The following is a 54,426-nucleotide window of genomic DNA, read 5'->3' as shown; positions in this document are numbered from 1 at the left end:
GGTCCAGCCGAACATCGCCATCATCTGGCTCTCGGTGCAGTCGGCGTAGGCCGCGACTTCGGCTCTCGCCTTGCGGACGCCATGGCAGCTTTTCTTCGGCTCATTCACCCCGGCCAGGACCGCGAATTTTTTGAACTTGGCCGCCCATGCCTTCTTGTTCATCGGGAGAACCCGACCGCGGACGAGTTTGCCGGTGAATACCTCGGCGCCGACGATGTTTGCCGCGCGCGCTGCCCTCAGGCTCTCGGCGAACTCCGGATGGACGGGCACCGTTACGGTGGTATTGCCCCGGCTCTTGTCGGTGGCGATCTGCACTGCCATCTTCCGAACGATCTGCCGCAGGTGAGGTGGCCCAAAACGATGGGCATCTCCAAGCCGCAGGAATGTGTAGTGCAGGATGTCGAACATCAACCGGGCTTCGGTGCCCAGCGACCACCTCGCGCGGTAGCGGGCCATGTCGTCCTCGGTCCAGGGCAGAAAACCGCCAGTTTCGCGGCTCGCTTTTGCCTTGCCGGATTTCAGGCCGATGGTCGGATCGTCGTCTTCGTCGAGATGTCCCTCGTCGATCATCCAGCGGATCATGCCCCGAACCGCCGATAACAAGTTGCCCGCCTGCGACGGGGTACGCGCCTTCATCTCCGCCCTGATGACTTTGCGCGTCAGCACCGCAAACGGCTTCTCGCCATTCTCGGGCAGCAGCGACTCGATCAGTCCGGTACGCTGGAGTCGGGTCGATTCCGCAAGGCCCTCGTGACCGACACTGAGATCGCCGAGCCAGTGGTCACTTCGCTTGTAGCCGTTCCAGTACCAGCGCAGCGTACCGGGGCGTGCCGGCGTCTTCGGTGGAGCAGGGCGGTCCTCGTTGCGGCTTCTGCGCGTTGATGTAATCGCTCTCGTCGCCGTATAGCGCGATCTGGGCGGCAACCGCGGCATCCACCTCGTCGCCGAACTCAGTCGTGCCGTATGCAGCCTTGATCCGGATCTTCGGCAGCCGGTTGCGCAGTTGCACGTAGTACCTGACTTGACCACGTTGGCTTACGTCGACGTGCAGGTAGCGACGTTCCGGCTGGTCCGGCTTCGCCATGCCTTTGACGCGACGCATGCGCAGAACTCCCCCCAGTGCCGCAACGCCTGCCTCGTAGGCAGCGTCGAACGCTGGCGTTCCGTATTCCTCGGCGATCCCGATCCTTCGGCCCTTACTGCTGACTTTCACGTACCAGCGCAGTGAGCCGGACTCGGAATAGTTGAAATAGAGATACATCCGACGATCCCCGGCTGCGCGGGGGTCGCGTCGTTCCTTCCCAAGCATTGGCGTCTCCGTGGACCAATGCCTGGAGTCTAGCGATGCGGTGACTCCGCATCAATTGCATAAGGTGCGTTTCACCCGCTTTCGGTGCGCTTCAGGTGAAGCCGTAATGCTTCAGAAGGTGTCCATACCGGGTCAGTATCATCCACCGGTTGGGGACCTGAGGCACTCGTTGTTAGCGAGATCCGAATAGTGCCTTCTGCATCAACTATGACCGCGCTCGCGCCAGCTTCTTTAGCGGCGCGGATCGCGCGAGCAATATCTGCCTGTGTGACTTTGGCTGGTCGCCGCGGCATGACCATCTCCCGACTGCAATGTTAGCCGGCTTCTCGCCGTCCAGGATGGGTGACTGCGAAATCAAAAGTGGAGGAGGGAGCGTGCCGCGCGGCCTCATTTAACTGCGTCTATGACGTTCACTCTAGTGAAGCCAAAGAAAGTCTGGAGAACGATGGGCTAGCGGAAGAAGAAAAAGCTCTTTCGTGGGGCAATAAAGTCGAAAGCAAGGAAAGAGATCATTTTCTCTTGACCCATTCCTTGTGAGGGCACCGCGCAACCGTTTCACTGATGCAATAAGGGACTTGTAACGAGTCGCCGCGCGAAGATCGCGCCGAGCTGTAATGCCTTAATGTCGGTAGCCGCAACACGATCCGTTTTGAGAAGATCGTGCCGATCTGTGGTGAGGAACAGGCCCATCTTCAGCATTACCCGTCAATCGGACAGCCTCGGGCTTGTCATAGTTCGGGCGACGGCGCTCCTTGGAACGACTAGAACGAGACAGCTCGTCGCTCGCTTATCAGCGTCAGCAAAATCGGACACAGACCCTCCGACCTGCGTAAACGATCTGGTCGGCGTCAGCCGAGATGCGTAACTCTTCGCTGAACGGCGCTGTCAGGCGAAATGTCGAGAAGATCATGTTCAAGCCGGCTCAGTCCGGCGCGCATGCCATCGGCCCAGCCATATAGGAATTCGACTTAGCGAAGGACGCCCGCCGCATCGAGCGTGCGCGCGTCGTTCGCCGCGTGAATTAGACCGCCATATCTGTCGGCGATCGGCTGGAACGCCGCTGGCAACCGATCATTGATAACGAGATGATGGCAGTCGTCGAGGTGGCCGCCTCGAACTGTCGCATTGCGCCCAAACTTGGTGATGTCGGCCACCAGTACGACCGTTCGCGCGTTGGCCGCTATGGATTGCCGAGCTTTGACTTCATCGACATGGAAATCGAGCAGCGTCCCGTCCTGATCAACTCCGCCGACGCCGAATATCCCGAAATCGGCGCGAAAGCCCGAAAAGAAACGTGCGGCGGCTTCGCCGACGATATCGCGGTCGAGGGAGCGGAGCGTACCGCCCGCGATCGTGATTTCGACGTCTGGATTGTGTGCGAACGCCGCGGCGACGTTCAGGCTATTGGTGATCACTCTGAGATCGCCGCGGCGGGAGAGTGCCTGCGCGACATATTCGGGCGTCGTGCCGAGCCCGATCATCAGCGACGCGCCATCGGGAATAAGTTTCGCGGTCGCTTGCGCGATGCGCTGTTTGGCGTCGGCGTTCAATCCCTGCCTGCTGCCATAGGCGAGGTTCTGATTCTGGACGGGGAGGCTGACGCCGCCGTGGATCCGCCGGAGCAGCCCCTGGTCGCAGAGCGCATTTACGACGCGGCGAATGGTTTGCTGCGTCACGTCGAACCGCGTCGCAAGATGCTCGATCGAGGCGAAACCTTCGCCTCGCACAATCTCGAGAATGTGGGCCTGGCGTTCGGTGGTGGTGCTGAGCATGGGCTCTCCGTGCCCACCGAAAGTATCATTCGAACATGCTTGGCGCAAATTTCTATTTCATATGCTGTCATACTATGTTCATATGAACAAAATAATCGCTACGCCGATGAATGTTGCGTGGTCATGGGGAGAGACACGGATGGATCGGTCTGCGTGTCGTGACCGACCTTGCGCTGCTCCGCGCGAGCAGGACGCAACGCGTTTGCGCGGCGACATTTTGCACAGATCACCGCAATCGAGAGCGAATCGGCCATGTCGGCGATCACGCTGAGCCACGTCTCCAAGTTCTGGGGTGCGATGCGCGCTGTCGATGACGTCAGTCTGACGGCGGACGAGGGCTCGCTGCTGGTGCTGCTCGGGCCTTCCGGATGCGGCAAGTCCACTACGCTTCGCTTGATTGCGGGGCTCGAAGAAGCCGATGCGGGCACGATCACCATTGGCGGCGTCGACGTCACGCATCTCACCCCTGCGCAGCGGAAGATCTCCATGGTCTTCCAGTCCTATGCGCTGTTTCCGCATTTGAGCGTGGCCGAGAATATCGTGTTCGGCCTGCGCGTGCGGCGCGTATCGCGCGCCGAGCGGGACGAACGGCTCAAGCGTGTGGCCGACATCGTCGGGCTAAGCCATCTGCTTGAGCGCAAGCCTTCGCAATTGTCCGGCGGCCAGCGCCAGCGCGTGGCGCTAGGACGGGCGATCATCGCGGAAGCGCGGGTCTGTCTCATGGACGAACCGCTCTCGAATCTGGACGCCAAGCTGCGCCACGAGATGCGAACCGAGATCCGCGCGCTGCAGCAGCGCCTTGGCATGACCATGGTTTACGTGACCCATGACCAGACGGAAGCCATGACGATGGCCGACCGGGTCGTGCTGATACGCGACGGTCGCATCGAGCAGAATGGTTCGCCGGAGGAGCTCTACAACCGCCCCGCAACGGCGTTCACGGCGCGTTTCATCGGCACGCCGCCGATGAATCTCGTGCGGCAGGGCGATCGGCTCATCGGCATCCGGCCGGAGCACATCCGCATCGTCGCAGGCGGCGATCATGTCGTGCGCGTCAAGGCCGTCGAGCATCTCGGCGCGGACAGCATCGTACTGTGCGAGATTGATGGGCAGCCCATCTCGGTGCGGCTTGATGGTTTCAGCAAGGTTCAACCGGGCGAAAACGTCGGGATCGCGTGGGACGCGGGGCACGAACACCGGTTCGATTCCACCACGGAAGTCCGGCTGGAACACATTGTCAAAGAGGGGCGGCTGGCAGCCTCCGACCGTTGAGAGCGGTGGCTTTAGAACGGCCAAGACAGATAACGAAGGAGACCAAGATGTTTGCTCGACGCACGATGTTAATGGCAGCCGCGTTCGCTGCATTCTCCATGGGCGCCGTCAGCCCGGCGGCCGCGGTGGATCTGACGATGTACTATCCGGTTGCGGTCGGTGGGCCCGTCACCAAGATCGTCGACGACATGGTCTCGCGCTTCGAGAAGGACAATCCGGATATCAAGGTGACGGCGGTCTATGCCGGCAACTATACGGATACGATGACCAAGGCGATGACGGCGATGAAGGGCGGCCAGCCGCCGCAACTGTCGGTGTTGCTGTCCACCGACGTGTTCACGCTGATGGACGAGAACGCGATCGTGCCGCTCGACGGTCTCGTCAGTGACAAGGCCTGGTTCAAGGAATTCTATCCGGCCTTCATGGCCAACGGCCAGATCGACGGCAAGACCTGGAGCATCCCGTTTCAGCGCTCGACCATCGTGCTGTACTGGAACAAGGACGCCTTCAAGGAGGCCGGCCTTGATCCGGAGAAGGCACCGGCATCCTGGGACGAAATGGTCGAGATGTCGAAGAAGCTGATCAAGAAGGACAGCTCAGGAAACACCACGCGCTGGGGCGTCGAGATTCCCTCGACCGGCTACGGCTACTGGATGCTGCAGGCGCTGGCCATCGAGAATGGCCAGAAGATGATGAACGAGCCCGGCAACGAGGTCTACCTGACTGCGCCGAAGACTGTCGCCGCGCTTGATTACTGGGTCGACCTGTCGCGCAAGCACAATGTCATGCCGACGGGCAGCGTCGACTGGGCCACGCTGCGCACGGACTTTCTCGAAGGCAAGACGGCGATGATGTGGCATACCACCGGCAATCTGACTGCCGTCAAGGATGCCGCAAAATTCCCGTTTGGTGTGGCCATGCTTCCGGCCAAAGAGCAGCGCGGATCGCCGACCGGCGGCGGCAGCTTCTACATTTTCAAGAGCGCCTCGCCCGAGCAGCAGAAGGCGGCCGTCAAGTTCATCGAGTGGATGACTGCGCCCGACCGCGCGGCGGAATGGAGCATGAAGACCGGCTATGTCGCCGTGTCGCCTGCCGCCTACAAGACCAGTGCGATGCAGGACTATGCCAAGGGCTTCCCCCAGGCGACCGTCGCGCGCGATCAGCTCGAGCATGCGGTGCCCGAGCTCTCCGTCCACGAGAACGGCCGCATCTACAAATTCGTCAATGATGCCGTGCAGGCGGCGGTCACCGGCACGCAGAAGCCGCAGGAGGCGCTGGCCGCCGCCCAGCAGCAGGCCGATCGCGTCTTGCGAACCTACAAGTAAGGACAATGGTGGGATGGTGGTTCGCCGCCATCCCACCGCCTGGCGAATGACCGACACCGCCGTATCATCGCCGATTGCACCACGCCGCGCTGGATCGCAGGCGTGGTGGAATGCCGTAAACGCGTGGCTTTTGTTGTTGCCAGCGGCGGTGTTGCTGGTGGCGTTCACCCATTACCCGATCCTGGCGACGATCCGAAATTCGCTGTTCATCACGCGCCGCAACGGCACCGAGGTCTTTGTCGGCCTCGACAGCTATCAGGCCATGGCAGCCGACCCGATCTTCTGGAAGGCGCTGGTCAACAATTTCTGGTTCGCGCTCGGCACCATTCCCGCGTCAATCGCTCTGGCCTTGCTAATGGCGATCTGGGTCAATCGGAACATGCGCGGCCGCGGTTTCCTGCGTTTGGCCTATTTCACCCCGACGGTGCTGCCGATGATCGCCGTCGCCAACATCTGGCTGTTCTTCTACACCCCGGATTACGGCCTGCTCGATCAGTTGCGCGGCCTTTTCGGTCTCGGTGGTTGGAACTGGCTTGGCGATCCCTCGACGGTCATGAGCTGCCTGATCGTGATGGTGATCTGGAAGGAGGCCGGATTCTTCATGATCTTCTACCTCGCAGCCCTTCAGCAACTTTCACCAGACCTCGAGGAAGCTGCTTCCATCGAAGGTGCGGGCCGCTGGTACACCTTCCGCCGGATCACGTTTCCCTTGCTGATGCCGACCACGTTGTTCGTGGCGATTAACGCGGTGATCAACTCGTTCAAACTGGTGGATCAGCTCGTCATCATGACCAAGGGTGGTCCGAATAACGCCAGCACGCTGCTGCTGTACTACATCTATGAAGTCGCATTCACGTTCCAGGATTCGTCCTACGCTGCGACGCTGACGGTGGTGCTCCTGGTGCTGCTGAGTGCCGTTGCACTGGTCAAGTTCGGTTATCTCGATCGCAGGATCCACTACCAATGAGAGGCCGGACACATCCCGTCGAGGCCGTCGCTGCCTGGGTCCTGGCTCTAATCTGGCTCGCGCCATTGGCCTATGCCTTCTGGAGCGCGCTGCATCCGGCCGCCTATGCGACGTCGTTCAGCCTCTCCGCGCCATGGACGCTGGAGAATTTTGCGCGCGCCTGGAAGCAGGCACCATTCGCCCGCTATTACCTCAACACGATTGTCCTTGTTACCCTGGTCCTGATCGGGCAGCTCATTCTCTCGACGCTCGCGGCCTATGCCTTTGCGCGCTTCAAGTTCAGGGGCAGCGGCATCGCATTCGCGCTCGTTCTGCTCCAGCTGATGATCATGCCCGACGTGCTGATCGTCGAGAATTATCGCGCGATTGCCAAGCTTGGTCTGCTGGACACAATTCCCGCGATTGCGCTGCCTTATCTCGCCAGCGCCTTTGGCATTTTCCTGCTGCGGCAGACCTTCAAAAGCGTCCCTCAGGAGCTGGTCGAGGCCGCCCGGGTCGAGGGCGCGGGGCCGCTGGGAATCCTGTGGCGGGTCTACGTGCCACTGGCACGTCCGACCTACTTAGCGTTCGGTCTCGTCTCGGTCAGCTACCACTGGAACAATTTTCTGTGGCCGCTGATCGTGACGAACTCGGTCGAGGCGCGGCCGCTTACCGTCGGCCTCGCGGTATTCGGCGCGCCGGAGACCGGCGTGGACTGGTCGGTCATCACCGCGGCAACGGTGATGACCATGGCGCCGCTGCTGATCGCGTTTCTGCTTTTCCAGCGGCAGTTCGTTCAATCCTTCATGCGTGCAGGCATTCGTTGATGCGCCTTCTTACCTGGAACATTCAATGCGGCAAGGGCTGCGACGGCGTGACCGATCTGGCGAGGATCGTCGCGATTGCCAGGGAAACGATGGATGCCGACGTCTTCTGTTTCCAGGAGGTAAGCTCGAATTTCGCCAAGTATGACGGGGGAGGTGATCAGAGCGCGGAGCTCGCCGCGCTGCTGCCGGGCCACCTGCCGATATTCCGGCCCGCGATCGAAACCGTCGATCAGGCCGGGCAGTTGCATCGCTTCGGCAACATGACCCTGTCGCGCCTGCCAGTCGTGCAGATCAACAACCACATCCTGCCGTGGCCGGGCGCGGGGAGCGTGCGCAGTATGCGGCGCCACGCGCTGGAGGTGACGGTTCAGGCCTCCTTCCGCGCTCTACGTATCGTCAACACGCATCTCGAATATCATTCGGTCGCGCAGCGCGAGGCGCAGATCACGCGTCTGCTCGACTTGCAGGAGGACGCGTCGACCGGTCCGAAGGCGCCCACCAGACAGCCCGACGAGCCCTATGAAAGCCAGACGGTTGCGGCATCGAGCCTGATGTGCGGCGATTTCAATTTTGACGTCACCGATCCGCAGCACGCGATGATTGACCGGTCCATCCGGCCCGGCCTCAACTATCGCGATGCCTGGACAGCTGGTCGGCCCGGCGTGCCGCGATCTCCAACCTGCGGGCTGTATGATCACGCGCAATGGACAGATGGCCCCGATTGCCGCGACTTCATCTTCGTGACGGAAGATCTGGTTGATCGAATCAGGCACGTGGACGTCAATGGCCAGACCGATGCGTCCGATCATCAACCGGTTCTGATCGAGTTGGCTGACTGAAATGACAAAGTCTTCAAAACTGGTTGCGGCGAAGAAAGGGCGGATCCTGCTCGTCAGGCGACGGCGTGACAAGCTCTGGATGTTTCCGGGCGGCCGTAAGCAAGACGGGGAAAGTGAAAGGAAGTGCCTTCACCGTGAAATCCGCGAAGAGTTGCCCAAGCTCAAACTTGGCGAGCTCAAGCTGTGGAAGGAGGTGAAAGGCAAGAACCGGGAGACCGGTCGAAGGATGAGCGACGCCATCTTCGTCGCAAAGAAAGCCTCAGGTCCATTGAAGATCGGTGACAAGAAAGAGATCGACAAGGTTGCCTGGCGAAAGCCGCGCGGGATCCGACTTACGGCGACCTCGCGCTACATTCGGGACAAGCTGTTCCCAAAATAAATCATTTGTGGTGCGACAGAATAGCTTGTCGGCGGCCATAGCCTGGCCGCCTTCGGCTGAAGGCGCGCGCCTAACCCGCGGATGGCGCGTGTGCGGTGAAACAAATCTGCCCCCTTTCATCGCGCCGGGACATATGTCATTGTATAAATACAAATGCTCAATGGGCGTCGAGGCCGGCCAGCTGACCGAGCTTTGACAGGGAGGACCAACCATGAAACGCGCTATTTTCATCGCCGTTTTGTTTACGGTTTTGGCGTTGGCCCCCTCGGCGAAAGCTGCGCGGATAGAGGTGCAGTGGTGGCACGCGATGAGTGGTGTACTGGGTGATCGGCTCAACGAGCTCGTTGAGAGGTTTAACAAGTCGCAGGACAAGTACACGGTCGTCGCGGTCGCCAAGGGCAATTACGATGAGGTAACCAATGGCGTCATCGCCGCCTACCGCGCCAAGCGGCCGCCGGAAATGGTTCAGATCGCCGAGCGTGGCTACCTTACCATGTTGTTGTCGGAGGCGGTCGTACCAGTGCAGGACCTCCTGGAGAAGCAGGGCTACAAGATCGATTCCGCCGACTTCATCAAACCGGTGGCGAGCTTCTGGAGCTACAAGGGGCGGATGTCGGCCCTGCCGTTCAACTCATCCACGCCGATATTCTGGTACAATAAGGATCATTTCCAGAAGGCGGGTTTCGACAAGCCGGCTGGCACCTGGCAGGAGCTGGAAAAGCAGCTCTACGCCATCAAGGCTAAGGGCATCAGCGAGTGCGGCACCGTACTGCCCGGCGATTTTTACTGGAGCCTCTTGGAGAACTACAGCGCCATCAACAATCAGCCGTACGGCACGCTTGCCAACGGCTTTGACGGGCTTGGCACGGAGTTCGTCTACAACAAAACCAAAGTGGTCTCCCAAGTCGCGCGCCTGAAGAAATGGCTCGACGACGGCATCATGCAAATTGCGGGGCAGGGCTTCAGCCCCGAGCAATTGTTCACATCCGGCCGGTGTTCGACATTCGTCAACTCGACCGCGTCGCACGGCAATATCGAGCGTAACGCTACCATCAACTGGAGCGCTACGTTCCTGCCGCATGAGAGCGACATCAATCCGCCGCTCAACAGCACCATCGGCGGCGGCGCGATCTGGGTGATGAAGGGCCATACGCTGGAGCGTTACGAGGCAGTGGCGGCCTTCCTCAATTTCATTGCCCAGCCGGAGACACAGGTGTGGTGGCATGGCGCGACCGGCTACGTTCCCGCGACCAATCGCGCCTACGAGTTGGCGCGCGAGCGAGGCTATTACAAGGACCATCCGACTCGAGAGATTGCCGTGCTACAATTATCGCGCGGTACACCCAACGAGAACTCACGCGGCTTCCGTTTCGGCAATTTCGTGCAGACCATGCTAGCGCAGCAAAAGGAGGTGGAGGCGGTCTTTGCGGGCCAGAAGCAACCACAGCAGGCGATGGACGACGCGGTCAAGCGCGGCAATGAGATCCTCCGTCAGTTCGAGAAGCTCAATGCGGGGAAAAATCTCGAGTGACTTCTGGCGGCGTACGTTCATCAACGACATGGCATGACGTGGCTGGGCAGGCACGATCGCGTTCCGCGGGGGCCGCCGAGCCGACGTTGCGCGGCTCCGACCCGGCATCCGCGCGCCGCAAGAAAGCGCGGCGCGCGCACGAGCCCGGGTTAAAGCGGGCGAATTTTGGCGAGGGGCCGGGCCTTCCAACCTTGCTGCTGCTGCCGCAATTCTTGATCCTGCTGTTCTTCTTCTTCATCCCGTCACTGCGGGCGCTGACGCAATCGGTTCTGCTCGCTGATCCCTTTGGTACAACAGTCCAGTTCGTTTGGTTTGATAATTTCAAGGCGTTGTTCGCCAGCGACGACTACCGCCAGTCGATGTGGGTGACATTTCAGTTCACCGTCGGGCAGAACTTGCTAACGCTGCTGGTGGCACTGGTGCTCGCCTTTGCCACCGACCGCATCATTCGCGGCCGCCCGATCTATCGCACTATTATTCTTTTGCCCTATGCGATTGCACCTGCAATCGCCGGCATTCTCTGGGCCTTTCTGTTCAATCCGGCGGTCGGCCCACTCGCTCAGATCCTGCATGCGCTTGGGATCGCCTGGGACCCGAACCTCAATCCAAACCATGCGCTGATTCTGGTGACGCTCGCCGCCTCCTGGAAGCATATCTGCTACGATTACATTTTCCTGGTTGTGGGGTTGCTCGCTGTACCGGTATCGCTGATGGAGGCCGCGGCGGTCGACGGCGCCGGACCGATCCGGCGCTTTGTCTCGATCGGTTTGCCGATGCTCGGACCGACCGTGTTCTTTCTCGCCGTGATGAACTTCATTTACGGCTTCTTCGAAACCTTCGCCATCATCGATGCCGTCACCAAAGGTGGACCGGCGGGCGCCACCAATATCCTCGTCTACAAGGTCTTTGTCGACGGCTTCGTCAATCTTGACCTCGGTTCCTCTGCGGCGCAGTCGGTGCTGTTGATGAGCTTTGCGCTGCTTTGCACGCTGCTGCAGTTTCGCTATTTCGACCGCAAGGTCAATTACGGGGTCTGAGATGGTCGAGCGTGCACCTGTCCTCAACTTCGTCTGCCACGCGATACTCATCGCTGGCGCGTTGATGGTGTGCGTGCCACTCTATTTCGCCTTTGTTGCGGGTTCGCTCTCGATCAGTGAAGTACAAAAGGTGCCGCTGCCCTGGCTGCCGGGCGATCAGTTCCTCGCAAATCTGCAGGTGGCTTGGGCGAAAGCGAATTTCAGCCGCACTTTCGTCAATTCGGTGGTGGTGGCGCTCGGCATCACCGCCGGCAAAATCGCGGTGTCCTTGCTTTCGGCTTTCGCCATCACCTATTTCCGCTTCCGCTTCCGGATGTTGGCGTTCTGGCTGATCTTCGTCTCGCTGATGTTGCCAATCGAGGTGCGGATCGTGCCGACCTTTGAGGCGGTGGCCAACGCGGCGCTGCCGCTGCAATGGCTCGCTGATACCTTGCATCTTTCCGATCTCTGGCGCTGGATCAGCGGCCACGACATCACGATCGCGCTCGAATGGAATATGGTCAACACCTATCCAGGCCTGATCTTGCCGCTGATTGCCTCGGCGACCGCAACGTTTCTGTTTCGCCAGTTCTTCCTGACCGTGCCCGACGAGCTCTGCGAGGCCGCGACGCTCGACGGTGCCTCGCCGTTGCGCTTCTTCTGGAGCATCCTGCTGCCGCTCTCGGTTCCGAACATGGTGGCGCTCGCGATCATTCTGTTCCTGTTCGGCTGGAATCAATATCTTTGGCCGCTCCTGTTCACGACCGACAAGGACATGGCGACCGCGGTCATTGCCCTGAAGAACCTGATCCCGCACTCCGACAGCGAGCCGGCCTGGAACGTCGCCATGAGCGGCGCGCTCCTGACCATGCTGCCGCCGACACTGGTAATCCTGCTATTGCAGCGCTGGTTCCTCAAAGGCCTCGTCGATAGCAGCAAGTGAGGAGATAAAATGGTCTTCATCGCCGGACATCGGGGCGGACGCGATCTGTGGCCCGAGAACAGCCTGCTCGGCTTCCGCAAGCTGTGCGACGTTGACGTCGACGCGGTCGAGTTCGACGTCCACCAGAGCTCGGACGGTGGCATCGTTGTGATCCACGATCCCGTGCTCGACCGCACCACGCATGATTCCGGTCCGGTCGGCGAGCGCAGCCTGAACCGGCTGACCTCGACGCGGCTACGCGACGCCGGTGACGAGTGCATCCCGACGCTGTCTTCCGTGCTCGATATCTATGCTTCGACCTCGCTCGAACTGCATATCGAGATCAAGACCGACGCGTTGGGTAACGCCTACCGCGGACTCGAGGCTAAGATTATCGAGGAGATCCGGCGGCGCGATCTTGAGCGACGGACGGTCATCACCTGCTTCGTCCCCGAGGTGGTCGAGACAGTGCGACGGCTGTCGCCGGACGCGCGCGTGCTGGTGTCGCTCGACCGCCGCTCGGCGGAGATCATGGGCGGGATTAGGCCGGCGCTGGAGCGGCTTGCGAAAATCCGCGATTGCATCGTGGCGATTGAGAAGGCGCTGCTGACGCCGGCATTGCCGCTGGCGCTGGACATCCTAGGTACGGCCAGGCTCGGTGCGTGGGTCACCAATACGCCGGAGGATATCGGCTACTGGCTGGCGCAGCCCGTGCGGCAGATCACGACCGACCGGCCGGATCTCGCCGTCGATATCAGGCGCAAGCGCGTGGCAGTTCCCGCCGCGTCATGACGGGAATTCCGCGCCGGCATTTTCTCGTTGGATCGCTGGCGGGCGTCGCGTTTGCGGCTCCCTTCGGGATCGTGCGTGGCGCACCTGTCACCTTCAGTTCCGATCCCTATACGCTCGGAGTCGCCTCCGGCTGCCCGCGCGAGGACCGTGTCATGCTGTGGACGCGACTGGCGCCGCACCCCCTCGAAGAGGGTGGCATGCCCGATACCTCGGTCGAGGTCGAATGGCAGGTGGCCGAGGACGAGAAGTTCTCACGCATCGTTGCGCGTGGCGCCGAGCGCGCGATGTCAGAACTCGCGCATTCCGTCCATGCCGAGGTGAGGGGACTGCAGCCCGATCGGGTCTACTGGTATCGGTTCCGCGCCGGCACGGCGGTCAGCCCAGTAGGGCGCACTCGTACGGCGCCTGCCGGGCACAAGGCGCGCCTCCGTTTCGCCTTCGCCTCCTGCCAGCAATACGAGCAGGGTTTTTTCAGCGCGTATCGTGACATGGCCACGCGCGATCTCGATCTGGTCGTGCACCTAGGTGATTATATCTACGAACGATCCTGGGGGGCACGGCATGTGCGCGAGCACGACGTCGGAATTCCGAGGACGCTAGCCGAGTACCGTAATCGTTATGCGCTTTACAAGGGCGATGCCGATCTGCAGGCGGCTCACGCGGCCTTTCCGTTTCTGTCGATCTGGGATGATCACGAGGTCACCGACGATTACGCGAATGACCGGTCCTACACGGTGCGCGAGGCCGTCCGGTTCCTGAGGACCCGTGCTGCTGCGTACCAGGCCTATTACGAGCACATGCCACTGCCGGCCTCGGCGCGGCCGCGCGGACCGGATGCGACGATCTACGCGCATTACCGGTTCGGCGACGTAATGGACGTGTTGTTGCTCGACGACCGGCAGTACCGGTCGGCCCCTGCCTGTGTAAACGGCGGACGGCCGACCTGGACCCCACCTTGTTCGGAGCGGGTCGAAGAAGCGCGCACCATGCTGGGGCAGGCTCAGGAAAGATGGTTCGATAGTCGCCTTTCTGATTGCCGTGCGTGCTGGACCGTCGTCGCGCAGCAGACCTTGATGGCTGAGGACCGGCGCCGCGCTGACGACGGTGACCGCTACTGGATGGATGGCTGGGACGGTTATCCCAGCGCCCGCCGGCGGCTGGTCGATGCGCTCGTCGCGCACAAGACGCGCAACCCGATCGTGATCGGCGGTGATCGACATGCCTTTTTCGCCGGCAGCATGAAGCGCGATTTCACCCGCCCCGAGGAGCCGACGGTCGCGACCGAATTCGTCGGTACGTCCATCACCTCGGAAGGGCCGGGCGAGACAACGACACACAAGGCGCTCGCGGATAATCCAAGTCTTGCTTTTGCGCGCGGCGACAAGCGCGGCTATGCCACGGTCGAAATCGACGAGAAGACCTGCACGGTGGGTTTCGAGGCAGTCGACGACGTCAAGGATATCAAGAGCGGCGTGCGGCGACTCGCGACCTTTGTGGTCGAGGACGGAACGCGAGGAGCAAAGGCAATCTGAAATGGCTGTCGAATCCGAATTGATGGCATTGATGCACGGTGCCGAGCCAGTTGTAATCCGGGCGGCCGCGACGCTGGTCGAGATGCAGCACGGTCCACGCGCGACGACGCGCAAGGAACTGCGCGATATCGTCACCGACGCCGATCTAGCGGCAGAAAAGATCGTGATTGACGGGCTCCGGGCGCTGACGCCCCGCTCGGCAATCCTGTCGGAGGAGGCAGGCTTTAGCGGCAACGCAAAGGCGTCGCGCTGGATCATCGATCCCCTCGACGGTACCATAAACTACGCAGCCGGCTTGCCGTGGTTTTCGGTCAGCGCGGCCTATCACGACGGTGGGGAGGCGCTGGTCGGGTTAGTCGAGTCGCCGCTGTCTGGTATTAGCGGCCGTTATGTGCGTGGTGCGCTTGCGACCATCAATGGCGAGCCAGCGGGAGTGTCGGAAACACGGTCGCTGTCCGATGCGGTCGTATCAGTCATCCTCACCTCGCATTTTCAGCCCGACGAAGTGCGGGCCGCCGCGGCCATCATCGAGCGGCTCGGTTCGGTCGTCCGGGGCGTCCGCATTGTTGTTTCCGGTGCGCTCGAAATGGCCTGGATCGCGGCCGGCCGGCTCGACGCATTCGTCTCGCTCAAGTCAGATCTCGTCTCGCATGCCGCGGCCATGCCGCTGCTGCGCGCGGCAAATGGGCGCGTGACGACGATCGCAGGTGTCGATTCTCAATTTGACGATTTGCAGAAGATTGCCACAAATGGTCACATTCACGATGAGCTTCTGACTTTGCTCCAGGAGATTGCGCTTTGAGTGACCAGACTGTTTTGCGGATTGCTTGGCTCTATTACATGGAGAATTTGACCCAGGCCGAGATCGGCGAGCGGCTCGGGCTGACGCGGGCGCGGGTCAATCGCATGCTGTCGGAGGCACGGCACTCCGGCATCGTCAGCATTAGGCTGAATTCAGAGTTTGCGAGCTGCACCGAACTGGAACATCAGTTGCGCGAACGGTGCGGGCTCGACGACGCGGTGGTGATTCCGAGCCCGGAAAACCCTGAACTCGTCGCGAGCTTGATTGGTATGGCGGCCGGGAGTTACCTATCGAAAGTTCTGGAGGATAAGCGTCCGCGCACGATCGGCATTGGCTGGGGCGCGACCCTGCGTGAAACGATCCGCCACGTCACGCCTGCGGAATACCCAGAGCTCTGGGTCGTCTCGATGATGGGGGGCCTCTCGCGAGGGCTCGAGCTCAATACGTTCGAAATCGCAGGCGAGCTGGCACGCCGACTGCACGCCAAATGCAGTTATCTGGCCGCTCCGATCTACGCAAGCAGCAAGCGCTCGCGCGACACGCTCATGGCACAGGACGTTTATGCGGAGGTTCTGGAGCGCGTCAGCAACCTCGAACTTGCGTTGCTCAGCTTGGGCGACCTCACGCCGCGCTCCCTTCTGGTGCGGCACGGCCTTCCGCCGGACGTAGGTATCGAGGATCTGCGTGCGGCCGGGGCGGTCGGCGACGTGCTGGGACAATATCTTGATCAATCGGGCCGGCAGATCAATCACGGCATCAATTCCCGCGCCATCGCTCTGCCGATCGAAAAGCTTGCGGAGACACCGACCGTGATGCTGATCGCGGGGGGCACCAACAAGGCGCCCGTCATCGCGGCTGCGTTGCAGGGAAAGATCGGCAAGGTGTTGGTCACCGACGAGAAGGCGGCTGCCGGAGCGCTCAAGCTGATCGGTAAGCAGAAATGAGTCTGTTTCTGGGACTCGACATCGGTACGTCAGCCGTAAAGGCGATAATCATCGATGCCGAGGACCGTGAGCAGGCGAGCGCAGTCGCTCCACTGTCGATCGATCATCCGCACCCGCTCTGGTCCGAGCAGCATCCCGACGCCTGGTGGGCGGCCTCGGCGGCCGTGCTCGACCGTCTCGCCGCTGATCATCCGAAGCTCATGTCCGGTGTGGCGGCGCTCGGACTGTCCGGCCAGATGCTCGGTGTTGCCCTGATCGATGCCGCTGGACGACCGATCCGGCCGGCACCGCTCTGGAACGATAGTCGGGCCGGCGCCGAATGCGCGGAGCTCGACGTAAAAGTGGCGGATTTTGCCGGCATTGCCGGTGCGCGGCCGATGCCGGGCTTTTCGGCCCCGAAAATCCTCTGGCTGTCGCGCCACGAGCCCGAAGCCTTGAAGCGTACGCGTTGCATTCTGCTGACGAAGGACTACGTGCGCCTGTGCCTGACGGGCGAGGCGATTTCCGATCGAGCGGATTCGTCGGCCACGCTGTTGATGGACACACAGGCCGGAACATGGTCCCCCCAGCTTGCGGAAGCCTGTGGCATCAGCACCGGTCTGCTGCCAGAACTCGTTGAGAGCGGGGAGGTCGGCGGCACCCTGCGGCCAGAGTTGGCACGGCGGTTTGGCCTGCGCAGTAATCTTCCGATTGCGGGCGGTGCAGGTGACAACATGGCCGGCGCAATCGGTGCCGGCGTGGTTCGGACCGGCGACGCATACATCAGCCTTGGGACGTCGGGGGTCTATTTCGTTGCCAACGACCGTTTCGTACCGGCACGCGGCCAGGGCATGCACACCCACAGGCATGCCGTGCCTGGCTTGTTCGGCCAACATGGTTGCGTCCTGAGCGCAGCGAGCGCGCTGAATTGGGTTGCCGGTATCCTCGGCGTCGTCTCGATCGAGCGGTTCCTCGCCGAGATTGAAGCCGCGGATCTGCCGCCGGCTGATATACCGGTGTTCTCGCCCTATCTTGGCGGCGAGCGGACACCGCATGACGATCCGCTCGCCACAGCAACCCTATCGAATCTGCGTGGCGCGGCGGGGCCGTTGCACATCGGTCGCGGCGTCATCGAGGGCGTCGCTTTCGCCATTGCCGACTGCCACGACGCGTTGATTGCGGCCGGCGCATCGATCGGAACGATCGCACTTGTCGGCGGTGGTGCGCGCAGCCGGTTTTGGGGGCAATTGATCGCGACCGTCATCGATCGCCCGCTGCTGCTGCCGCCATTAGCTCTGCTGGGTCCGGCGCTCGGTGCCGCGCGGCTGGCACGCCAGGCGAGCGGCGGTGGATTGAGCCACGAGGGCGACCGCCATGGAATGACCATGCTTGAGCCACGCGCCGGCTGGCGTCCCGGTTTGGAGGAACGACGCGCCATCTATCGGCAGCATTATGCCAAATTGCCAGTATGAACATTTGTAAATCAAGAGATACATATGTATAGTTCGGCCTCGCGAAGGGCGGTGGCGCCGAAAACATGCAGGAATCAAGGTTTTGAACATGCGCGCAGCGGTGCTCCACGAAGTTCGCGATATTCGCGTCACCGAAATTCCGACGCCAACGCCGGCCGCTGATGAGGTCATCGTGAAGGTTAAGGCCGTAGGCGTCTGCGGCAGCGATTTGCACTCGTACCTTGAAGGCGGCACAACGGGTCCGACCCGGATCAATCCGTTTGTGCTTGGTCACGAATTTTCCGGCACGCTAGTTCCGGAGAGTGCGAAACGGGCAGGCTTACCGGCGGATGCGCTGTTCGCCGTGGACCCTTCGATTTCCTGCGGTCGTTGCGAGTGGTGTCATCGCGGCCATACCAATCTCTGCCCTAATGTGCGGTTTCTGGGTTACGCCCCGAACAACGGGGCGATGGCCGAGTTCATCTGTGTGCCGACATCCGCGTTACACATCGTGCCTGACAGCATCGATCCCGCAGGTGCGGCCATTCTGGAAACGCTTGGCGTTGCGATCCACGCCATGGATCTCGCGCGCTCCCGATTAATGGAGACCGTCGCAGTGCTTGGCTGCGGCCCGGTCGGTTTGCTGCTGATACAATTGGCGCGCCTCGCTGGCGCCAGCAAGATCATCGCGATTGACCCGATAAAGGAACGGGCGGATATCGCTTGCGATCTTGGCGCCCACGTCAGCTGCGGCAGTCCTGAAGAAGCTATCGGCTTTACCGACGGCCGCGGCGCCGACCTCGTTATAGAGGCGACGGACTCCTCGCACGGCTTCGAGCATGCCGCGCGCAGTGCCCGCATCGGTGGTCGACTCGTCATCGTCGGAATCCCGGAGAATAATCAGTATGTGCTGAGCGGCGCAGAATCGCGCCGCAAGGGCCTGTCGATTAAATTTTCACGTCGCATGCCGGAGGTCTATCCGCGAGCGATCGCTCTGGCAGAGGGCGGTCACGTCAAACTCGCCCCCCTCGCAACGCATCGGTTTTCGCTGGACCAGACGCCGGCGGCGTTCGAGCAGCAGGCTGCGCGCCGCGACGGGATCATCAAGGCGATCATTTACCCCTAACCCTGTGCCCGCGAGTTCAATGAATGGCCAAAGCGCTCATTTTCGACTTCGATGGCGTTGTCGCTGACAGCGAGGTTCTGGCCAACACTGTGCTTGCCGAAATCGTAACCGAGCTTGGCGTGCCGACGACGGTTGAGGACTCTTACCGTGCCTATTTAGGTAAGCGCTTCAGCGAAATTCTCGCTGAGATCGACAGGACGGTCGGCAGACAGCTGCCTCTCTCATTCGGCGACCAGTATCAGGCCCGCACTCTGGATCGTTTCAGGCGATCACTGCTGCCGATTGCCGGCGTGCGCGAATTCATTGCAAGATTCGATCACGTGCCGCGATGTATCGCATCGTCCTCCTCGCCGGACAGGCTCGCTCTTTGCCTTGACGTTATGAATATGACGTCTCTTTTCCATGGGCGTGTATTCAGTGCGTCCAACGTCGAACGGGGCAAACCCTACCCCGACATCTTTCTCCACGCTTCAGCCAGCATCGGAATTCCTCCAAACGCGTGCATTGTTATTGAAGACAGCCCGAGCGGAGTGACTGCGGCAAGGGCAGCGGGATGTACGGTCGTTGGACTACTGGCTGCGGGACATATCCGCGAAGATCATGGCGCCTATCTTAAGAAGGCGGGGGCGCACTACTTGGCGCTGGACTATCTTGAAACTGAACAGATCGTTGCTGAACTGCTCGACTGACTGGCCTGCGCAAACATGTCCTCAACCGCTCTCAAGCGCTGATCGGTAGCGATCGGGACTTGCTCGCAGTCCCCGCAACGTCTTGGCATGGGTTCACAGCCTCATGTTTGCCGGACCAGCGAGAAGCAGCGCCTAAGGTTGGGCGCGTCCGCTGGTCGCGGGCCGGGCTCTTGTGGACGAGCCGCTTCGCGTCACGTCCATCGGCTTCGATCCCTTGCGCAAGCATATATAATGTGTCGCTCGCCGGAGGCACTCGCACGAAGGGCTGCCGCTTCGCGGCACCGCTATCACTGCCCGTCGCGCGGGTGCCTTGTTAAGTGGCTTTGGGGACAGTAAAGTGGTTCAACCCGACAAAGGGGTACGGGTTCATTCAACCTGACAACGGCGGCAAGGACGTCTTTGTTCACATCTCGGCAGTTGAGAAGGCTGGTTTCTCCTCGCTTGCGGAGGGAGCCAAGGTTAGCTTCGACGTCGTTTCAAATCGCGGAAAAGACTCGGCGGAAAATCTACGCATCGGGTGATGCGCCTAGCATCCGATCAAACAGGTTCGCGGCGTTTTCATCGGCCAAGTCCGAGGTTGACTGAGGGAGGGGCTCGCCGGGGCTGGCGAGAGGCGAGCCCTCAACCCCAAGGCCGCGAACTCTCCGGCAGCCTTGACGGAAGGCAGCATTCTGCGCCTGAACGTCGTAAATATGAGCGTTAAAGCGTTATCGGAATTTGGCGAGGCACCTCGCGCTTCGCCGCGGCTCATCGTCGCGGCGGATGAGTACGACACACCAAGACGAATAGCGGACTATGAGTTGATCACAGCAAGGACGCCGTCCACGAAAGCCTGGCATTCAGCGTGAGCCTTGAACGTGCCTTTGTATTTGCCGAACAGAAAGACGGTTCGTCCGTAGCCCGTCCCAAAAAAGTATTGGCCAATGTGCTTGCCGGTTTCGTCTTTGATCTCAATGCTGTCGATGCTTTGCGCTGCCTTGAGGTCGGTCGCGGGAAGCTTGATTTGCACAAAGTGTCTCCGGGGCATTTTGGCGAGATCGCCCCTGGCAGGTTAATACGCGGCTGCTTGGAAGGCGACTCCATCAGGAGGACGGAAGCATCCGGTCTAGCGGGTTCGACGCGTTTTCCACGTCCGGAAGGTCGGTAAGGGGATGCTAGCGCGACCATCAACTACCGCTGATGCCCCAGCCCGATTCCGAGGCTGAGCGCCTTCTGACGGAGGGCGCCAGCGGTGCGCTTCGTCATCTTGGCTATTTTGACGACAGGCGTTCGCGCCTTTGAGTGCGCCTTTGCGCCGGGCTCAGGATATTGCCACAGCGGTTCGCGGCGATAAGTCCAAGGATCCGGCAAAAAAGGTTGATGAGCAGGCAGATGCGTTCGATCGCGCAACGGAATCGATAGAGAAGCACATCGCGCGACTGCAGGCCGATGCTCAGGCTGAGGGCTTGGGTGCCGCAGCTCAAGCTCAGATGCGCGCAGAGGCAACGCCGGACCAATCACAACCAGACGTCAACGCGCGCGAGCCGATGAGACGTGCACGGCGCCATCTCTGGTTTGGCCAAAGTTACATAGTATGACGCTCTGCTCGTCGCGAGAGAGTGTCGCGTGACTTCCGAGTAAACTTACGATCTTTTGTGCAATCGATAATTCTTCGAGAAGATCGTTGCTGGAAGCTTTGGTTTTCGTCTTGAGTGATTTCAAGCTGCCTTTGTGAAGCTGTCCTCCGCACCGCGCGTAAACAGTTAGGATCTCCTGTTGGGTTAGATATTCGCCTTCGAAATCCGAAAAGTGGTGGCGCCCCGGGGCGATGCGCTGGCCCGTTACAGGTTGCGGAAAAAATCGAGGATGAATGCTTTCCATCCGTTTTATGATCTGGTCTGCCGCATAGGCCTTTTGCATCGTGTTGCTTTTAGTCTCCTCCAACTCTTCGTGAGCGACCAAACATGCCAGCGCGACGCACTCGCAGGACATACGAATTTGCAGGGTGCAGAATTCCTTCACGAAATGTGAATGAAGTGGAATTACACCATTCGCCGCGTCCTCAATTGCAAAAGTACGCAGCTTAATTTCACTCATAAATCCTGCGTATTGATCCAAGAGCCGTTTATTTGCCTGCTCTGTTTGCCTTTTCGAAGCTCGTGAAAAATTCAATTTAGACATAGTTCAGTTCTCACGGGGTAGCTCCGCGATGGCCCGGCGAAGCTTGATTTCGATGCACCGAGCGTAAACCAGTTCGCCGTTCCAGCCGGTGCTGTGAGAATGACCAGCTGTTCTGGCGCAAACTCTTCTTCACAGTGGTGGCAGCGAACGATCATGGGGGGCTCGGCGGCGTGGGGCGAGTGGGTGACGACGTTCTAGTCGGTAAGCACGTCACGACAGGGGGATAATCTGATTCCCACCGTCAATGCCGTAAGAATACTTCACAAGCTTGTGCCACGTTGGTTTTCCGGCAGCTCCACCACTTGGACAGGAAGCTTCACCGATGCATTGATATTTCTTGAACACATGAATGCAATCAGAGTCTCGAAGGTTGGCAATATGCTCGGTGACCTGAGACGTATAGGCGGAAACCGGCATTCGTGGTTGAGTAAATTGGGGATGGTACACGGCAATCGTTGGGGGGACGACCTCGTTGTTCGGCGTTAATGAGAAATCAAAAACCTCGACACGCTCGTCTGGCTTCGTGTGCTCGACGCAGTTGCGAGTCTTCCTAATTGATTTGCAGAAATTCGCCACGTCTGATGTCAGCCCAATGTATTGGCTGTCACCTTTGTGTTTTCGCGATACTTCCTCCGCAAGGCCTTCAAACCACCCCTTAAACTTGCTTCCGTAGAACATCGAAGCAATTGCAAAGAGTGCTTGGAGCGCGTGATCGGCGCGTTGAATGAACTCTTTGCAGCGTGGCTCAAGGTTAAGCTAGAAGCCGGCGGCAACGATGCCCCCAGCCTCCACCGCCGCCAGGCCCGTCATCCGCGGCCAATGAGGATGGCGGGCCGCCTCTATTACCTCCTAGGCCCGCCAGCAGATCGGCGGCCGGTCGTATCTGACAACCATCAAGCCTGCGCCGCCGAGGCCGCTCCAGCGTGAGTTGGGGCGGGCTACCGCCTTCCCTGGAAGCGCGCTAAGCGTGTACCGATGAGGGAGGTCACATGTCAGACAAGGCCCGCGAGTTTATCGATTTCTGGGTGGAGAACAGCATCCACGCTGTCGAACAGTACCAGAATGCGGGCGCATCGCAGGATGTGGCGGAACTCACGCGGCGTCTCATCGAGGCTGCCAAGGGGCAAGGCATTTCGGAGGCCGACTTGCAGGCTGCGATTGGCGACATCGCCGCCTATATCGAAGAACTTCTGAGGGCGGCAAACAGGGCTGAAAGCGAACGGCGTCAGCCTACGTAGGCTTCGTCAACCTATACACATCACCAGGCTGAAGGTTAAGCTCTTCGAACATTCGCTGCTGCTCTGCGGTGATCGGGACATCCAACACTTCCGCGGTCCAGCCTTCTGGAACGGCAGCGAGAACCAATGTCAGCGCCTGACTCGGTTTAGCAAGTGCGATCCAAATTTGCGTTGTTGTGTCATCCGCCGTCACTTGAACGACCAAAAACGACTCTGCCATTTCGTTCAATGCGGCAACTAGCGCCCTGGTTTCTAATCCGAGGCGACTCGATCTCGCTTTGCCGGTCCTCCTACCTGCATATTCTCCAGCGCGGTTGGCGGCTGCAGACCGGGAGAGGTCAACCATTCATTGATGTTCGCGGCAGTATCGGCCTGGCGGGCTCGTCTGAGGTAGAGCTCCCGCTGGGGGCCGGGCGGCAACTGTGCTGCGGCCTCGCAGCGCGCAGCCTCTTCGGCCAGTCGCTCTTCAAATGTCTTAGTATGTTTGGTTCGGTTACGACGCTTGATGGTCATGGCTCTACTCCCTTCCGGTGAAGGCGGGAGCGCTGACCGGGCGCTCTCGTCATCGACATGTTGGCCCATAATCGTCAGGTTGGCGCAGTGTTCCAGCCGCACACGGCCTCCCGCTTGGCGCTAGCCGGTAGCAATCCTGCGGTCGGGCGGGCGCTCTACTTCCCGCCGTTCATGGCGTGCGCCATAGGGGGGCTGGCCCGCCTCGCAAATGCCTTAGCTTGGCGGGCCTTCACCGACGCGCGCTCTCGCACCTCAGCTTTGGTGATCGCCTTCGTCAGCGCCTCCCAGGCAGCGCCATGGAAGGCTGTCTTGTCATCGCCATCGTATTCGAGCTGGCGAAGGGCGATGCGACAAGCAGCGAGCAGTTCGCGCTCCAGCGCCGTGAGATCAGCCATTGCGGCGCCCCCTCGCGCTGTGTGCATGGTGCGCGCATGAGGGAAAATTGCTTTTCGACGGAGCGAGAAAGATCGAAGCTAAGTCTCTGATCTTGTTGGTGAGCGCGCTGGGGCTCGAAGCCAGGACCCCGTGATTAAAAGTCACGTGTGCAAGCTGGCAGATTGAATCCGGCAAAGGAAAGATCGCCCAAAGGGCATCGCTGGCAACATGTAGGTGAGCAAGGCGCCTTCGAGGATCTCAAGGGCCGCGATCAAGACGTTCGTTGGACGGTAAAGGCACCTTTGCCCACGGAAATGCACCTAACCTCTCTGTCAGGCTCCGTAACCATTTGAAATCAAAGAAAGTTAATGCGCCCTCCGAGCGCACCAACCTCGAAAGCCGATCGATGGGAGGACCGGCTCAGGGAGCCCAGGTCTTCGCCGTTCGGCCGTCCCCGCCTGACGGTTCGAGTGTAGGGCTGGCGGCTCGGCGTGATCGCCGTTTGCAACAGGGCACGCGTACTGAACATCACGCAGGTTGCTCATCACCACGGCGACGACACCAGTAGCCAGACGCCGGCGGCCGCACACGCAATGCCGGCGGCGCGCGCGATCCATCGTCCGATCGGCGTGTGTTTCTCCAACAGGACGAGCAGGGCCAAAAGCGCAATCCAAAGCACGTTCATCACCCCGCCTACGAACAAAAGCGCCATCAAGACCCAGCAGCAGCCGACACAATAGCCTCCGTGCCGCAGCCCCAGCAGCAGGCAGCCTCGCAGGTCGTCGCGAAAGCCGCCGTGGCGCATCAGGAACAGAAATGGCGACTGGCATTTGGCGAGACAGACGTTTTTGAGCGGCGTCCATTGATAGACTCCCGCCGCGATCAGCACGATTGCACTGAGCAGATTGCTGGCGATCGTCATCCGGGAATCCAGCAGGACTGCCCGCTCGATCGCCCATTGGAGTAGGGTTGCTGCCAGCGAAAAGCCGCCCCAGGCGAGGAGATAACCGGCCGCAAACCAGCCGGTCGCAGCGAACGGTTTGCCCTGCGCTTTCCCTTGTCGACCCACGCGGGCGTACATGAGGATCATGGGTGCTGCCGAGGGTGCCATCATTCCGACCATCATCACCACCCACATCAGCAACACATACGCGAACTCGATCGCTCGCCATGGCTCGCTCGCCGGCAACATGATTCCGATTCCGGCCGGGATCATGCGGAACCCGGTCATGTCCATGCCGCCCATGTCCATGTCCTTGGCAAGCCAGAGCACATAGACCCATGCCAGCGCGACAATGATCCCGATCGCGCCGCCGACGATCCAGCGATCGCGCCGCAGCACGGTTTCCAGGGGGCCGTCGGTCATTTGCGATAAGTGTTGCCGGCCTTCTCGCAAGGCCGGGTCAGGAGTTGCATCACGCCTGGTTCGACCAGCGGATCGGCGCATAGAGGCCGTTCTTGCCGGAATTGTCCCAGCGCATGCCATGATCGCTGAACGTATTACCGGCGGCACCGACTGCCATGACCATCCTGTCGGGGCTGACTGGATGGCCGATGTTGGCCCACATTTCCCCGCTCGGATGCATGGTCGGCAACGGGTCGACGGACATGTGCAGAATATCAGGGATTTCCGCGGACCGCGTCTTGCCCTCGATTCGGAATGTGATCGGGACCTTGCGAACCCCCAGGTTCTTGCTGATCAGCGGTGTGAACGCGGCCATCGGACCACCGGCGGCGCCGGTGAAGATCGCGGCTAGAGCCTCGGTCTGCTCATCGTTGGCGCGCTGGTCGATATAGGCGGCCACCGACCAATCTCCGTCTGCCATGATCCCTGGCGCGTGGAGGATAACCAGGACATTGAGTCCATCGAGCTCGATGTTGCCATAGCGGCCGCTCTCGACGTGGAAGATCAGCGGTACGTTACAGAAGCCCTCGGTCGGTCGCGCGGTCAGCGGGGGAGCCGCCGACACGAGGCAGGGACACACGATGCTGCAATTGCAATTCTCGAAGTAGTCACCGGAAAGGTGCCATGGGACATCTGCCATCGCTATCTCCCGCTAGGCCGAACCCGTTAGATTACTTTCGAATGAGCTACGTGCAGTTGAAAGTTACGCTGCGTGGCGAAGTCCCGCAAGCTGAAGTCCCGCAAGCTATTGTGAGGTTCGGTCAATCCACGGGAAAAAGCACCTATCAGCTGGAGATCCACCCAAACTCTTTGCCCATTTCCGCAAGCCATTGAAACTTCAATATATGCGACCGCCCTCCGAGCGCGCCAAACGGCGGATCGCGCCGCTTTGGCCGGGGTAGGGGCCTGTTTCTGCCGAATGCCCTCTCAGATCAAGTCGATGATCTGATCATAGAACATCAGACGAGAGTGGCTGCATCGGACGAGATGCGTCTGAGCGAATCTATTCAGCCAATCTGATTTGCCGAGATTGACCACGGCAGCCTGGCGCGGCGGCGGTCCCCAATCGATTGTGTCGAAACTGAAATTATAGACTTCCTCCGGCGTGAATATCGAAACCTGTGGCCGATGAATCCGCAGATGCCTCATGTCGCTTTCGATAGAACAGTGCGCGTCCGGTTGGAATGAGTTGGAGCGGGCAAGGCCTGGAACACCGGCCACCCCGGGGGATCCTACCTGCTCACGCAATTGTTCCTGGACGTAGCCAGCCAGGGGCGCTGGTCGATCGACACCTTCTTATTGCGTTTCTATGCTATCACATCTTATAATTGATAAACCCAAGAGACACGAAATATCGGTCGCTGGCTTCCGGGTCCGAACACGGGCGGCTGGAGTCGAGCACCTTTGCAAGGAGGGCAGCATGACGCTCAAGTCGGGATTCCAATTCGCGGAGGCGCAACTTCTGCTTGAGATGGCGCAGCGTGCCTACGCCGGCACGCCATCGCTGACCGAAGCGGTGGCAACCTGCGGCGTGCCCTCCGTGCCCGATCCAAGCTCAAATTGGGCGGTCCGCAAGGACCTCACCCCGACGAGTGCCACGCTATTGGATAATTACTGGCAGGTCTGGCAGAACCAGAGTGACACCACCCAATACGCGATCGCAGTGCGTGGCACGGTCGCAAGTGCGGCCAGCGTGTTGGCCGACTTGCTGTTCCCCCTGATCAACGCGCGCTTTGACGTGAAGCTCGGTCCGATCTCGCTGCCGTTCTATCTTGCCCGCGATGAGGGTGACAGTGCGGTGAAAGCCGGTGTGCATTCGGGCTTCGCTCTGAGTTTGCTGCTCATGCTGTTCACCACCGATAGCCCGTTGTTCGTGACCTTGGGGCTGCTTGCGGAGCAGGGCAACGACGTCTACATCACCGGGCACAGCCAGGGTGCCTCGATCGCCACGCTGCTGACCTCGCTGGTCCGGCACTCGACGGATGTTTTTAAGGGGCCAGCCTACAAGACCTATACCTTCGCGCCTGCCAAGGCCGGCAACGACCATTACGCATACGATTACGCGCGGCTTGCCGCCGTCGACGGATACGGTTGGGCCGTGACGTCGACGCAGGACTGGGTGCCGCAGGCACCGTTTGCCCTGGAGTGGATATCAGACCTCAACACGCCAAATCCGCTGCGTGGGTTCGGCGGCAGTCCCGATCCTGAGGCAATGATCGCGCTCGGCAGCGTGGTCACCGGCGGTGAGAGCGCGGTCAATCGCGTTCGCGACGATGCGGTGAGGCGGCTCAAGCAACGGGTCGAGAGTCTTTCTCGGAGACTGACATCCGAGACGATCCATTTGACCGCCGCCGATCTCGGCGCGGCAACCGCCGCACCGATCACGGGATCAACGATCTCGGACTTGATCCAACAGATCCTCGACCAGCTTCAGGCCTCGCTGAACTATGCTGACGTCGGCGCGCTGCTGCCGCTCTTCGCCAACCCGGGCGGCAACCCGACCGATGGGACGCCGGGATGCCAGAAGCTGGACTATTTCTGGCAGCACCACCTCGGCAACTACCTGAAATACATGAAGCAGCAATATGGCGGCTGAGCCGGGAAGGACTGCGTGCGCCCTCCGAGCGCACCACCTTCATCCTTATCGCTGTTTTGGCTGGATTTCGGCGACTGCCTCGCGCGGTGCTCGTTGGTCCAAGCGATCATCAGCTTGTCCGCCGGTCAAAGTGACCGGCGGGAATATGCTGTCGTAGATCGCACGCGCCTCACGGATGAGGCGCTGCCGCTCGAGCTCGGATTTCGGAACGAATCGAACGACGTTGGTCATTTGCGTTCCGCGGCTTCGTCCGCGCGGCGCCAGACCGGGAAGGGGTCTGCGAGCTTCGCCCATTCCGTGACGTTCATCGCCGGCTTCCCCGGGACGAGGCAGGCATCCAGACGGGCGCGGAGCGAACCTTCATCCATGCCGGTGCCGATGAACACGATTTCCTGGCGGCGATCGCCGTAGATGTCGTTCCAGTTCGCACGCAGCTGTTTCCGCCAGGACGGATCATCCGGCCAACGTTCCGCAGGTACGGCCGCCCACCAGAAGCCAAGCGCCTGCGTGCGCGTGATCGTGCCAGCCTGGCTGATCTCGCCAAGCCATTGCGGGCGCGTTGCCAGCCAGAAATGTCCCTTGGCGCGAATGACGCCGGGCCAGGGCTGCCTGACGAACTTGTCGAACTTTTCGGGATCGAACGGCCGGCGCGCGCGATAGACGAAGTTTGTCACGCCGTATTCCTCGGTCTCCGGCACGTGATCGGCAAAGCCGTAGAGCTCCTATGAACCAGAGCGGATGCTGCTGCGCCCGCTCGAAGTCGAACCGGCCGGTGTCGAGAACGCGATCGAAGGCGACCCGGCTGTGGTTGGCTTCGATCAGATCCGCGTCCGGATTGAGCGCGCGGATGATCTTTCGCGCTGCCTCGCGTTGTGCGGGCGACGCGTCATCGACCTTGTTGAGAACGATGACGTCGGCAAATTCGATCTGCTCGACGAGGAGATCGACCAGCGTGCGCTTGTCGTTCGCCAGCGCTTCGCCGCGCTGATCGAGAAAATCCGTCGACGAATAGTCTTTGAGCAGGTTCACGGCGTCGACCACGGTGACCATGGTGTCGAGACGCGCCACATCGGAGAGGCTTTCGCCGTCTTCGGAACGGAAATCGAAGGTCGCCGCAACCGGCAGCGGTTCGGAGATGCCGGTGGATTCGATCAAGAGATAATCGAAGCGGCCATTTTCTGCGAGGGCGCGCACCTCCTTCAGGAGGTCGTCTCGCAATGTGCAGCAGATGCAGCCATTCGTCATCTCGACGAGCTTCTCGTCAGTCCGGGACAGGTTCGCACCGCCATCGCGAACCAAATCCGCATCGATGTTCACCTCGCTCATGTCGTTGACGATCACCGCCACCTTCAGGCCGTGCCGGTTGTTCAGGACGTGGTTCAGCAAAGTGGTCTTTCCAGCCCCGAGGAAGCCGGACAAGACGGTGACGGGGAGTTTTTGCATGGAGATCGAAGAGCCTTTTCAACGGGATAGGACGGTGACGCTTGGGGAGGGACATTGGGACCGGGTATGTAATGTTATAACATTACATTCGTTGGCGGCGCCGTCGTCAAGTCGTTTCGCAGCTCAGCTGAAATTCGCGAACATTGAGGTGGATGATCGTTGTAACGATCGGCTGCCGCTCAGCTCCAGGCAGCAGCGCGCTCGAAGGCCTCGCGCGACGCGCTCAGCCATATTCGTCGCCGATCCCGTATTCGCGGTAGATCTCGAGCGGATCCGTGTCCGGAAACAGGCGGCATTTGGCCTGGGCGAGGTGCAGGCTCACCGCCGACGGCTCCTTGCCGTTCGCCAGCATCTTGCGGATGTCGTCCATATGCGCGCTCGGCTGGTGTTTTGGTTCGAGCTGCTCCAGCGCGACGAGCGCGGTCGCCAGGGCCTCGGTCAGCACCCAGTCGTCGTGGCCCGTGATTCCCTTCTTCGGCATCGGCAGACCCCACATGCGGTGGCTGTGCCAATGTACCGTAGCTTCCGGCGAATCTCCATCGCGCAGCTGGCAACCTCGCGTTTACGTGGAACACGCAGGCCCCGGTACTCTCGCTTGCATTGTGAACGCCCGTGGCTAAAAGGCGGCCGGCGATCGTATCTTTGTCGAAATAAAGATGGCGTAGACGGGTCGCACCGCTCAGGGCTGGAGCCAGCATGGTCTTTCTTAGCTTCGTCTACCGCTTCGTGACGAACTTCGCCTTCATGGCGATGGTCTATTTCAGCCTGAATTTCATGGAGAAATACCAGAACCGGGCGATCCTCGCGATCCTGGTGCTGGTCTATGCCGGCATGCGCGCGGCCTCGACGCTGCGTGCGTTCTATTTCTTCCAGAAGATCGAGAAGCTGGAGGCGGAGACCAAGCGCCTGCAGGCTCCGATCAATGACGGTTCGGGCGCAACGAACGCGCGCAAGCAGGTCGTGGCCGACGTTGGCCGGCTGCGCCGCGACGGCGAGCTCAAGTCCTATATGGACCTGTTCTTCCTGGCGCTGATCGTGCTGCTCTGTGTCGCCAACATCATGCGCCAGTAGAGCTTACTGCGCGCGCTTCTTCAGGCTGGCGACGCGGGTCGGATGCGTCGCGGAACTCCGCGGTGTGGCGCCCTTGGGCGCCGTGCTCTTGGGGGCAATGCTCTTGGGGGCGGTGCCCGTAGCCTGCGCGGTGTGCTTCGCTCCGGCCGGCGCCGTATGTGCGGTCCGATGTCCGCGCGACTTGCCGGCCTTGCCCTTGGCCGCATGGGGCGTCTCGGCCGCCATTGCCAGCCGCATCGCGGCGCGCCGCGACAAGGTCGTCGACAGCAGGACCTCGACCGAGCCCTCGGGGATGGCAAAGAGATCGCGGTCGGGTACGGGCAGGGTGGCCGCGACATTCGCCAGCGCCATGGTCTTGCGCGGCAGCAGCGGCTGATGCTCGGTCTGTGCGTTGAGGTCGGCAAGCGAGGGCGCCGGCAGCGTCTTGGTCTGCGCGAACACGAAGTTCGGCACCGACGGCCAGCGTGCGATCGGCACCGTCTCGGTCGGCGGATGCAGCAGCCATTCCACCGGCGTGGTCGGCGTCGCCGGCCGATCGGCGGTCGCGGGCACCACATGCACGATGCGATAGCCGCGCGCCTTGAGGTCGCGGATGATCTTCGGCAGCGCCGCCACCGTACGGGGCTGGATGTCGTGCAGCAGCAGGATGCCCTTGCCCTTGGCCTCCAGCCGCTGGATCGCGAGCTGGTAGACGCGGTCGGACGACACATGGCGCCAGTCGTCGGCGGGGAAGTCGGCGCTCCAGACCTGGATGCCGCGCGAGATCAGGAGGTTTTCGACGCCTTCGGCGCGCATCAGGCCGGGAATGCGGAAGAACGGCGCGAGCTTGGACGGATCGGTCATCGCGGCCGAGGTCCACTCGATGCCGCCGTTGATCTGCGCCTCGGCCTTGTCGAGCGGCATCCGGTCGAACGTCAGCGGATGGTTCATGCTGTGCGTGCCGACAGTGTGGCCCGCGGCAATCAGCTTGCGCACGCCTTCCGGGTTCGCCTTGGCCTGCTCGCCGATGATGAAGAAGGTAGCCTTGATGCACTCGTCGTCGAGCATCTTGAGGATCTGGTTCGAATATTTCGGCAGCGGACCGTCGTCGAAGGTCAGGACGACTTCATGGTCTTTCAGCGGCAGCGTTTCGCGGTACTGCATGGTGCCGATGCGCGGATGCTCGCGCGCATCGACCACGAGGGTGCGGGAGGTCCCGAGTGCATCCGGATGGCCGGGACAGTCCGCCGCAAGGGCCGCCGGTGAACCGACGACCAACAGCCCCAGACACAGGACGATCCACGATCGCGTCCGAACAACAACGCTACTTCCGATCATGAACCTCGTCTGCCTCTTTACGCGACTGCCGCCTTAATTGGTCGGAGACGCCCAGAAACGGTTCAGGCGCAATACCCTCTACATCCTTGCATGCCGTAGCATGAACAGACTGTTAATAGGGCCCAAATCACCCCATTTTGCACCGCCGTGACATTACGGCATCATTGCGCATCGGCGCTCTTCTGTGACGTGCCCGCCGGCACGACGTGAACGACGCGATAGCCGTTGTCCCTGAGGTACCGCAGGAAGGCCGGCATGATCGCGGCCGTGCGTGCCTTGGGGTCGTGGAAGAGGATGATGCCCTTGCCGGCGCCGGCGAGGCGCTCGGTGACGAGCTTCAATTCCTGCTCCGGCGTCATCTCGTTCCAGTCGCTCGCCCAGAGGTCGGCCCCGAACACGACGATGCCGCGTGACTGGAGCAGGTCGAGCTGCGCTTGCGTCCCCTCGAAATAGGGGAAGCGGAAGAACGGTGTCGAGGGCGTCACCGTCGACACGCCTTTGAGCGCCGTCTCGTCGGCCGCGATGCCGCGGTCGATCTCGCTCTTCGCCTTCTCGAACGGGATCCGCGCCATGAACGGGTGCGACCAGGTGTGGTGGCCGATGGTATGGCCCTCGCGGGCAATGCGCTTGACCATGTCAGGATGTTCGGAGGCGTGCAGGCCGATCAGGAAGAAGGTCGCGCGCACGCATTCCTGCGCCAGCGCCGCCAGCACCTTCGACGTCGTCGGCGGATGCGGGCCATCGTCGAAGGTCAGCACGACCTCGTGATCGGCGAGCGGCAGCGTCTGCGGAAAGCTCTTCAGGCCGACGCGCGGCGTGGTCTTGGCGTCGACGCTCAGAACGCGCGAGGTGCCGAGCGCGTCCTTGCGCGGGCAGTCCGCGGCCTCCGAAGAAGCGATGCCGGTGAGGCCCGCTAAGACCGCGCCCACCGAGATCGACATCCATTTCAGCCGAAGCATCTTTGCCATTGCGCTCGCAGTTCGCTTGTGGGTATTGCCTGACCGTCAGCTCAGACCACTCGTTCCAACCTGTCAAACGGCGAGGCGCGCCATGGATGAACATATGGACGGTGCCCCATCCGCCGAGGCCTCGGTACTCGACCACGTTCCGATGCGCAATGAAGACGGCGAAATTCGTCATGAATTCGTCGAGGAGATCGCCCATGCGATCGAGGCCGGCGACAGCGCCGCGCTGCGCGCCTGCGTCGCCGAGCTGCACGAGGCCGATCTCGGCGATCTGATCGGAGCTCTCGCGCCCGACCACCGCGTTCGCCTGGTCGAGCTGACCGGGCGCGACTTCGACTTCTCGGCGCTGAACGAGCTCGACGAGGGCGTGCGCGAGGAGATCCTCGAGGAGCTGCCGCCGGAGACCGTTGCGGAAGGCGTCCGCGAGCTCGAATCCGACGACGCGGTCGAGCTGCTGGAAACCCTCGACGAGGCGGAGCAGGAGGAAATCCTCGAGAAGCTGCCGTTGCAGGAGCGCGTCGCGCTCGAGCGCAGCCTGCTTTATCCCGAAAATTCCGCCGGCCGCCGGATGCAGACCGAGTTCATCGCGGTGCCGCAGGATTTCACCGTCGGCCAGGCGATCGACTACATGCGCGAGACGCCGGATCTGCCCGACCGCTTCTACGAGATCTACGTCGTGGACAAGGACCAGCACTGGCAGGGTGCGGTCTCGCTCGACGTCCTGCTCCGCGCCCGCCGCCCGGTCGCGCTTGCCGAGCTGACCGACGAGGATCGCCGCCGCGTCTCCGTCCTGGAGGACCAGGAGGAGGTGGCGCGCATGTTCGGCAAGTACAATCTCGTCGCGGCACCGGTGCTCGACACCCAGGATCGCCTGGTCGGCGTCATCACCGTCGACGACGTCGTCGACGTGATCGAGGAGGAGGCGGACGAGGACCTCAAGGCGCTCGGCGGCGTCAACAGCGACGAAGAACTCTCCGATACCGTGTTCACCATTGCGCGGGCGCGGTTCAACTGGCTGCTGGTCAATCTCGCCACCGCCTTTCTTGCATCCTCGGTGCTTGGCCTGTTCGAGGGGCAGCTCGAGAAGATGGTCGCGCTCGCGGTGCTTGCGCCGATCGTCGCGAGCCAGGGCGGCAATGCCGCGACCCAGACCATGACGGTCGCGGTGCGCGCGCTTGCGACGCGCGAGCTCGGCTCCTCCAACGCCTGGCGCGTGGTGATGCGCGAAGGCCTGGTCGGGCTCGTCAACGGCCTTGCCTTCGCCTTGATCACGGGCATCGCGGCGGTGGCCTGGTTCAAGATCCCGGGCCTCGGCATCGTCATCGGGCTTGCGATCATCTGCAACCTCGTCGCGGGCGCGCTCGGCGGCATCCTGATCCCGATGGCGCTCGAACGTGTCAGGGCCGATCCGGCGGTCGCGTCAGGCACGTTCGTCACGACGGTGACCGACGTCGTCGGCTTCTTCTCCTTCCTCGGCATCGCGACGCTGTGGTTCGGGTTGAGGTAGCGGCGACGGGCAACCATCTTTAATCCGAACTTAAGCGACCTGCCGCATCATCGCCCGTGCTTGGGGGAATGGACATGCGGTTGCGGCTGAAGGCGGACGGACGGGTCGTCGAGTTGCGGGATGGGCAGGAGCTTCCGGTCCAACCGTTTCCAGTCCAGCCGTTGCCGGTCCAGGCGGCGGCCAATGCCGTCCCTGGCGATGACGCCAGCTCGCTTGCGGTGCGCGCTCTGCGCCGCCGCGCCTGCCTCACCCAGATGGAGTTCGCCGCCAAGCTCGGCGTTCCCGTCGAGACCATCCGCAACTGGGAGCAGGGCAAGCGCGCCCCGCGAGGACCCGCCCGCGCGCTGCTCGCCGTGATAGCGCATGCGCCGGACACCGTGTTCCAGGCGCTCGCCAAAGCCTGACGTCAGGGCCAGGCGCGAGCCTCCCGTTAGCATTGCCCTGAATATCCGGCCCGGCGCCGGCGTCGTCCGTTGGCACTGTCACGGGCCGGGTCCATAATGGCGCCCGGATGATGTTTTGAGGCGATCGCAACAGAGAGGATTCCTCATGCTGTTCGTCGAGGCCAATGGCGCAAGGATACCGGCGATCGGGCTCGGGACCTGGGAGCTGGGCGGGCGCGCTTGCGGCCGCGTGGTCGAGCAGGCGCTGCGGCTCGGCTATCGCCACATCGACACTGCGCAGGTCTACGACAATGAGCGCGAGGTCGGCGACGGCCTGCGCGGCTCAGGCGTGCGCCGCGACGACATCTTCCTCACGACAAAGGTCTGGACCAACCATTTCGCGCCCCATGATCTCGAACGCTCGGTCAAGGAGAGCCTCGCCCGGATGCGGCTCTCCTCCGTCGATCTCCTGTTGCTGCACTGGCCCAATTCGCACGTGCCGCTGGAGGAGACGCTGGGTGCGCTGTCGCATGCCAAGCGCATGGGCCTGACCCGCCACATCGGCGTTTCCAATTTCACCGTGGCGCTGATCGAGCAGGCGGTGGCGCTCTCGCCGGAGCCGCTCGTCTGCAACCAGGTCGAATATCATCCTTATCTCGACCAGACGAAGGTGAGGGCAACCTGCGACCAGCATGGCCTCGCGCTGGTCGCCTACAGCCCGATCGCCAGGGGACGCGTCAAGGCCGACCAGACGCTCGCCGGGCTCGGCCGCGCGCATCGCAAGACGCCGGCACAAATCTGCCTGCGCTGGCTGGTGCAACAGAATGTCGCTGCGATCCCGCGCACCTCGCGCGTCGAACGTCTGTCGGAAAACATCGATATTTTCGATTTCGAGCTCTCGGATGACGAGATGGCCCAGATCGCCGCGCTGGCAAATCCCAAGGGCCGTCTGACCGATTTCGGCTTCGCGCCAAAATGGGATTGAGAGGGGGCCGCTGTATGCTAGGACCGGCGTGGCAACCCAAGATCGATCGATGGAACTGCGGAAGATCATACGGACGGACATTGCAGCGTCGGCGGTCGCGCATCTGACGCTGGTGGCGCTGATCATCCTGATCAGCGAAGTCCATCCGTTTCACGCCGCGGCGCCCGAGACTGTTTCGGTGGACATCGTCACGCCGGAGCAGGTGAAGGAGGAGGAGGCCAAGGCCGAGGAGAAGGCTCAGGAGAAGCCGCCGGAGCCGCTGCCGGACCTGAAATTGCCGAAGCTGGATTTCACCGACAAGGACAAGGCGGAAGCCGCGCCGAAGCCTGCGACCAAGCAGCAGGCCGCGGCGCCGTCACCGCAGGCCCCGCCTGAACCGCAGCAGAAACAGCCGCAGCCACAGCCCTCTGAGGCACCGAAGCAGCGGGAGGCCAATGTGCAGCCGCAGCCTCAACAGCCGCAGCCGTCGCAACAGCCGCCTCCGCAGCCCCAGCAACAACCGCCGCCCCAGGCGATGCCGCAGCCGCCGTCGCAACGGCCGCCGCCACAAGCGATGCAGCAGCCGCAAGCCGCGCCTCCGGCCTATCAGGCGCCGGAGCCTGACGTGACCGTCAAGTACGGCGTCATGCTGGGCCTGCCGCCGGAATTGCCGCCGGAGCTGCCGAAAGACGCCCCCAAGGACGATGGCGGCGATGCCAAGGATTCAATCGCGGCCAAGCTGCCACCCGAGGTCATCGCCGCGCTGCGTCGCCACCTGAAGAGCTGCGCCAAGCTGCCGGCCGGGGTCGACCCGACCGACAACGTCAACATCAAGCTGCGCACGGTGTTCGCCACCGACGGCACACTGGCCCGCCCGCCGATCCTGATCGAAGCTCCGCCATCCGCGAAGGGCGTGGCCATCGTGAAATCCGCGACCGCAGCGCTCCTGGCCTGCCAGCCCTACAAGATGCTGCCGGCCGACAAGTACGGCGAATGGAAGATCTTGGACCTGCCGTTCTCGCCGCGGGATTTTGGCGGAGGGTAGGCGGCTCGCTCCACTCTATCCATTCTGCGAGCTAAGGCCTCCCGGTTCGCGGCTTCAGCCATGCCATGATCACGGCGTGCGGCGTTCTCCGGCTGCGTGGCAAGCTATGTCTTTCGATGGTGCGCCGTGCAAAGGCGCCGGCCTGCTCGGTGGAGCCTCGCTGCGCCGGCGCGAGAGCCATCCACTCGCGAATGACGGCACGTCGAATGTTCGATTTTGGCATCGGATCAAATCCATGAGTTCGGGTGGATGTTCACGCGGCCTGCCGAAGGGGGATGGCCTCCGAGCGCCGCGCCAGAAGCACGCTGCCGCAAGGATGCTCGGCGCCTTGCAGGACGACGAAGCCGCGCTTCGTCACTGCGGCACGAAGAGTGTCCTTCGCAGCTGCCTTCTGCGCGTCGAGCCAGATCACCAGCACGGCGCGGGGGCTCAGGAAATCGTCGAGCCAATCCACTGTCGCATCGAGTGCGTGAAGCGTGCGTCGCCGCCAATCCACGAGCGCGACTTCATATTGACCTGCCGGCCGGCCGCAATTACCTGCCGCCGCCGCCAGCAGATATCCGCGACGATGCAGCTCAATCACCAATTCCATGCTCTTCGCGCCGACCACGACGATGCGTTGCCGCGTCGAGCAGTTCGCGATGGCCATCATCGGATCGATGATCCTGTCGCTGACCCCTGAATTCGACATCATTTCACCAGTTCGCTACGCCGCGCGAGCTTGCGCGACGGAGCGGATATGGTGCTGGATGCTGTATGATTTCGAGATTGGCGCGATCGCGGTTGCATAGGATCGGCATAGGACCGGCCTCGGCGGCGCGCTGCCGGCAACTTATGTCGCGCTTATAAACAGACGATGCACTCCCCATCGCATTCAAATGCCGTCAGCGCCATTCTTCCGGCCCGCGCTTGTTATCGCGCCTTGCCTGGAGACAAAAATGTCGGCTTACCGTGCATTGATCGTGGGGCTACACGATCGTCCCATCAGAATGATCCACATGGATTGCATCGACGACGAAGCTGCGATCAGCTCCGCGGAGAGGCTCGTCGACGGTCGCGACGTTGAGCTCTGGCAGATGGATCGGCCTGTGGCCAGATTCGATTGCCGGTCCGGGACGATGCGCAGGAAGTAGGCCGGGATATCGCGGTGTGGGCAGGCCTCGCGTCCTGGGATGACGGAGCCAGTCGTGTCGTCATTGCGAACGTAGCGAAGCAATCCGGACTGTCACCGTGAAAAGATCCTGGAGTGCTTCGCTGCGCTCGCAGTGACGGTGTGGAGAAAACGCGTGCCGCCCTTCGCTCGCGCGCAGCAGATGCCTCAAGAACCGCGCTTCCGAGTCTCCGCACCATCCATCTCCTCCGGCGCCATCGCCGCCCAGGCACTGGACGCGAATTGCCTTCGCCAGGTCACGATCACCACCGCCGCCGTGGTCACGAACAGCACCCAGGGGCTGACGAACCAGCCGAGATAGCCGAGTGCGAAGAAGAAGGCGCGCTGGCCGCGGTTGAAGTGGCGGCCGGCGGATTCGAACAGGCGCGAGGTGCGGATGACGTGGGCCTCGGCCTCAGGCGTGTCGCGCCGGTCAGCCGGCGGCATGCCGCCGAACAGGATCGCGACATAGTTGAACAGGCGATAGGCCCAGGCGAATTTGAAGAAGGCGTAGACGCAGATCAGCACGAGGCCGACGCATTTCAGCTCCCACAGCGCGGGCGAGGGGCTGAGATCGATCGGCAGCTTGGCGAGGATGGTGATGGCGTCGTTGGTGGCATGCAGCAGTGCCAGTGCGCCGCCGAGCGCGAACAGGCTGGTGGAAGCGAAGAAGGCGGTGCCGTTCTGGAGCGAGGCCATGATCTGCATGTCGACCATGCGGGTGTCGCGGTCGAGCAGGCGGCGGACCCAGACCTCGCGATAGCGGTTCATGCGCGCCGACAGGCTGTCGCGGCCATAGGCCGAGTGCTCCAGCGTCAGGGCATAGACCAGCCATTCGATGATGAAGAAGCCGACCGCGGTGATGTCGACCCAATGCCCGCCCATGTCTCACTCCTCGCGAAGATCGCAACGATTGCCACGCGCGGCCGGGTGCGGCAACGATTGATTGGCGGCAGGCGATGGCGCTAAAAGCAGCCGCATCCGCATCCAAAGGACCTAGGGAAGGACCAGCGACATGGCAGCGCTCAAGCTCGCGATCGGAAACAAGAACTACTCGTCGTGGTCGATGCGGCCATGGCTCGCACTGCGCGCCAATGACATCCCGTTCGTCGAGACTGTCATTCCGCTCTACACGGACAATCCCGCGGACAAGGATCAGATCCTGTCCTTCAGCCGCGCCGGCAAGGTGCCGGTGCTGGTCGACGGCGACATCACTGTGTGGGATTCGCTCAGCATCATCGAGTACGTTGCCGAGCGCTATCCGGAAGCGAAGCTGTGGCCCGACGATGTCGCCGCCCGCGCGCACGCCCGTTCGGTGTGCGCCGAGATGCATTCCGGCTTCATGGCCTTGCGCAACGAATGCGGCATGAACCTGCACCGCCCCGTGGGCGCCGTGACGCTGTCGGCGGACGCCAAGGCCAACGTCGCCCGCGTGCAGGAGATTTGGCGGGAGTGCCGGGCGCGCTACGGTGCCAAGGGACCGTTCCTGTTCGGCCGCTTCGGTGCAACGGATGCGATGTACGCCCCGGTCGTGCACCGTTTCCGCACCTACGCGATCGAGGTCACGCCGGAGACCAGGGCCTACATGGACACGATGATGGCGTTGCCGGCGTTCCAGGAATGGACCCGCGACGGAATCGCCGAAACGCTCGTCATCGAGAAATTCGAGAACGTCTGACCCGCGAATGTGATCGGGCGCCGCTTGACGATGTGCAGGCTGGCGGCGCTCAATCGCGGTGGAAGGACCGCTTGGGAGAGGGCAGGGGCATGGGAATTCTGGACTCGCTGGAAAACAACCCCGCGCTTCGCAGCGCGCTCGGCCAGCTCGGCGCCGCGGTCCTGCCGGCGGTGTTGAACGAGGTGCTCGGCAGCAACAATCAGGGCGGCCTCAGCGCAATCGTCGCGAAGCTTCAGCAGTCCGGCTTCGGTGACCAGGTCAAATCCTGGCTCAGCAACGGCCAGAACCTGCCGATCTCGGCCGACCAGCTCCGCGCGGTGCTCGGCAGCGACACGGTTCGGCAGCTTGCGGCGCGCTACAACATCCCGGTCGACCAGCTCGGCCAGATTCTGGCCCAGGAACTGCCCAAGGCCGTGGACCAGGCAAGCCCGGAGGGGCATCTGCCCCACACCGTCTGAGGGAGCCGGTTCCAGCGGTATCCTCCACCCACCGGTTCCCGCACTATCGTCCTGAAAATACTGCCGGATCGGCCTATTTGCCATGCCTGTATACCGCTGGCCAAAACGCCGCATTGCGTGCTATATGTCACGCCGGGTTTTCAGCCGGTCCGACGCAGTGGGACCCTGGGCACGGCCGGCGCTGTTTGAGTCATGGAGATGGGCGTTGAAGCATAAATTCCCCGTGGGAACGCGCGTACTGTTCACTGCCAGCAACGTCGCGCGCCCGGCTGCGAGTGGCTCATACGAGATCATCCGCCTGCTGCCGACGGATGGCGACGACTGCCAGTACCGCATCAAGAGTTCGACTGAAGCGTTCGAGCGCGTCGCCAAGGAAAGCCAGCTCGCCCAATCCTGACGGATGACGGTGCCGCGCGTTGACATCGCGAAGGAATTCGCTTCGCTCGCCGTCAAAAGGCCCCCTTCGCCTCGACATGGTGAACCGGGGGCAGTTGCCGACTCGCGGGGGCTCGCTTTGACCATTCGCTCTTTGCTGGCGTGAGGGGGCGTCGCGCATGAACTGGGCATGGGCCACTTCGTTCGACCAAATCTCGCGCCCGCAGGCCTTTCCGATGTGGATGATCCTGGTAGCCGCCGGCTTCCTCGGCCTGATTCTCCTGATTACGCTGGTGCGCGCCGAAAGGTCGGTTGCCAACGGCGCGCTGACCGTCATCGCGCTGCTTTCCATTGCCATCGCGGTAGCTGCCACCGTGCGCGTTTATGGTCCGGCGGAGGAGGCGCCGCCCGGCGAGGCGCGCGCGCAGAGCGCGGTCGTCGCCAGCCTGCCGGCGCTGTCCTGTCTCGACGATCTCGCCGGCAATGCCGTGGCGATTGGTTGCGAGAAGGCGCTGTTCGGCTCGCCTGACGCGGCGGCTGCGGCCGTCTCCTACACCGCCGCACGGATCGACCGGCTCACCGCGCTCGGCGATGCCGCGACCGCCGAGAAGAGCCTGACGCTGGACATGAAGGTGCTGCGCAAGGCGCTGGAGCGCGATCGCTACGGCCTCGTCGCGCAGGTGCTGGTTGCGCGCGACGGCTGCACGCAGTTCGACTGCGCCGCCTTCCGCTCGCTGACCGATCAGCAGCGGGTCGCCGCCAACATGGATTCCCATCTCTACGACACGCTGGTCGCACGCTATGCGCCGGGCTGGAACGCGCCCGCAACGGCCCCGGCGATGCCGGCCACCGCGGCGCTTGCCGGGATGCCGCCATCGATGCCGACGGGCAGGCCGACCAATGCGGAGTTCCCGAGCGCGTCTTCGACGCCGCCGGTGAGCATCATGAATCCGGAGCCGCCCACGGCGGCGGTGCGACAGGCGGCGCCTGCTGGAGGCGCAGCCTCGGCGCCGCGCGTGTCCGCTCCGACCTCGGCGCAGGCTGCTGCTCCTGCGGCGCCGGCTGCGAAGAAGCCGCCAGCGCCGAAGGCCGCGCGTGCGCCCGCCGCAGCACCGGTTCCGCTCGCCCCGCCGGCTCCGGCCCCGGCTCCTGCGGCTGCGGATAACGAATAGTTCGGCATTCCAAATGCGTGGCTGCCCGGCTAATGCTGGGCGCATGCCGCTACATCTGATCAAGCTCGCCGTCGGCTGCGACTCCGTCAAGGAATTGAAGGGGTGGGTCGCCGAACGGATGCAGACCGCCAAGAAGAAGGGTCTGCCGCAACATCACATCCACATCACCCGCATGGTGCCTAAGCGCGACGCCGAGATCCTGGCGGGCGGGTCGCTGTACTGGGTGATCAAGGGCGAAATCGCCGCGCGTGAAAAGATCATCGGCATCGAGCCGTTCCGCGACAAGGACGGCATCGGCCGTTGCCGGATCGTGATGCAGTCGAAGGTGATCTCGGTATCGCCGCGGCCGATGCGGCCGTTCCAGGGCTGGCGCTACCTCAGCGACGATTCCGTACCGCCCGATCTCGGCAAGTCGGCCGCCGGCTCGATCGCGGCGATGCCGGAGCCGATGCGGCGCGAACTGCGCGATCTCGGACTGCTCTGACGCAGCCGCTCATGGCGGCGTGACGATGTGCAGCCGCGCCCAGTCGGAGGGCGGCATCACGACCGGACGTCCGCCTTCGCCGATGGCGTCGATGATGTCGACCAGCTCGGGTTCGACGCCCATCTCGTGCAGGTACTTGCGATACTGCTCGCCAAAGATCGCCGTCAGGCTCTCGCGCTGTTCGGGCGCCACGTTGGGCGCGCGGCGATTGCGGATGGAGCGGCCGGCCAGCACCACCGTCGCACCTTGCGGGAGGCTGCGATTCACCCCGCCGGCGAGCATGAGGACGCACGCGAAATCGCACGCCGGATCCGGCAGGGATACCTTGGCGTCGAGCGGTCCGCCCGGGCGCTTCAGCGCAAAACAATCCGCCTCCGGCCTGCCGGCGCAGGCCCCGACCTCGGTCGCGCCGGCGGTGGCATCCAGGCGGCGGTCGCGCAGGATGCGGCCCATGCTGACCGCAACATTGAGGTTGGAGCCGCCCCAGCTATGGATGACGAGCGGCAGCTTGTGTCCCGCCTGGCGATCGAGAATCGCGATCAGCCGCTTGTAGCTGTCCCATTGCACCGTGCCCTCGGCGGCGATCCAGTCGGAGCAGCCCGGTCCGCAGGCCCCGGCGGGGCCATGGGCGACGTAGAAGATCATCGCATCTGGCGGCGACCCGTACAGGCCGATCGGCGGGCGCTGTTGTGCCTGGGCGGCAGTCGCGGCGACAAGCGCCAGCACGCCGTTCACGATCATCGTGCGGATGAATGACATGCCCCTGCCAGCCGGCTCGTTTCCTCGCCCCGATCATCCATCCGGGCGATGGAACGCGCAAGATCGAGCTCGGCGGTTACACCGCGATATTGTCGATCAGCCGGGTCGTGCCGAGCTTGGCCGCCACCAGGATCCGCAACGGGCCGTCCTTGCGCGAGGTGACCGGCGCGAGCGTCTCGGCATGGCGGGCCTCGAAATAGTCGAGCGCGAAGCCGGCCGCCGTGATCGTCCCGGCGCCGCGCGTCATCGCGGATGCGATCGCTTCGCCGGCGCGGATGAGCCCGGCGCTGTCCTTCATGGCGCGGTAAAGCGTGGTCGCGGTCTGCCGCTCCTCCGGCGAGAGATAGACGTTGCGCGAGGACATCGCGAGCCCGTCACGCTCGCGCACGGTGCGGGAGCCGGTCACCTTGACGCCGAGGTCGAGGTCGCGCGCCATCTGCGTCACCACCCGCAACTGCTGAAAGTCCTTCTCGCCGAAGATCGCGACGTCCGGCCGGCACTGCGTGAACAGCTTGCTGACGACGGTGGCGACGCCGCCGAAGAAGTGCGGCCTGAAGCGGTCCTCGAGGCCGGCCAGCGCCGGCCCCTCCGGCACGATGCGGGTCGCAAAGCCTTCCGGATACATCGCCTCGGCGCCGGGGTGCCAGACGATGTCGACGTCCTCGGCGGCGAGCTTGGCGAGATCGGACTTCCAGGTGCGCGGATAGGCACCAAAGTCCTCGGTCGGGGCGAACTGGGTCGGGTTGACGAAGATCGACACCACGACGCGACTCGCGCGCCGCTTGGCGAGGCGCACCAGCGACACATGCCCGTCATGGAGGGCCCCCATGGTCGGGACCAGCGCGATCGTGGCCTTTCGCTTGCGAAGATTGTCGACGGCGCGTCGCAAGGCGGGGACCGTGCGGGCGATCAAGGGGCTTCGTGACATCAGGACTCGACAGGGTTGGGAATGGGAAGCGGGCGCGTCCCGGCGCCCGGCCGGCTAACCTTAACAAGCGCCGATCGTGGACGCCATGCATTCGGAAGCGGCACAGCATCCCGCGCGAGGCCGCGAACGATGTCGCGACATGGCTGAATCACAAGCGAGAGATGGTGCCGTGATTCATTTCGAACACGGCGCGCTGCGATTTGCATTTACTGTCACGCATTTCACTTGACCGCAGACGCGGCCAACTCGAAGATATTCATCAGGGGTGTTGAGGATCGCTATGCTTGTGCAGGCTAGCCAAGGCCAATCCGGCTCGGCGCATGTCGTCGTGCTCGGCAACGAAAAAGGCGGCTCCGGCAAGTCGACCACCGCCCTGCACATCGCGGTCGCGCTGCTGAAGGCCGGCCAGCGCGTCGCCACGATCGACCTCGACTGCCGTCAGCAGAGCTTTACCCGCTACATCGGCAACCGTTCCGCCTGGGCGCGCCGCACCGGCCTCGGCCTCGAGCTGCCGGTGCATCGCTGCATCAAGCTCGGCGAGACCATGCAGATCGCCGAGAACGAGAATTCCGAGTTCCAGCAGTTCATGGAGGCGGTCTCGGCGGTCGAGAGCAATTTCGACTTCATCGTCATCGATACGCCCGGCACCGACAGCTATCTGATGCGCTTGGCGCACTCGATGGCGGACACGCTGGTCACGCCGATCAACGACAGCTTCCTCGATTTCGACGTGCTCGGCACCGTCGATCCCGCCAACTACGCAGTGACTGGCGAGAGCCACTATGCCGAGATGGTGCGGGATGTCAGGCGCAAGCGGCGCCAGCTCGACGGCTCCAGCACCGATTGGATCGTCGTGCGCAACCGCCTGTCGATGCTCGGCTCCCGCAACAAGCAGCTCGTCGCCGAGGGCCTCAAGGATTTGTCGCTGCGGCTCGGCTTCCGCTACGTCGACGGCTTTGCCGAGCGCGTCGTCTATCGCGAATTTTTTCCGCGCGGCCTGACCGCGCTCGACGAGATCGACGAGGCCACGCTCGGCATGCGGCCCAACCTTGGCCATCTCACCGCGCGGGAAGAGGTGACGGGCCTGCTCCGCCAGCTCAAGCTGCCGCTCGACGAACGCGGCCGCCGCCGTGCGGCAAATCGCGCCGAGTGGTTCAGCCAGGTCGACAAGCCGCTCGAGGTCCACGACATCCTCGGCGCCTGAGGCGGCGGTATATCGCTACTTCCAGCCGATTGAAGCTGCCGGTTCCCGCCGGAACTGAGTGCGGGCTTGGCCGTTTCACCCCGTGTTTACCGTGAAATTGAAGCCAATCGAGACCGGTTGCGTCGGATGGTAGCCTGCACCTGACGTAGCCGCCTGAGAACGGGATGCCCAAGAAACGCGTGCGGCGCACAATGAAAGGGCTGAAGGTTCACAATATTTAAGCTTCCTGTCACGCGGCTGTGACATATATTAGGGAATAGGCGACCAGGGGCCGAAGAGCCCCGGAAGAACACGATTTTCAACAGGGATTCAGGCCGCAAGAGCCTGAGGCTGAGGACGAAAATGAAGCGTGGAATTGCCGTTCTGGTTTCGGTTAGTGCCCTCTGCGGCGTCGCCTATGTCACGGCGAGCAAGTGGGCCATCAAGCACGAGACCGTCACCTTCTACGACGCCTCGCGCGACAACCGTCCCGTGCCTGTCGATATCGCGGTCCGCCGCGACAAGGAAATGCAGGCTAATGCCGGCATGATCACGCTGCCGGTTGCCGTGATCAATCACGGCAACACTGTCAAGAATACCGAGTACGGCTTCCTCGCCAACATCTTCGCGGCGCGCGGCTACATGGTCGTAAGCCCGCAGCATGATTTGCCGACCGATCCTCCCATGGTGACGAAGCCCGGTGAGCTCTATGTCGGCCGGCTGCCGCAGATCCTGCGCGGCGTTGCCAACATCCATCTCGCCATGCAGGAGATGAAGAAGGTTCAGCCCAACGCCGATTACGACAGGGTGACGATGGTCGGCCACTCCATGGGCGGCGACATCACGATGTATTTCGCCAAGCAGTATCCGGATGAGGTCAAGAAGGTCGTCACGCTCGACAATCTGCGCGTGCCCTTCGTCACTGCCGGCAAGTTCAAGATCCTGTCCTTCCGTTCGCAGGATCCGCAGTTCAAGACCGACGCGGGTGTCATCCCAACCGATGAGGAATGCGAGAAGGCCGGCATCCAGGTCGTGAAGACCGAATTCCAGCACAACGACATGCGCGACACCGGTCCGGATGCGGCGAAGAACTCGATCCAGAGCATGCTCGACAAGTTCCTGAGCGACGGCGATAGCGCCGTCGCGCCCGTCGATACGCGCTCGGCCCCGCCCAATATCCTAGAGCCTGGTCCGGTTGCTCTGATGGCGCCTGCCAAGAGCTGACACCGACACAGGCTGACACCGACACCGCTCCGATCGTCTGCACGACCTGCAAAGCCTCCGCCGGCATCCGCCCGCGGAGGCTTTGCACATTGACCGGGCCGCAGGCGCTATCCACATTAGCGGCTCACGCAAGAAGCGAGCAGGGATGCCCGGCGAACCCGTCAAACCGCGTGGCCGTGATGCCGTCTCGAGCCAAACCGGCGGCACGCTGCCTCAAGCCAGCACCGCGGAGGACATCGCCGCGTTCGTCGCCAAGGCGCGTGCGCTGTCGCCGCATGCCCCCGGCGCGAAGGGGCGGCTGATTTTCGCGCTGGATGCGACGATGAGCCGGCAGCCGACCTGGGACATGGCCTGCGCGCTCCAGGCGGACATGTTCCGCGAGGCCGCAGCGATCGGCAGCCTCGACATCCGGCTCGTCTATTATCGCGGCTTGAACGAGTGTCGCGCCACGGGCTGGATCTCCGACAGCGCGAAGCTCGCGACGTTGATGAGCAAGATCGACTGTCGCGGCGGCGACACCCAGATCGGCAAGGTGCTGAGCGACGTGCGGCGCGAGGCGGTCGCCTCGGGCGTGCGCGCGGTCGTCTTCGTCGGCGATGCCATGGAGGAGAAGGTCGACGAGCTCTGCGCCAAGGCCGGCGAGCTCGGCATGCTCAAGGTGCCCGTGTTCGTGTTTCAGGAAGGCGCCGACGCCGTGGCCGAGCAGGCCTTTCGCGAGATCGCGCGGCTGACCGGCGGGGCCTGGTGCCGGTTCGATCCCGGCGCGGCGGCGCAGCTTCGCGAGCTGCTGCGCGCGGCCGCGGCTTATGCCGCCGGCGGCCGCGAGGCGCTGTTGAAACTCGCCAAGAGTGCGAGCGGTGCGGCCAAGCTGATCGGGCAGATGAAGTAGCGGCCCGCGTCGGAGACGGACGCCATGCATTTTGCCGTGAGGACGACTATATTCCGGCCATGACCCTGATCGCCGGCGCCATCGCCGTTATCACGCTTTATCTGCTGCTCCAGATGTTCCGCTCCGCCAATCCGGCGGTGCTGGCGCGCACCATCAAGTTCGGTGGCGGCGTGGTGGCGCTCGCGGTCGCAGCGTTCACTGGCCTGCGGGGCGAGCTGGCGGTGGCGATCCCGCTCGGGATTTTCGGCGCCGGGCTTCTGGGCTGGACGCCGCTGGCCAATGCCGGCTTCGGCAATATCGGCGGGCTGTTCGGCGGTGGCGCAACGCGGCCGGCCGGACAGGCCTCGCGCGTACGCTCGCAATTCCTGGACATGCGGCTCGACCACGATTCGGGGCAACTCGCCGGCCAGATCGTCGCCGGTCCTCACGCCGGGCGCGATCTCCAGGAGTTCGATCTCGCTGGCCTGCTGGCGATGGCTCCGGCGTTCGACGCCGAGAGCGTGGCCCTACTTGAAAGCTATCTGGACCGCCGGTTTCCCGCTTGGCGTCAGAACGCGCAGGGCGATGCGGCAGGGCGGCAGCGCCGCACGGCGCCGAGCGGCAAAATGACGGCGGAGGAAGCCTATCAGATCCTTGGCCTGCAGCCGGGCGCGGGGCGCGACGACATCAGCCGGGCGCACAAGTCCCTGATGAAGAAACTCCATCCCGACCAGGGGGGCTCGACGTATCTCGCTGCCCGTGTGAACGAGGCCAAGGATACTCTGCTTCGCACGCATAACGGCTAACTCCGGCACTACGCTACAAACGCCCGTACCGCGTAAGCTCCGCTTGCTCTGTCTGCCGTCGCCCCGATGCCCGCCTTTGTCGGCGTGGTCGATCCCTTGAGTAAAGTTTTAACCGTAAATCCTTGACGAGAGGTTGTCGCGGAACTGGCATTGCCGCATCCCCCAAACAAAAATGCCCGCGAAAAGCGCGGGCATTTTGATTGGAGCGGTACGACAGATCAGTTGCGGACGGTGATGCAGGAGATGTCGGCGCGCTTCAGGGCGCGGCAGACGGCTTCGGCCTGGTCCCGCTCGAGCCCGGCGAAACGGGCCCGGTAAAGCTTGCGATTGTCCTTGGCGAGGACCGGCTCGGTGAACGGGTCGGCCTTGCTGAGCAGGCCGCGGGCCGAGCTGCGGGCGGCGTCGATGCGTTGCTGGGCTTCGTTCTCGCTCTCGAGTGCGCCGACCTGGACGATCCAGCCGCTATGGGTGACGACCGGCTTGGTGGTGGCGCTCATCTGGATCGGCTGCGGCACAGGATCGGCCGAAGCGAGCTTCGCAGCAGCCGGAGTGGGCGCGGCGGCCGTTGCGGCCGGCAGCACGCCGAGGATGCCGTTGCCGGTGCCGAAGCCCGCCGGCTGACGGGGCATCTCGGTGCGGGCGAGCTCGGCCTTCGGCGCTTCCGGCTGGCTCGCCATCTCGGGCTTGTTGATGAGATCGGCGCGGGCGACGACGGCGCCGGAGGTCTCCGCGACCTCGGAGCGGGCCGCAATCGTGCTCGTGACCTGCGGTGCGAGCTGAGCCGGGGCGGTGGAGGCAACCTTCACGGTGCCGGCCTTGACCTGAACAGTCTTCACCCGGACCGGCTTCATCGGCTCGGACGAGCCGGGGATGATGGAGAGCGGCTGGCTGGAGATCACGCCATTGGTGAGCGGCGCGGGCTCGATCCTGGATTCAGTCGGCCGAACCTCAGGCTTGCTGGTGTCAGGCCTGGCTTGAGCCGGCGGCATCGCGGCGGTCGCGGCCGCCAGCGCTGAGAGGCGCGAGGCGAGACGTTGCGGGGCCGTCTCGGGGGCAGGGGCGGCCGCGGCCTGCTGGACCTGCGGAGCGGGGCGGGCCGGGGGCTCCGATGCATCGGCGACGTCGGTATTGGCATCTGCGCCGTTGCGCTCGGTGACAGCGACGACGGTGTGGGTGGTGGCGCCCTTCTCGAGGTTCTCCGCGAGCAGGTTGCGCATGGTGGCGTCGCGCGAGCCGCCGCTGCGGCCGCCGAGCACCACGCCGATCAGGTGGCGGTTGCCGCGACGCATCGAGGTCACGAGGTTGAAGCCGGAGGCGCGGGTGTAGCCGGTCTTGATGCCGTCCACGCCCTCGACGCTGCCGAGCAGGTGGTTATGGTTGCGGATCGACTGTCCGCGCCAATTGAACGTCGAGGTCGCGAAATAGCGATAGTAGCGCGGGAAGCGCTCCTGGATGGCGCGGCCGAGCGTGGCCTGGTCGCGCGCGGTCGTGACCTGCTCGTCGTTGGGAAGGCCGTTGGCGTTGCGGTAGACCGTCTTGGACATGCCGAGCGAGCGCGCCTTGCGCGTCATCATCTGGGCGAAGTCGTCCTCGTCGCCGCCGATCGCTTCCGCGATCACGACGGCCGCATCGTTGGCGGAGCGGGTGACGAGGCCCTTGATCGCGTCCTCGACGCGGATGGTCTGGCCGGCACGGAGGTTCAGCTTGGTCGGATCCTGATCGGCGGCGTGCTGCGAGACCGGCATCTCGGTGTCGAGCTTCATCCTGCCGGACTCGAGGCGCTCGAACAGCAGATAGAGCGTCATGATCTTGGTGAGCGAGGCGGGGTGGCGGATTCCGTCTGGGCTCGTTGCCTGGAGCACGGAGCCGGAATTGCCGTCGACGATGATCGATGCGAATTTCGGGCTGGAGCTGTCGGACACATCGCGCTGCACCCGGTGGTGAGCGTATTGGCGCCGGTGACGCCGTGCCTCGGCAGCATCGGTGAAGATGACTACGGCGGTGACCGTAAGAAGCCCGAAAACGCCAACCCGCGCCAAGCGCGAGGAAGACAAGTTTTTACGAAGCATGAAACCCCGTCCCCGTTTCTGACTTGATCACCGGCCCGTGAGGCGAAATTGTGCCCACTCGACCCGGGATCATTACCTGCTCAGGCTGTCTCTCCGCTGGTGTTCGCTGCGGGAAACGTTGGGCCTAAGCCGCTGTTCTGGCTAAGGTGATGTTCTCGAACGGCTTTTGACCGTTCGCGGAAGCTGAACACGTCCAGGGAATCAGGGTAGGGGTCCGCGGTTTCCAAAAGCTTAAGGAACCATTGCGGGAAACCCCGGGAATCTCAGCGATTTGCATCTAATTTTGTGCGTCGCACAAGATTCTTGACTTTTTTGTGCGTTGCACTATTTTTGGGCGGAGTCAGGGAGCCGGGGCTTCCGGACCAAAGCCAGGGAAAAAGGATTCCGAAATGTTCAAGGTTGAAGACTTTCAGAGCTACGGGAAAGAGCAGTTCGAGCAGTGCGTTGCTTCCGCGACCTCGATGCAGCATGGCCTCCAGGCGATCGCCAGCGCGTATGGCGACTACACCAAGAAGTCGTTTGAAGACACCAAGTCCTTCGTCGAGAAGCTTTCCGGCGTGAAGTCGCTGGACAAGGCCGTGGAAGCGCAGACCGACTTCGCCCGTTCCAGCTACGAGACCTTCGTTGCGGAATCGCAGAAGATCGCCGGCCTTTACAGCGACCTCGCCAAGCAGGCGTTCAAGCCGGTCGAGATCATCGTTTCGAAGTTTACCCCGGCTGCCAACTAACTTCCTCTGGAACTCCTGGAATCGAAAAGCCCGGCTGGTTCAGCCGGGCTTTTTTTTGTCGCGACAGAGATCCGGTTCAGCGCGCCACGCGCAGCTTCGACAGCGACGTACCGGCGGCAACCCCACACGGTCTGACTCGCCGACATCACCGGACAGAACGCGTCGATGCCGCTCGCCTTGGCGTCGTCGCGCAGCTTCTTCCGCCGCGTGCGAGGCATTGCTGTACCACCAGCGATTCTGCGCATCGAGACCGCCGGCGAGGAGCACGAGGCCACTGAGCTGATCGACCAGGTTCTTCGCGGCCGTCGGCATCGCCGACATCTTGCCGTCCTGGGCCATCGAGCCGGCGTTGTCGAGCAGCATGGCGACGCGCATGCGCACCAGGGGCCACGCGATTGAACGGCAGCTCGATTGGACCGTAGAAAACCGGAGGTATCCCGCGAAACCGCCGCTGCCGCTTAACGGCCGGATTCCTAGTCAAGATGTTCTAAACGGTGCCGGCCGAAACTTTTGTCAAATCGGTCCGGATTGACTAACCTTGGTCAGGATCGCCGGACCGGGAATCGGGACTGCCTCGACCATTTTGGCCAGACCGTTGCACGCTTGCGGCGAGCCGGCGGCGGGCCCATATTCCCTACAATCGAGCCGGGCTTGACCGGACCGGTTGGAAGCGGTGATCCAACAAGGCGGCGCGCCCGTGCAAAGCTCCGAAGGGCGGGGCCGCGCGGCTGACCGTCACTCGCTTCCGTGGGGAATTTGAACGCCTGAGCCATGCCGCACCTGACTTTCAGACTAGACCTGTCCGCGCAAGCCGCTGCCCACGCTCCTCGTATGAGCAATGACGAGAACCGTTCGGGCGGACCGACGGGGCCGAATACGTCTGTCATCACCAAGGTCAAGCCGAAGACCAAGCGGCCGAACCTGTATCGTGTGCTGATCCTGAACGACGACTACACGCCGATGGAATTCGTCGTCCATGTGCTGGAGAAGTTCTTCCAGAAGGACATCGAGGCCGCGACCAAGATCATGCTGCATGTCCATCATCACGGCATCGGCGAGTGCGGCGTATTCACCTACGAGATCGCCGAGACCAAGGTGACGCAGGTGATGGACTTCGCCCGCAAGCACCAGCATCCGCTGCAATGCGTGATGGAAAAGAAATAACTGCGCGTTCACATCCAGAGTTATTTAGATCGGTTCTGGTTGCGCGGTATGTGACGGCAGCACATCCTGCTGCGTGATCCCGCGAAAATCAGCGGCGTCAATCCTGCCCAAATGGGTAGTTCTGCCCAAATCGGAACGGGTTTTGCATCGAGCATGCCGTGGGCGCGTAATGCCCATTTGAGTCGCGGAACCGGTCTTTCGCCGCGGTCTTGTATAACTATATGTGACAAAGGTTGTTGTTGCCTGACCGGGCGATGGCGATCATGATGGTGGGGGCCATAGAGGACGCGAATGCCGACTTTTTCCCAAAGCCTTGAACAATCCCTGCATCGTGCGCTGGCGATCGCAAACGAGCGTCATCACCAATACGCGACGCTCGAGCATCTCTTGCTCTCCCTGATCGACGACTCCGATGCAGCCGCCGTCATGCGCGCCTGTAGCGTCGATCTCGACAAGCTCCGCACGAGCCTCGTCAATTACCTTGAAACCGAATTCGAGAATCTGGTGACGGATGGCGCCGACGACGCCAAGCCGACCGCCGGTTTCCAGCGCGTGATCCAGCGCGCGGTGATCCATGTGCAGTCGTCCGGTCGCGAAGAGGTGACCGGCGCCAACGTGCTGATCGCGATCTTCGCCGAGCGCGAGAGCCATGCCGCGTACTTCCTGCAGGAGCAGGACATGACGCGCTATGACGCCGTCAACTACATCAGCCACGGCATCGCCAAGCGGCCGGGCGTCTCCGAGGCGCGGCCGGTGCGCGGCGTCGACGAAGAGACCGAGGCAAAGGGTACCGAGGACGCCAAGAAGAAGGGCGAAGCGCTCGAGACCTATTGCGTCAACCTCAACAAAAAGGCGCGCGACGGCAAGATCGATCCGGTGATCGGACGCAATTCCGAGATCAACCGCGCGATCCAGGTGCTGTGCCGCCGGCAGAAGAACAATCCGCTGTTCGTGGGCGAGGCCGGTGTCGGCAAGACCGCGATCGCGGAGGGCCTCGCCAAGCGCATCGTCGACAGCGAGGTGCCGGAGGTTCTTGCGGCTGCGACCGTGTTCTCGCTCGACATGGGCACGCTGCTCGCGGGCACGCGCTATCGTGGCGACTTCGAGGAGCGCCTGAAGCAGGTGCTGAAGGAGCTCGAAGCGCATCCCAACGCCATCCTGTTCATCGACGAGATCCACACCGTGATCGGTGCGGGCGCGACGTCGGGCGGGGCGATGGATGCGTCGAACCTGCTCAAGCCGGCGCTTGCCTCGGGCACGATCCGCTGCATGGGCTCGACCACCTACAAGGAATACCGCCAGCACTTCGAGAAGGACCGCGCGCTGGTGCGGCGCTTCCAGAAGATCGACATCAACGAGCCGACGGTCGAGGACGCGATCGCGATCCTCAAGGGTCTCAAGCCTTACTTCGAGGACTACCATCGGCTGAAGTACACCAATGAGGCGATCGAGGCCGCGGTGCAGCTCTCCTCGCGCTACATCCACGACCGCAAGCTGCCGGACAAGGCGATCGACGTGATCGACGAGTCAGGCGCGGCGCAGATGCTGGTGGCCGAGAACAAGCGCAAGAAGACGATCGGCATCAAGGAGATCGAGACCACGATCGCCTCGATGGCGCGGATCCCGCCGAAGAGCGTGTCGAAGGACGATGCCGAGGTGCTCAAGCATCTCGAGCAGACCCTGAAGCGCACCGTGTTCGGCCAGGACAAGGCCATCGAGTCGCTGGCCGCATCGATCAAGCTGGCGCGTGCCGGTTTGCGCGAGCCGGAGAAGCCGATCGGCTGCTATTTGTTCTCGGGACCGACCGGCGTCGGCAAGACCGAAGTCGCAAAGCAGCTCGCAGCGTCGCTCGGCGTCGAGTTGCTGCGCTTCGACATGTCCGAATACATGGAGCGGCATACCGTGTCGCGTCTGATCGGCGCGCCTCCCGGCTATGTCGGCTTCGACCAGGGCGGCCTGCTCACTGACGGCGTCGATCAGCATCCGCATTGCGTGGTTCTGCTCGACGAAATCGAGAAGGCGCATCCCGACCTCTACAACGTGCTGCTCCAGATCATGGATCACGGCCGGCTCACCGACCATAACGGCAAGCAGGTCAACTTCCGCAACGTGATCCTGATCATGACCACGAACGCAGGTGCTTCGGATCTCGCCAAGCAGGCGTTCGGCTTCACGCGCTCGAAGCGGGAAGGCGACGACCACGAGGCGATCAACCGGCAGTTCGCGCCGGAATTCCGCAACCGTCTCGATGCCATCGTCTCGTTCGGCCATCTCAGCGTCGAGGTGATCGGTACGGTCGTGGAGAAGTTCGTGCTTCAGCTCGAGGCTCAGCTCGGCGATCGCGACGTCACCATCGAACTGTCCGAGCCCGCCAAGACCTGGCTGGTCCAGCATGGTTACGACGAGCAGATGGGCGCACGGCCCATGGCCCGCGTCATCCAGGAGCACATCAAGAAGCCGCTGGCTGACGAGGTGCTGTTCGGCAAGCTCAAGGGTGGCGGCCACGTCCGCGTCGTCCTGGTCAAGGACGAGGCCGACGAGACCAAGGACAAGATCGGGTTCGAGTTCCTCGACGGTCCGATCACGCCGAAGCAGGAGAAGCTGCCCGGCGCCCGCAAGCGTCCGCCGGGCAAGTCCAAGCCGGGCGGTGGCGGCTCCGGCGGCTCGAAGGGGCCGACCTCGAAGGGCCCGCTGGTCAAGGCTTGATTGCGAGCGATATGAATTGAAAAGGCCGGCTGAAAAGCCGGCCTTTTTGTTTGCGTGGCGGTCGCGAGGCGCTAAAGCGGGATGGGGTTAGGTTGAATCGATTTGGGATTCCCAAATCGGTGTGTTTCTGATTCACCATGCTGGCTGGGTTGGAGGCCAGCATGGATGGGCAAGCCTTATTCTCTGGATCTTCGCAAGCGTGTCGTGTCCGCGATCGAGGGCGGGATGTCCCGCAATCA

General features: G+C 62.7%; 58 protein-coding genes and 1 pseudogene (1 of these 59 only partly in view). 37 read left to right on the top strand and 22 right to left on the bottom strand.

Annotated features, from left to right (window positions below):
* The 3 genes from CT676_RS16100 to CT676_RS16095 all read right to left on the bottom strand — a co-directional run.
* Positions 1-666: the 5' portion of a tyrosine-type recombinase/integrase gene (locus CT676_RS16100; RefSeq protein ID WP_167768058.1), read on the bottom strand. The gene continues 198 nt to the left of window position 1, outside the view; the window shows 666 of its 864 coding nt (coding positions 1-666); the start codon lies at positions 664-666; its stop codon lies beyond the left edge, outside the window.
* Between the two features lie 115 nt (positions 667-781).
* The gene (locus CT676_RS44040) at positions 782-1,261 is read right to left on the bottom strand and encodes a hypothetical protein (RefSeq protein ID WP_167768057.1); all 480 of its coding nucleotides are present in this window, start codon (positions 1,259-1,261) and stop codon (positions 782-784) included.
* A gap of 1,016 nt (positions 1,262-2,277) precedes the next feature.
* Positions 2,278-3,081 carry a DeoR/GlpR family DNA-binding transcription regulator gene (locus tag CT676_RS16095; RefSeq protein ID WP_135214905.1) on the bottom strand — a complete coding sequence of 268 codons (804 nt, stop codon included), beginning with the start codon at positions 3,079-3,081 and terminating at the stop codon, positions 2,278-2,280.
* Between the two features lie 252 nt (positions 3,082-3,333).
* Here CT676_RS16095 and CT676_RS16090 point away from each other — a divergent pair, with 252 nt between their 5' ends.
* The 17 genes from CT676_RS16090 to CT676_RS16010 all read left to right on the top strand — a co-directional run bounded on the left by CT676_RS16090 (position 3,334) and on the right by CT676_RS16010 (position 19,974).
* Positions 3,334-4,353 carry an ABC transporter ATP-binding protein gene (locus CT676_RS16090; protein ID WP_135214904.1) on the top strand — a complete coding sequence of 340 codons (1,020 nt, stop codon included), beginning with the start codon at positions 3,334-3,336 and terminating at the stop codon, positions 4,351-4,353.
* 65 nt (positions 4,354-4,418) lie between these two features.
* On the top strand, positions 4,419-5,678 hold the full coding sequence (locus CT676_RS16085) for an ABC transporter substrate-binding protein (protein ID WP_135214986.1): 1,260 nt from the start codon (positions 4,419-4,421) through the stop codon (positions 5,676-5,678).
* A 46-nt stretch (positions 5,679-5,724) separates the two neighbouring features.
* Positions 5,725-6,645, top strand: a complete 921-nt coding sequence (locus CT676_RS16080; protein WP_039157426.1) for a sugar ABC transporter permease — start codon at positions 5,725-5,727, stop codon at positions 6,643-6,645.
* Positions 6,642-7,451, top strand: coding sequence for a carbohydrate ABC transporter permease (locus tag CT676_RS16075; protein WP_135214903.1), 810 nt, complete (start codon positions 6,642-6,644; stop codon positions 7,449-7,451). Before CT676_RS16080 ends, CT676_RS16075 begins: the two co-directional genes overlap by 4 nt.
* Positions 7,451-8,290, top strand: a complete 840-nt coding sequence (locus CT676_RS16070; protein ID WP_135214902.1) for an endonuclease/exonuclease/phosphatase family protein — start codon at positions 7,451-7,453, stop codon at positions 8,288-8,290. Before CT676_RS16075 ends, CT676_RS16070 begins: the two co-directional genes overlap by 1 nt.
* 1 nt (position 8,291) lies before the next feature.
* Positions 8,292-8,669 carry an NUDIX hydrolase gene (locus tag CT676_RS16065; protein ID WP_063982693.1) on the top strand — a complete coding sequence of 126 codons (378 nt, stop codon included), beginning with the start codon at positions 8,292-8,294 and terminating at the stop codon, positions 8,667-8,669.
* Between the two features lie 211 nt (positions 8,670-8,880).
* Positions 8,881-10,200, top strand: a complete 1,320-nt coding sequence (locus CT676_RS16060; RefSeq protein WP_039151995.1) for an extracellular solute-binding protein — start codon at positions 8,881-8,883, stop codon at positions 10,198-10,200.
* Between the two features lie 86 nt (positions 10,201-10,286).
* Positions 10,287-11,237, top strand: a complete 951-nt coding sequence (locus tag CT676_RS16055) for an ABC transporter permease subunit (protein ID WP_063982694.1) — start codon at positions 10,287-10,289, stop codon at positions 11,235-11,237.
* A 1-nt stretch (position 11,238) separates the two neighbouring features.
* Positions 11,239-12,159 carry an ABC transporter permease subunit gene (locus tag CT676_RS16050; protein WP_135214901.1) on the top strand — a complete coding sequence of 307 codons (921 nt, stop codon included), beginning with the start codon at positions 11,239-11,241 and terminating at the stop codon, positions 12,157-12,159.
* Positions 12,160-12,168: 9 nt separating this feature from the next.
* A complete protein-coding gene (locus CT676_RS16045; RefSeq protein WP_039151988.1) occupies positions 12,169-12,930 on the top strand; it encodes a glycerophosphodiester phosphodiesterase family protein in 762 nt (253 codons plus the stop codon).
* Positions 12,927-14,462 (top strand): alkaline phosphatase D family protein, encoded by a 1,536-nt coding sequence (locus CT676_RS16040; RefSeq protein ID WP_135214900.1) that lies wholly within the window; start codon positions 12,927-12,929, stop codon positions 14,460-14,462. Before CT676_RS16045 ends, CT676_RS16040 begins: the two co-directional genes overlap by 4 nt.
* A 1-nt stretch (position 14,463) precedes the next feature.
* Positions 14,464-15,264 carry an inositol monophosphatase gene (locus tag CT676_RS16035; RefSeq protein ID WP_039151984.1) on the top strand — a complete coding sequence of 267 codons (801 nt, stop codon included), beginning with the start codon at positions 14,464-14,466 and terminating at the stop codon, positions 15,262-15,264.
* The gene (locus tag CT676_RS16030) at positions 15,261-16,208 is read left to right on the top strand and encodes a sugar-binding transcriptional regulator (RefSeq protein ID WP_244623172.1); all 948 of its coding nucleotides are present in this window, start codon (positions 15,261-15,263) and stop codon (positions 16,206-16,208) included. Before CT676_RS16035 ends, CT676_RS16030 begins: the two co-directional genes overlap by 4 nt.
* On the top strand, positions 16,205-17,659 hold the full coding sequence (gene xylB, locus CT676_RS16025) for a xylulokinase (RefSeq protein ID WP_135214899.1): 1,455 nt from the start codon (positions 16,205-16,207) through the stop codon (positions 17,657-17,659). The genes CT676_RS16030 and xylB overlap by 4 nt, the downstream gene beginning before the upstream one ends.
* A gap of 88 nt (positions 17,660-17,747) precedes the next feature.
* Positions 17,748-18,764 (top strand): alcohol dehydrogenase catalytic domain-containing protein, encoded by a 1,017-nt coding sequence (locus CT676_RS16020; protein ID WP_135214898.1) that lies wholly within the window; start codon positions 17,748-17,750, stop codon positions 18,762-18,764.
* Positions 18,765-18,787: 23 nt separating this feature from the next.
* Positions 18,788-19,453, top strand: coding sequence for an HAD-IA family hydrolase (locus CT676_RS16015; protein ID WP_135214897.1), 666 nt, complete (start codon positions 18,788-18,790; stop codon positions 19,451-19,453).
* A 317-nt stretch (positions 19,454-19,770) separates the two neighbouring features.
* Positions 19,771-19,974, top strand: a complete 204-nt coding sequence (locus CT676_RS16010; RefSeq protein WP_135214896.1) for a cold-shock protein — start codon at positions 19,771-19,773, stop codon at positions 19,972-19,974.
* Between the two features lie 272 nt (positions 19,975-20,246).
* On the opposite strand, the gene CT676_RS16005 is transcribed toward CT676_RS16010, so the two are convergent.
* The 3 genes from CT676_RS16005 to CT676_RS15990 all read right to left on the bottom strand — a co-directional run bounded on the left by CT676_RS16005 (position 20,247) and on the right by CT676_RS15990 (position 22,291).
* On the bottom strand, positions 20,247-20,462 hold the full coding sequence (locus tag CT676_RS16005; protein WP_135214895.1) for a hypothetical protein: 216 nt from the start codon (positions 20,460-20,462) through the stop codon (positions 20,247-20,249).
* Positions 20,463-20,962: 500 nt separating this feature from the next.
* The gene (locus CT676_RS15995; protein WP_135214894.1) at positions 20,963-21,613 is read right to left on the bottom strand and encodes a hypothetical protein; all 651 of its coding nucleotides are present in this window, start codon (positions 21,611-21,613) and stop codon (positions 20,963-20,965) included.
* Positions 21,614-21,823: 210 nt separating this feature from the next.
* Positions 21,824-22,291: a hypothetical protein gene (locus CT676_RS15990; protein ID WP_135214893.1), complete on the bottom strand. Its 468-nt coding sequence runs from the start codon at positions 22,289-22,291 to the stop codon at positions 21,824-21,826.
* A 311-nt stretch (positions 22,292-22,602) separates the two neighbouring features.
* Here CT676_RS15990 and CT676_RS15985 point away from each other — a divergent pair, with 311 nt between their 5' ends.
* Positions 22,603-22,851: a DUF768 domain-containing protein gene (locus CT676_RS15985; RefSeq protein ID WP_135214892.1), complete on the top strand. Its 249-nt coding sequence runs from the start codon at positions 22,603-22,605 to the stop codon at positions 22,849-22,851.
* On the opposite strand, the gene CT676_RS15980 is transcribed toward CT676_RS15985, so the two are convergent.
* The 5 genes from CT676_RS15980 to CT676_RS15960 all read right to left on the bottom strand — a co-directional run bounded on the left by CT676_RS15980 (position 22,844) and on the right by CT676_RS15960 (position 25,784).
* A complete protein-coding gene (locus CT676_RS15980; RefSeq protein WP_135214891.1) occupies positions 22,844-23,071 on the bottom strand; it encodes a hypothetical protein in 228 nt (75 codons plus the stop codon). The two genes, CT676_RS15985 and CT676_RS15980, sit on opposite strands and share 8 nt — an antisense overlap.
* A 32-nt stretch (positions 23,072-23,103) precedes the next feature.
* Positions 23,104-23,364 (bottom strand): hypothetical protein, encoded by a 261-nt coding sequence (locus tag CT676_RS15975; RefSeq protein WP_193560886.1) that lies wholly within the window; start codon positions 23,362-23,364, stop codon positions 23,104-23,106.
* Positions 23,365-23,519: 155 nt separating this feature from the next.
* Positions 23,520-23,759, bottom strand: a complete 240-nt coding sequence (locus CT676_RS15970; protein ID WP_135214890.1) for a hypothetical protein — start codon at positions 23,757-23,759, stop codon at positions 23,520-23,522.
* Positions 23,760-24,283: 524 nt separating this feature from the next.
* Complete coding sequence (locus CT676_RS15965) at positions 24,284-25,105, bottom strand: DUF2182 domain-containing protein (RefSeq protein ID WP_135214889.1); 822 nt, start codon at positions 25,103-25,105, stop codon at positions 24,284-24,286.
* A gap of 49 nt (positions 25,106-25,154) precedes the next feature.
* On the bottom strand, positions 25,155-25,784 hold the full coding sequence (locus CT676_RS15960) for a DUF1326 domain-containing protein (RefSeq protein WP_135214888.1): 630 nt from the start codon (positions 25,782-25,784) through the stop codon (positions 25,155-25,157).
* Positions 25,785-26,564: 780 nt separating this feature from the next.
* On the opposite strand from CT676_RS15960, the gene CT676_RS15955 reads away from it, so the two are divergent.
* A complete protein-coding gene (locus tag CT676_RS15955; protein WP_167768056.1) occupies positions 26,565-27,740 on the top strand; it encodes a hypothetical protein in 1,176 nt (391 codons plus the stop codon).
* A 45-nt stretch (positions 27,741-27,785) separates the two neighbouring features.
* On the opposite strand, the gene CT676_RS15950 is transcribed toward CT676_RS15955, so the two are convergent.
* The 3 genes and pseudogenes from CT676_RS15950 to CT676_RS44035 form a co-directional block, all read right to left on the bottom strand.
* A complete protein-coding gene (locus CT676_RS15950) occupies positions 27,786-27,971 on the bottom strand; it encodes a hypothetical protein (RefSeq protein ID WP_049826125.1) in 186 nt (61 codons plus the stop codon).
* Positions 27,968-29,183 (bottom strand): annotated as a pseudogene (gene zigA / locus CT676_RS15945) (zinc metallochaperone GTPase ZigA). Before zigA ends, CT676_RS15950 begins: the two are co-directional and overlap by 4 nt.
* A 223-nt stretch (positions 29,184-29,406) precedes the next feature.
* The gene (locus CT676_RS44035) at positions 29,407-29,664 is read right to left on the bottom strand and encodes a hypothetical protein (RefSeq protein ID WP_174770120.1); all 258 of its coding nucleotides are present in this window, start codon (positions 29,662-29,664) and stop codon (positions 29,407-29,409) included.
* A gap of 215 nt (positions 29,665-29,879) precedes the next feature.
* On the opposite strand from CT676_RS44035, the gene CT676_RS15935 reads away from it, so the two are divergent.
* Positions 29,880-30,254, top strand: a complete 375-nt coding sequence (locus tag CT676_RS15935) for a hypothetical protein (protein ID WP_063982749.1) — start codon at positions 29,880-29,882, stop codon at positions 30,252-30,254.
* 3 nt (positions 30,255-30,257) lie between these two features.
* Here the strand turns inward: CT676_RS15935 and CT676_RS15930 are convergent, their stop codons facing one another.
* The gene (locus tag CT676_RS15930) at positions 30,258-31,571 is read right to left on the bottom strand and encodes a polysaccharide deacetylase family protein (protein WP_135214886.1); all 1,314 of its coding nucleotides are present in this window, start codon (positions 31,569-31,571) and stop codon (positions 30,258-30,260) included.
* Positions 31,572-31,732: 161 nt separating this feature from the next.
* On the bottom strand, positions 31,733-32,539 hold the full coding sequence (locus CT676_RS15925) for a polysaccharide deacetylase family protein (protein ID WP_135214885.1): 807 nt from the start codon (positions 32,537-32,539) through the stop codon (positions 31,733-31,735).
* Positions 32,540-32,621: 82 nt separating this feature from the next.
* Here CT676_RS15925 and mgtE point away from each other — a divergent pair, with 82 nt between their 5' ends.
* From mgtE to CT676_RS15905, 4 genes are all read left to right on the top strand, one after another.
* A complete protein-coding gene (gene mgtE / locus CT676_RS15920) occupies positions 32,622-34,043 on the top strand; it encodes a magnesium transporter (RefSeq protein WP_028150524.1) in 1,422 nt (473 codons plus the stop codon).
* A gap of 68 nt (positions 34,044-34,111) precedes the next feature.
* Entirely contained in the window at positions 34,112-34,447 is a 336-nt protein-coding gene (locus CT676_RS15915) for a helix-turn-helix domain-containing protein (RefSeq protein ID WP_135214884.1), read from the top strand.
* Positions 34,448-34,592: 145 nt separating this feature from the next.
* Positions 34,593-35,411, top strand: coding sequence for an aldo/keto reductase (locus tag CT676_RS15910; protein ID WP_135214883.1), 819 nt, complete (start codon positions 34,593-34,595; stop codon positions 35,409-35,411).
* A gap of 49 nt (positions 35,412-35,460) precedes the next feature.
* Positions 35,461-36,435: a hypothetical protein gene (locus CT676_RS15905; RefSeq protein ID WP_135214882.1), complete on the top strand. Its 975-nt coding sequence runs from the start codon at positions 35,461-35,463 to the stop codon at positions 36,433-36,435.
* Positions 36,436-36,688: 253 nt separating this feature from the next.
* On the opposite strand, the gene CT676_RS15900 is transcribed toward CT676_RS15905, so the two are convergent.
* Positions 36,689-37,087, bottom strand: a complete 399-nt coding sequence (locus tag CT676_RS15900; protein ID WP_135214881.1) for a hypothetical protein — start codon at positions 37,085-37,087, stop codon at positions 36,689-36,691.
* On the opposite strand from CT676_RS15900, the gene CT676_RS44030 reads away from it, so the two are divergent.
* Positions 37,077-37,226, top strand: coding sequence for a hypothetical protein (locus CT676_RS44030; protein ID WP_155257864.1), 150 nt, complete (start codon positions 37,077-37,079; stop codon positions 37,224-37,226). The genes CT676_RS15900 and CT676_RS44030 overlap by 11 nt on opposite strands.
* A gap of 527 nt (positions 37,227-37,753) precedes the next feature.
* Here CT676_RS44030 and CT676_RS15890 read toward each other — a convergent pair.
* A complete protein-coding gene (locus CT676_RS15890) occupies positions 37,754-38,470 on the bottom strand; it encodes a DUF599 domain-containing protein (RefSeq protein WP_135214880.1) in 717 nt (238 codons plus the stop codon).
* A gap of 130 nt (positions 38,471-38,600) precedes the next feature.
* Here CT676_RS15890 and CT676_RS15885 point away from each other — a divergent pair, with 130 nt between their 5' ends.
* From CT676_RS15885 to CT676_RS15865, 5 genes are all read left to right on the top strand, one after another.
* Complete coding sequence (locus CT676_RS15885) at positions 38,601-39,263, top strand: glutathione S-transferase family protein (RefSeq protein ID WP_135214879.1); 663 nt, start codon at positions 38,601-38,603, stop codon at positions 39,261-39,263.
* An 89-nt stretch (positions 39,264-39,352) separates the two neighbouring features.
* Positions 39,353-39,721 carry a YidB family protein gene (locus CT676_RS15880; RefSeq protein ID WP_135214878.1) on the top strand — a complete coding sequence of 123 codons (369 nt, stop codon included), beginning with the start codon at positions 39,353-39,355 and terminating at the stop codon, positions 39,719-39,721.
* Positions 39,722-39,926: 205 nt separating this feature from the next.
* Positions 39,927-40,118: a hypothetical protein gene (locus CT676_RS15875; RefSeq protein WP_014494643.1), complete on the top strand. Its 192-nt coding sequence runs from the start codon at positions 39,927-39,929 to the stop codon at positions 40,116-40,118.
* A gap of 157 nt (positions 40,119-40,275) precedes the next feature.
* On the top strand, positions 40,276-41,268 hold the full coding sequence (locus tag CT676_RS15870) for a hypothetical protein (RefSeq protein ID WP_135214877.1): 993 nt from the start codon (positions 40,276-40,278) through the stop codon (positions 41,266-41,268).
* 43 nt (positions 41,269-41,311) lie between these two features.
* Positions 41,312-41,752, top strand: a complete 441-nt coding sequence (locus CT676_RS15865; protein ID WP_135214876.1) for a DUF1489 domain-containing protein — start codon at positions 41,312-41,314, stop codon at positions 41,750-41,752.
* Between the two features lie 9 nt (positions 41,753-41,761).
* Here the strand turns inward: CT676_RS15865 and CT676_RS15860 are convergent, their stop codons facing one another.
* Together CT676_RS15860 and panC are read right to left on the bottom strand one after the other, a co-directional pair.
* A complete protein-coding gene (locus CT676_RS15860; RefSeq protein ID WP_135214875.1) occupies positions 41,762-42,511 on the bottom strand; it encodes a hypothetical protein in 750 nt (249 codons plus the stop codon).
* 76 nt (positions 42,512-42,587) lie between these two features.
* Positions 42,588-43,439 (bottom strand): pantoate--beta-alanine ligase, encoded by an 852-nt coding sequence (gene panC / locus CT676_RS15855; protein WP_135214874.1) that lies wholly within the window; start codon positions 43,437-43,439, stop codon positions 42,588-42,590.
* A 280-nt stretch (positions 43,440-43,719) separates the two neighbouring features.
* Between panC and CT676_RS15850 the strand changes: the two genes are divergently transcribed.
* From CT676_RS15850 to CT676_RS15835, 4 genes are all read left to right on the top strand, one after another.
* Complete coding sequence (locus CT676_RS15850; RefSeq protein ID WP_063982760.1) at positions 43,720-44,643, top strand: division plane positioning ATPase MipZ; 924 nt, start codon at positions 43,720-43,722, stop codon at positions 44,641-44,643.
* A 342-nt stretch (positions 44,644-44,985) separates the two neighbouring features.
* Positions 44,986-45,846, top strand: a complete 861-nt coding sequence (locus CT676_RS15845; RefSeq protein WP_135214873.1) for an alpha/beta fold hydrolase — start codon at positions 44,986-44,988, stop codon at positions 45,844-45,846.
* 145 nt (positions 45,847-45,991) lie between these two features.
* Positions 45,992-46,735 carry a hypothetical protein gene (locus CT676_RS15840; RefSeq protein WP_039147674.1) on the top strand — a complete coding sequence of 248 codons (744 nt, stop codon included), beginning with the start codon at positions 45,992-45,994 and terminating at the stop codon, positions 46,733-46,735.
* Positions 46,736-46,794: 59 nt separating this feature from the next.
* Complete coding sequence (locus CT676_RS15835; RefSeq protein WP_063982763.1) at positions 46,795-47,520, top strand: DnaJ domain-containing protein; 726 nt, start codon at positions 46,795-46,797, stop codon at positions 47,518-47,520.
* Positions 47,521-47,738: 218 nt separating this feature from the next.
* On the opposite strand, the gene CT676_RS15830 is transcribed toward CT676_RS15835, so the two are convergent.
* Complete coding sequence (locus CT676_RS15830) at positions 47,739-49,589, bottom strand: D-alanyl-D-alanine carboxypeptidase (protein ID WP_135214872.1); 1,851 nt, start codon at positions 49,587-49,589, stop codon at positions 47,739-47,741.
* 389 nt (positions 49,590-49,978) lie between these two features.
* On the opposite strand from CT676_RS15830, the gene CT676_RS15825 reads away from it, so the two are divergent.
* On the top strand, positions 49,979-50,317 hold the full coding sequence (locus tag CT676_RS15825; protein WP_135214871.1) for a phasin family protein: 339 nt from the start codon (positions 49,979-49,981) through the stop codon (positions 50,315-50,317).
* A 39-nt stretch (positions 50,318-50,356) separates the two neighbouring features.
* On the opposite strand, the gene CT676_RS15820 is transcribed toward CT676_RS15825, so the two are convergent.
* On the bottom strand, positions 50,357-50,680 hold the full coding sequence (locus CT676_RS15820; RefSeq protein ID WP_135214870.1) for a hypothetical protein: 324 nt from the start codon (positions 50,678-50,680) through the stop codon (positions 50,357-50,359).
* Positions 50,681-51,148: 468 nt separating this feature from the next.
* On the opposite strand from CT676_RS15820, the gene clpS reads away from it, so the two are divergent.
* The gene (gene clpS / locus CT676_RS15815; RefSeq protein ID WP_014494655.1) at positions 51,149-51,481 is read left to right on the top strand and encodes an ATP-dependent Clp protease adapter ClpS; all 333 of its coding nucleotides are present in this window, start codon (positions 51,149-51,151) and stop codon (positions 51,479-51,481) included.
* 291 nt (positions 51,482-51,772) lie between these two features.
* On the top strand, positions 51,773-54,187 hold the full coding sequence (gene clpA, locus CT676_RS15810; protein WP_014494656.1) for an ATP-dependent Clp protease ATP-binding subunit ClpA: 2,415 nt from the start codon (positions 51,773-51,775) through the stop codon (positions 54,185-54,187).
* The last annotated feature ends 239 nt before the right edge of the window (positions 54,188-54,426 follow it).

The sequence above is a fragment of the Bradyrhizobium sp. MOS001 genome, assembly GCF_004634465.1.
In the GTDB taxonomy this organism is placed as follows: Bacteria; Pseudomonadota; Alphaproteobacteria; order Rhizobiales; family Xanthobacteraceae; genus Bradyrhizobium; species Bradyrhizobium barranii.
Note: the sequence above shows the minus strand (reverse complement) of the source record. Positions and strands in the feature narration are given on the sequence as shown.

What these genes read in the sequence shown, in the direction of transcription:
- CT676_RS15890 (WP_135214880.1), bottom strand. Translation starts at nt 38,470, where the DNA reads ATGGGCGGGCATTGGGTCGACATCACCGCGGTCGGCTTCTTCATCATC.
- CT676_RS16095 (WP_135214905.1), bottom strand. Translation starts at nt 3,081, where the DNA reads ATGCTCAGCACCACCACCGAACGCCAGGCCCACATTCTCGAGATTGTG.
- CT676_RS15955 (WP_167768056.1), top strand. Translation starts at nt 26,565, where the DNA reads ATGACGCTCAAGTCGGGATTCCAATTCGCGGAGGCGCAACTTCTGCTT.
- CT676_RS16060 (WP_039151995.1), top strand. Translation starts at nt 8,881, where the DNA reads ATGAAACGCGCTATTTTCATCGCCGTTTTGTTTACGGTTTTGGCGTTG.
- clpA (WP_014494656.1), top strand. Translation starts at nt 51,773, where the DNA reads ATGCCGACTTTTTCCCAAAGCCTTGAACAATCCCTGCATCGTGCGCTG.
- CT676_RS16040 (WP_135214900.1), top strand. Translation starts at nt 12,927, where the DNA reads ATGACGGGAATTCCGCGCCGGCATTTTCTCGTTGGATCGCTGGCGGGC.
- CT676_RS15980 (WP_135214891.1), bottom strand. Translation starts at nt 23,071, where the DNA reads ATGGCAGAGTCGTTTTTGGTCGTTCAAGTGACGGCGGATGACACAACA.
- CT676_RS16045 (WP_039151988.1), top strand. Translation starts at nt 12,169, where the DNA reads ATGGTCTTCATCGCCGGACATCGGGGCGGACGCGATCTGTGGCCCGAG.
- CT676_RS16070 (WP_135214902.1), top strand. Translation starts at nt 7,451, where the DNA reads ATGCGCCTTCTTACCTGGAACATTCAATGCGGCAAGGGCTGCGACGGC.
- CT676_RS15975 (WP_193560886.1), bottom strand. Translation starts at nt 23,364, where the DNA reads ATGACCATCAAGCGTCGTAACCGAACCAAACATACTAAGACATTTGAA.
- CT676_RS15870 (WP_135214877.1), top strand. Translation starts at nt 40,276, where the DNA reads ATGAACTGGGCATGGGCCACTTCGTTCGACCAAATCTCGCGCCCGCAG.
- CT676_RS15905 (WP_135214882.1), top strand. Translation starts at nt 35,461, where the DNA reads ATGGAACTGCGGAAGATCATACGGACGGACATTGCAGCGTCGGCGGTC.
- CT676_RS16015 (WP_135214897.1), top strand. Translation starts at nt 18,788, where the DNA reads ATGGCCAAAGCGCTCATTTTCGACTTCGATGGCGTTGTCGCTGACAGC.
- CT676_RS15995 (WP_135214894.1), bottom strand. Translation starts at nt 21,613, where the DNA reads ATGTCTAAATTGAATTTTTCACGAGCTTCGAAAAGGCAAACAGAGCAG.
- CT676_RS15860 (WP_135214875.1), bottom strand. Translation starts at nt 42,511, where the DNA reads ATGTCATTCATCCGCACGATGATCGTGAACGGCGTGCTGGCGCTTGTC.
- CT676_RS44040 (WP_167768057.1), bottom strand. Translation starts at nt 1,261, where the DNA reads ATGTATCTCTATTTCAACTATTCCGAGTCCGGCTCACTGCGCTGGTAC.
- CT676_RS15985 (WP_135214892.1), top strand. Translation starts at nt 22,603, where the DNA reads ATGTCAGACAAGGCCCGCGAGTTTATCGATTTCTGGGTGGAGAACAGC.
- CT676_RS15840 (WP_039147674.1), top strand. Translation starts at nt 45,992, where the DNA reads ATGCCCGGCGAACCCGTCAAACCGCGTGGCCGTGATGCCGTCTCGAGC.
- CT676_RS15970 (WP_135214890.1), bottom strand. Translation starts at nt 23,759, where the DNA reads ATGGCTGATCTCACGGCGCTGGAGCGCGAACTGCTCGCTGCTTGTCGC.
- CT676_RS15965 (WP_135214889.1), bottom strand. Translation starts at nt 25,105, where the DNA reads ATGACCGACGGCCCCCTGGAAACCGTGCTGCGGCGCGATCGCTGGATC.
- CT676_RS16020 (WP_135214898.1), top strand. Translation starts at nt 17,748, where the DNA reads ATGCGCGCAGCGGTGCTCCACGAAGTTCGCGATATTCGCGTCACCGAA.
- CT676_RS15935 (WP_063982749.1), top strand. Translation starts at nt 29,880, where the DNA reads ATGGTCTTTCTTAGCTTCGTCTACCGCTTCGTGACGAACTTCGCCTTC.
- CT676_RS16065 (WP_063982693.1), top strand. Translation starts at nt 8,292, where the DNA reads ATGACAAAGTCTTCAAAACTGGTTGCGGCGAAGAAAGGGCGGATCCTG.
- CT676_RS16035 (WP_039151984.1), top strand. Translation starts at nt 14,464, where the DNA reads ATGGCTGTCGAATCCGAATTGATGGCATTGATGCACGGTGCCGAGCCA.
- panC (WP_135214874.1), bottom strand. Translation starts at nt 43,439, where the DNA reads ATGTCACGAAGCCCCTTGATCGCCCGCACGGTCCCCGCCTTGCGACGC.
- CT676_RS15960 (WP_135214888.1), bottom strand. Translation starts at nt 25,784, where the DNA reads ATGGCAGATGTCCCATGGCACCTTTCCGGTGACTACTTCGAGAATTGC.
- CT676_RS16075 (WP_135214903.1), top strand. Translation starts at nt 6,642, where the DNA reads ATGAGAGGCCGGACACATCCCGTCGAGGCCGTCGCTGCCTGGGTCCTG.
- CT676_RS15915 (WP_135214884.1), top strand. Translation starts at nt 34,112, where the DNA reads ATGGACATGCGGTTGCGGCTGAAGGCGGACGGACGGGTCGTCGAGTTG.
- CT676_RS16085 (WP_135214986.1), top strand. Translation starts at nt 4,419, where the DNA reads ATGTTAATGGCAGCCGCGTTCGCTGCATTCTCCATGGGCGCCGTCAGC.
- CT676_RS15845 (WP_135214873.1), top strand. Translation starts at nt 44,986, where the DNA reads ATGAAGCGTGGAATTGCCGTTCTGGTTTCGGTTAGTGCCCTCTGCGGC.
- xylB (WP_135214899.1), top strand. Translation starts at nt 16,205, where the DNA reads ATGAGTCTGTTTCTGGGACTCGACATCGGTACGTCAGCCGTAAAGGCG.
- CT676_RS44030 (WP_155257864.1), top strand. Translation starts at nt 37,077, where the DNA reads ATGGCCATCATCGGATCGATGATCCTGTCGCTGACCCCTGAATTCGAC.
- CT676_RS15880 (WP_135214878.1), top strand. Translation starts at nt 39,353, where the DNA reads ATGGGAATTCTGGACTCGCTGGAAAACAACCCCGCGCTTCGCAGCGCG.
- CT676_RS44035 (WP_174770120.1), bottom strand. Translation starts at nt 29,664, where the DNA reads ATGCCGAAGAAGGGAATCACGGGCCACGACGACTGGGTGCTGACCGAG.
- CT676_RS15850 (WP_063982760.1), top strand. Translation starts at nt 43,720, where the DNA reads ATGCTTGTGCAGGCTAGCCAAGGCCAATCCGGCTCGGCGCATGTCGTC.
- mgtE (WP_028150524.1), top strand. Translation starts at nt 32,622, where the DNA reads ATGGATGAACATATGGACGGTGCCCCATCCGCCGAGGCCTCGGTACTC.
- CT676_RS15885 (WP_135214879.1), top strand. Translation starts at nt 38,601, where the DNA reads ATGGCAGCGCTCAAGCTCGCGATCGGAAACAAGAACTACTCGTCGTGG.
- clpS (WP_014494655.1), top strand. Translation starts at nt 51,149, where the DNA reads ATGAGCAATGACGAGAACCGTTCGGGCGGACCGACGGGGCCGAATACG.
- CT676_RS15820 (WP_135214870.1), bottom strand. Translation starts at nt 50,680, where the DNA reads ATGCTGCTCGACAACGCCGGCTCGATGGCCCAGGACGGCAAGATGTCG.
- CT676_RS15930 (WP_135214886.1), bottom strand. Translation starts at nt 31,571, where the DNA reads ATGATCGGAAGTAGCGTTGTTGTTCGGACGCGATCGTGGATCGTCCTG.
- CT676_RS16090 (WP_135214904.1), top strand. Translation starts at nt 3,334, where the DNA reads ATGTCGGCGATCACGCTGAGCCACGTCTCCAAGTTCTGGGGTGCGATG.
- CT676_RS15900 (WP_135214881.1), bottom strand. Translation starts at nt 37,087, where the DNA reads ATGATGGCCATCGCGAACTGCTCGACGCGGCAACGCATCGTCGTGGTC.
- CT676_RS15865 (WP_135214876.1), top strand. Translation starts at nt 41,312, where the DNA reads ATGCCGCTACATCTGATCAAGCTCGCCGTCGGCTGCGACTCCGTCAAG.
- CT676_RS15925 (WP_135214885.1), bottom strand. Translation starts at nt 32,539, where the DNA reads ATGGCAAAGATGCTTCGGCTGAAATGGATGTCGATCTCGGTGGGCGCG.
- CT676_RS15830 (WP_135214872.1), bottom strand. Translation starts at nt 49,589, where the DNA reads ATGCTTCGTAAAAACTTGTCTTCCTCGCGCTTGGCGCGGGTTGGCGTT.
- CT676_RS15835 (WP_063982763.1), top strand. Translation starts at nt 46,795, where the DNA reads ATGACCCTGATCGCCGGCGCCATCGCCGTTATCACGCTTTATCTGCTG.
- CT676_RS15825 (WP_135214871.1), top strand. Translation starts at nt 49,979, where the DNA reads ATGTTCAAGGTTGAAGACTTTCAGAGCTACGGGAAAGAGCAGTTCGAG.
- CT676_RS16050 (WP_135214901.1), top strand. Translation starts at nt 11,239, where the DNA reads ATGGTCGAGCGTGCACCTGTCCTCAACTTCGTCTGCCACGCGATACTC.
- CT676_RS15910 (WP_135214883.1), top strand. Translation starts at nt 34,593, where the DNA reads ATGCTGTTCGTCGAGGCCAATGGCGCAAGGATACCGGCGATCGGGCTC.
- CT676_RS16080 (WP_039157426.1), top strand. Translation starts at nt 5,725, where the DNA reads ATGACCGACACCGCCGTATCATCGCCGATTGCACCACGCCGCGCTGGA.
- CT676_RS15950 (WP_049826125.1), bottom strand. Translation starts at nt 27,971, where the DNA reads ATGACCAACGTCGTTCGATTCGTTCCGAAATCCGAGCTCGAGCGGCAG.
- CT676_RS15990 (WP_135214893.1), bottom strand. Translation starts at nt 22,291, where the DNA reads ATGTTCTACGGAAGCAAGTTTAAGGGGTGGTTTGAAGGCCTTGCGGAG.